Origin of the sequence: Iodobacter ciconiae, from assembly GCF_003952345.1 — a bacterium.
In the GTDB taxonomy this organism is placed as follows: domain Bacteria; phylum Pseudomonadota; class Gammaproteobacteria; order Burkholderiales; family Chitinibacteraceae; genus Iodobacter; species Iodobacter ciconiae.
In genome coordinates this window covers 173015-230685 of sequence record NZ_CP034433.1, presented here as the reverse complement: position 1 = coordinate 230685, position 57671 = coordinate 173015, and the positions used below count along the sequence as shown (strand labels likewise).

43 protein-coding genes and 1 other RNA gene (1 of these 44 cut by a window edge) are annotated in these 57671 nt (G+C 45.3%); 17 read left to right on the top strand and 27 right to left on the bottom strand.

The genetic code is table 11. The annotated features are described in order from the left end of the window. A protein-coding gene (locus EJO50_RS00980; RefSeq protein WP_125971159.1) for an efflux RND transporter permease subunit crosses the window boundary here: on the top strand, positions 1 to 1733 show its 3' portion. 1324 nt of this gene lie to the left of the window's left edge; 1733 of the gene's 3057 nt are visible here — the last part of the coding sequence; its start codon lies off the left edge, out of view; the stop codon is at positions 1731 to 1733. A 152-nt stretch (positions 1734 to 1885) separates the two neighbouring features. On the opposite strand, the gene EJO50_RS00975 is transcribed toward EJO50_RS00980, so the two are convergent. From EJO50_RS00975 to EJO50_RS00945, 7 genes are all read right to left on the bottom strand, one after another. Beyond that, positions 1886 to 2515 carry a hypothetical protein gene (locus EJO50_RS00975; RefSeq protein WP_125971158.1) on the bottom strand — a complete coding sequence of 210 codons (630 nt, stop codon included), beginning with the start codon at positions 2513 to 2515 and terminating at the stop codon, positions 1886 to 1888. A 291-nt stretch (positions 2516 to 2806) separates the two neighbouring features. Then, entirely contained in the window at positions 2807 to 6457 is a 3651-nt protein-coding gene (locus EJO50_RS00970) for a fimbrial adhesin EcpD family protein (protein ID WP_125971157.1), read from the bottom strand. Beyond that, the gene (locus EJO50_RS00965) at positions 6373 to 7302 is read right to left on the bottom strand and encodes a hypothetical protein (protein ID WP_125971156.1); all 930 of its coding nucleotides are present in this window, start codon (positions 7300 to 7302) and stop codon (positions 6373 to 6375) included. The genes EJO50_RS00970 and EJO50_RS00965 overlap by 85 nt, the downstream gene beginning before the upstream one ends. Positions 7303 to 7347: 45 nt before the next feature. Next, entirely contained in the window at positions 7348 to 9993 is a 2646-nt protein-coding gene (locus tag EJO50_RS00960; protein ID WP_125971155.1) for a TcfC E-set like domain-containing protein, read from the bottom strand. 208 nt (positions 9994 to 10201) lie between these two features. After that, complete coding sequence (locus EJO50_RS00955) at positions 10202 to 10885, bottom strand: EcpB family pilus assembly chaperone (protein ID WP_125971154.1); 684 nt, start codon at positions 10883 to 10885, stop codon at positions 10202 to 10204. Between the two features lie 52 nt (positions 10886 to 10937). Continuing rightward, positions 10938 to 11525, bottom strand: a complete 588-nt coding sequence (locus EJO50_RS00950) for a common pilus major fimbrillin subunit EcpA (protein ID WP_125971153.1) — start codon at positions 11523 to 11525, stop codon at positions 10938 to 10940. Positions 11526 to 11642: 117 nt separating this feature from the next. Then, a complete protein-coding gene (locus EJO50_RS00945) occupies positions 11643 to 12521 on the bottom strand; it encodes a tetratricopeptide repeat protein (protein ID WP_125971152.1) in 879 nt (292 codons plus the stop codon). 1716 nt (positions 12522 to 14237) lie between these two features. Here EJO50_RS00945 and EJO50_RS00940 point away from each other — a divergent pair. The 3 genes from EJO50_RS00940 to EJO50_RS00930 all read left to right on the top strand — a co-directional run bounded on the left by EJO50_RS00940 (position 14238) and on the right by EJO50_RS00930 (position 20114). Continuing rightward, entirely contained in the window at positions 14238 to 14864 is a 627-nt protein-coding gene (locus EJO50_RS00940) for a response regulator transcription factor (RefSeq protein ID WP_125971151.1), read from the top strand. Further along, positions 14839 to 18345, top strand: coding sequence for an ATP-binding protein (locus tag EJO50_RS00935; RefSeq protein ID WP_125971150.1), 3507 nt, complete (start codon positions 14839 to 14841; stop codon positions 18343 to 18345). The genes EJO50_RS00940 and EJO50_RS00935 overlap by 26 nt, the downstream gene beginning before the upstream one ends. 317 nt (positions 18346 to 18662) lie before the next feature. Further along, positions 18663 to 20114: an aerolysin family beta-barrel pore-forming toxin gene (locus EJO50_RS00930; protein WP_125971149.1), complete on the top strand. Its 1452-nt coding sequence runs from the start codon at positions 18663 to 18665 to the stop codon at positions 20112 to 20114. 94 nt (positions 20115 to 20208) lie between these two features. Here EJO50_RS00930 and EJO50_RS00925 read toward each other — a convergent pair whose 3' ends face one another. The 4 genes from EJO50_RS00925 to EJO50_RS00910 all read right to left on the bottom strand — a co-directional run bounded on the left by EJO50_RS00925 (position 20209) and on the right by EJO50_RS00910 (position 28085). After that, positions 20209 to 21522: a sodium-dependent transporter gene (locus EJO50_RS00925; RefSeq protein ID WP_125971148.1), complete on the bottom strand. Its 1314-nt coding sequence runs from the start codon at positions 21520 to 21522 to the stop codon at positions 20209 to 20211. A 240-nt stretch (positions 21523 to 21762) separates the two neighbouring features. Then, the gene (locus EJO50_RS00920) at positions 21763 to 23079 is read right to left on the bottom strand and encodes a sodium-dependent transporter (RefSeq protein WP_125971147.1); all 1317 of its coding nucleotides are present in this window, start codon (positions 23077 to 23079) and stop codon (positions 21763 to 21765) included. A gap of 479 nt (positions 23080 to 23558) precedes the next feature. After that, positions 23559 to 24875 carry a sodium-dependent transporter gene (locus tag EJO50_RS00915; protein ID WP_125971146.1) on the bottom strand — a complete coding sequence of 439 codons (1317 nt, stop codon included), beginning with the start codon at positions 24873 to 24875 and terminating at the stop codon, positions 23559 to 23561. Positions 24876 to 25352: 477 nt separating this feature from the next. Continuing rightward, a complete protein-coding gene (locus EJO50_RS00910) occupies positions 25353 to 28085 on the bottom strand; it encodes a collagenase (protein ID WP_125971145.1) in 2733 nt (910 codons plus the stop codon). A 256-nt stretch (positions 28086 to 28341) separates the two neighbouring features. Between EJO50_RS00910 and EJO50_RS00905 the strand changes: the two genes are divergently transcribed. After that, entirely contained in the window at positions 28342 to 28521 is a 180-nt protein-coding gene (locus tag EJO50_RS00905; RefSeq protein ID WP_125971144.1) for a hypothetical protein, read from the top strand. A 22-nt stretch (positions 28522 to 28543) separates the two neighbouring features. On the opposite strand, the gene EJO50_RS00900 is transcribed toward EJO50_RS00905, so the two are convergent. Both EJO50_RS00900 and EJO50_RS00895 read right to left on the bottom strand, forming a co-directional pair. Continuing rightward, positions 28544 to 28915, bottom strand: a complete 372-nt coding sequence (locus tag EJO50_RS00900) for a HutD/Ves family protein (RefSeq protein WP_125971143.1) — start codon at positions 28913 to 28915, stop codon at positions 28544 to 28546. A gap of 158 nt (positions 28916 to 29073) precedes the next feature. Then, positions 29074 to 29283: a DUF2061 domain-containing protein gene (locus EJO50_RS00895; RefSeq protein WP_125971142.1), complete on the bottom strand. Its 210-nt coding sequence runs from the start codon at positions 29281 to 29283 to the stop codon at positions 29074 to 29076. A gap of 204 nt (positions 29284 to 29487) precedes the next feature. Here EJO50_RS00895 and sbcD point away from each other — a divergent pair, with 204 nt between their 5' ends. From sbcD to EJO50_RS00875, 4 genes are all read left to right on the top strand, one after another. Continuing rightward, on the top strand, positions 29488 to 30699 hold the full coding sequence (gene sbcD, locus EJO50_RS00890) for an exonuclease subunit SbcD (RefSeq protein WP_125971141.1): 1212 nt from the start codon (positions 29488 to 29490) through the stop codon (positions 30697 to 30699). Beyond that, the gene (gene sbcC / locus EJO50_RS00885) at positions 30696 to 34091 is read left to right on the top strand and encodes an exonuclease subunit SbcC (protein ID WP_125971140.1); all 3396 of its coding nucleotides are present in this window, start codon (positions 30696 to 30698) and stop codon (positions 34089 to 34091) included. Before sbcD ends, sbcC begins: the two co-directional genes overlap by 4 nt. Positions 34092 to 34707: 616 nt before the next feature. Next, complete coding sequence (locus tag EJO50_RS00880; protein WP_125971139.1) at positions 34708 to 35757, top strand: SPM autocatalytic domain-containing protein; 1050 nt, start codon at positions 34708 to 34710, stop codon at positions 35755 to 35757. Between the two features lie 86 nt (positions 35758 to 35843). Continuing rightward, the gene (locus EJO50_RS00875; protein ID WP_125971138.1) at positions 35844 to 36314 is read left to right on the top strand and encodes a DUF1097 domain-containing protein; all 471 of its coding nucleotides are present in this window, start codon (positions 35844 to 35846) and stop codon (positions 36312 to 36314) included. Between the two features lie 42 nt (positions 36315 to 36356). Here the strand turns inward: EJO50_RS00875 and EJO50_RS00870 are convergent, their stop codons facing one another. Continuing rightward, entirely contained in the window at positions 36357 to 37427 is a 1071-nt protein-coding gene (locus EJO50_RS00870; RefSeq protein WP_125971137.1) for an extracellular solute-binding protein, read from the bottom strand. Positions 37428 to 38098: 671 nt separating this feature from the next. On the opposite strand from EJO50_RS00870, the gene EJO50_RS00865 reads away from it, so the two are divergent. After that, on the top strand, positions 38099 to 38731 hold the full coding sequence (locus EJO50_RS00865; protein ID WP_125971136.1) for a phosphatase PAP2 family protein: 633 nt from the start codon (positions 38099 to 38101) through the stop codon (positions 38729 to 38731). Between the two features lie 845 nt (positions 38732 to 39576). Here EJO50_RS00865 and EJO50_RS00860 read toward each other — a convergent pair. From EJO50_RS00860 to EJO50_RS00820, 9 genes are all read right to left on the bottom strand, one after another. Further along, positions 39577 to 40494: a hypothetical protein gene (locus tag EJO50_RS00860; RefSeq protein ID WP_125971135.1), complete on the bottom strand. Its 918-nt coding sequence runs from the start codon at positions 40492 to 40494 to the stop codon at positions 39577 to 39579. An 8-nt stretch (positions 40495 to 40502) separates the two neighbouring features. Further along, positions 40503 to 40931 (bottom strand): P-loop NTPase family protein, encoded by a 429-nt coding sequence (locus EJO50_RS00855; RefSeq protein WP_125971134.1) that lies wholly within the window; start codon positions 40929 to 40931, stop codon positions 40503 to 40505. Positions 40932 to 40995: 64 nt separating this feature from the next. Further along, positions 40996 to 42078 (bottom strand): ribonucleotide-diphosphate reductase subunit beta, encoded by a 1083-nt coding sequence (locus tag EJO50_RS00850; RefSeq protein ID WP_125971133.1) that lies wholly within the window; start codon positions 42076 to 42078, stop codon positions 40996 to 40998. A gap of 29 nt (positions 42079 to 42107) precedes the next feature. Beyond that, entirely contained in the window at positions 42108 to 42662 is a 555-nt protein-coding gene (locus tag EJO50_RS00845; RefSeq protein WP_125971132.1) for a hypothetical protein, read from the bottom strand. A gap of 8 nt (positions 42663 to 42670) precedes the next feature. Next, entirely contained in the window at positions 42671 to 43225 is a 555-nt protein-coding gene (locus EJO50_RS00840; protein ID WP_125971131.1) for a hypothetical protein, read from the bottom strand. Continuing rightward, positions 43222 to 44250, bottom strand: coding sequence for an adenosine deaminase (locus tag EJO50_RS00835; RefSeq protein ID WP_125971130.1), 1029 nt, complete (start codon positions 44248 to 44250; stop codon positions 43222 to 43224). Before EJO50_RS00835 ends, EJO50_RS00840 begins: the two co-directional genes overlap by 4 nt. A 462-nt stretch (positions 44251 to 44712) precedes the next feature. Next, the gene (locus tag EJO50_RS00830) at positions 44713 to 47571 is read right to left on the bottom strand and encodes a ribonucleoside-diphosphate reductase subunit alpha (protein ID WP_125971129.1); all 2859 of its coding nucleotides are present in this window, start codon (positions 47569 to 47571) and stop codon (positions 44713 to 44715) included. A 512-nt stretch (positions 47572 to 48083) separates the two neighbouring features. Then, positions 48084 to 48563, bottom strand: coding sequence for an FKBP-type peptidyl-prolyl cis-trans isomerase (locus tag EJO50_RS00825; protein ID WP_125971128.1), 480 nt, complete (start codon positions 48561 to 48563; stop codon positions 48084 to 48086). Between the two features lie 4 nt (positions 48564 to 48567). After that, entirely contained in the window at positions 48568 to 49035 is a 468-nt protein-coding gene (locus EJO50_RS00820) for a peroxiredoxin (RefSeq protein WP_125971127.1), read from the bottom strand. Between the two features lie 50 nt (positions 49036 to 49085). Here EJO50_RS00820 and EJO50_RS00815 point away from each other — a divergent pair, with 50 nt between their 5' ends. From EJO50_RS00815 to ssrA, 7 genes are all read left to right on the top strand, one after another. Further along, a complete protein-coding gene (locus tag EJO50_RS00815; RefSeq protein WP_125971126.1) occupies positions 49086 to 50195 on the top strand; it encodes a cupin domain-containing protein in 1110 nt (369 codons plus the stop codon). After that, positions 50173 to 50664 carry a DUF7931 domain-containing protein gene (locus tag EJO50_RS00810; protein WP_125971125.1) on the top strand — a complete coding sequence of 164 codons (492 nt, stop codon included), beginning with the start codon at positions 50173 to 50175 and terminating at the stop codon, positions 50662 to 50664. Before EJO50_RS00815 ends, EJO50_RS00810 begins: the two co-directional genes overlap by 23 nt. A gap of 211 nt (positions 50665 to 50875) precedes the next feature. Continuing rightward, a complete protein-coding gene (locus EJO50_RS00805; protein ID WP_125971124.1) occupies positions 50876 to 51073 on the top strand; it encodes a hypothetical protein in 198 nt (65 codons plus the stop codon). 508 nt (positions 51074 to 51581) lie between these two features. Continuing rightward, a complete protein-coding gene (locus tag EJO50_RS00800) occupies positions 51582 to 51860 on the top strand; it encodes a hypothetical protein (RefSeq protein WP_164521392.1) in 279 nt (92 codons plus the stop codon). After that, entirely contained in the window at positions 51857 to 52567 is a 711-nt protein-coding gene (ubiG, locus tag EJO50_RS00795) for a bifunctional 2-polyprenyl-6-hydroxyphenol methylase/3-demethylubiquinol 3-O-methyltransferase UbiG (RefSeq protein WP_125971122.1), read from the top strand. The genes EJO50_RS00800 and ubiG overlap by 4 nt, the downstream gene beginning before the upstream one ends. Positions 52568 to 52713: 146 nt before the next feature. After that, entirely contained in the window at positions 52714 to 53367 is a 654-nt protein-coding gene (locus EJO50_RS00785) for an HAD family hydrolase (RefSeq protein WP_125971121.1), read from the top strand. Between the two features lie 314 nt (positions 53368 to 53681). Further along, positions 53682 to 54046, top strand: a transfer-messenger RNA (tmRNA) gene (gene ssrA, locus EJO50_RS00780). Between the two features lie 410 nt (positions 54047 to 54456). On the opposite strand, the gene EJO50_RS00775 is transcribed toward ssrA, so the two are convergent. From EJO50_RS00775 to EJO50_RS00760, 4 genes are all read right to left on the bottom strand, one after another. Then, entirely contained in the window at positions 54457 to 55488 is a 1032-nt protein-coding gene (locus tag EJO50_RS00775) for a hypothetical protein (protein ID WP_125971120.1), read from the bottom strand. A 9-nt stretch (positions 55489 to 55497) separates the two neighbouring features. Next, positions 55498 to 56585 (bottom strand): IS3 family transposase gene (locus tag EJO50_RS00770; RefSeq protein WP_125971108.1). Its coding sequence is split into 2 segments (ribosomal slippage): positions 55498 to 56333 and positions 56333 to 56585, totalling 1089 coding nucleotides; the frame shifts between segments, so codons are not numbered across the junction. A 343-nt stretch (positions 56586 to 56928) separates the two neighbouring features. Then, positions 56929 to 57303 (bottom strand): hypothetical protein, encoded by a 375-nt coding sequence (locus tag EJO50_RS00765; protein ID WP_125971119.1) that lies wholly within the window; start codon positions 57301 to 57303, stop codon positions 56929 to 56931. Then, on the bottom strand, positions 57304 to 57657 hold the full coding sequence (locus EJO50_RS00760; protein ID WP_125971118.1) for a hypothetical protein: 354 nt from the start codon (positions 57655 to 57657) through the stop codon (positions 57304 to 57306). Between the last annotated feature and the right edge of the window lie 14 nt (positions 57658 to 57671).

Sequence of the window (57671 nt, the reverse complement as noted above, 5' to 3'; positions counted from 1 at the left end):
TGATTGCCGTATTTATCCCGATATTCTTTATGCCCGGCACCATTGGCCTCTTGTTCCATGAATTTGCCGCCGTCGTTACCTTAGCAATTACAGTGTCCGCCATCGTGGCATTAACGCTGATCCCGATGCTGGCCGCGCGTTATATTAAGCACGAAGCCCCCGACGCCCATGTGCCCGCATGGAGCCGCTTTTTTGAGCGTGCATTTAATGGCTTGCTTGGCGCGTATCAGCGCACGCTGGATTGGAGCCTTGGCCGGCGCAAACTGATGCTGGCTGTCGCACTTGCCACCTTTGTACTCACTGGCTGGCTATATCAATCCATGCCCAAGGGCTTTTTTCCCGAAGAAGATATCGGCCAGATTCAGGCCAGCAGCGAGGGCCCACAGGATATTGCCTACCCTGCCATGCTGAAACTGCATACCGAAGTTGCCGAGCGGATTCAAAAAAACCCCAATGTCAATGTGGTGGTTTCCAGCTTATCCAGCGGCAACCGTGGCCGCTTGTTTATTACCCTCAAGCCCAGTAACCAGCGCGCTTCCATGGACAAAACACTAGCCAGCCTGCGCAAAGACACCAGCGGTATTACCGGCATTTCGGTATTTTTTAACCCGACACAAAATTTAAAAATTGGCGCACGCAGCTCCAAAAGCCGCTACCAGTACACCCTGCAAGCCGTGCAATCGGATGAGCTGGGGGAGTGGTCAGAAAAACTAATGCGCGCCATGCGTCAATCCCCCGTCTTTACCGAAGTCACGTCGGATACTGAAAAACGTGGCCTGCAGGCCAGACTCAATATTGATCGCAACAAGGCGCAAACCCTGGGCGTCGATATGCAAAATCTGCGTGACACTTTGTACGGCGCTTTTGGCGAGCGCGAAATCAGCACTATTTATCTGCCACAAGATAGCTATTCGGTACTGATGCAGCTCGCGGATGCATATCGTGCAGATGAATCAGCGCTCAATAAGCTCTATGCCCGCAGCAATAGCGGCACTCTGGTACCTATCTCGGCCTTTTCCAGCGTTGAGCGCATCATGACCAATAACGCCATCAACCATCAGGGCCAGCTGCCTGCGGTCACGCTGTCTTTTAATATGGCTGAAGGTAAAACGCTCTCCGAAGCAGCAACCCAAATTGAAGCCCTGAAGCAAGAAATCCAGCTACCTCCTAAAATATTTGGTGAATTCGCAGGAGATGCAGCGGTCTTCCAGCAATCTCAAAACACCCAGCTCTGGCTGATTCTGGTGGCCGTGGCGGTGATTTATGTGATTCTGGGCGTATTGTATGAAAGCTGGATACACCCGCTCACCATTTTGGCAGGTATCCCTTCTGCTGCCGTGGGGGCGCTCATTGCGCTGGATATCGTCGGCCTGCCACTTACCTTTATCGCCATGGTCGGGATTTTGCTCCTGATTGGGATCGTCAAGAAAAACGCCATTATGATGATCGACTTCGCGCTGGAAGCCGAACGTAAAGAAGGTAAAACGCCAGTTGATGCGATTCGGGAAGCCTGCTTACTACGCTTTCGCCCCATTATGATGACCACCCTCGCTGCCATTATGGGCGCCATGCCAATTGCTATCGGCATCGGCGCAGGTGCCGAGCTGCGCCAGCCCATGGGCGTGGCTGTCGTCGGTGGGCTGGTGCTCTCGCAGCTCATCACCCTTTATATCACCCCGGCTCTCTATTTAAGCTTTGATAGCTTGCAAAAACACTGGCAAAAAGCCAAATAAGAAAAAGGCCAGCATATCTGTGCTGGCCTTTTTTATTTCAATCGGTATAAAGAGTAGATAAAAAATCCAGCTCTACTCTTGAATAACAAAAACCAAAAAATAATTTGATTAAATGTCTGTAATATTTAATGCTGCATATTTAAAGGTATCATTTACTTGCTGCAATGATTTGATATTTCCTTTAACTCATCCTGCTGGCCAACACTAAAAATACTCCCCTCTGCAACAACAGGCATCTCGATCTCCATACCGGGAGCAACTAATATTGTTTTCCCCTCTTTATCACCACAATTTAAATCTTCCATAAACAATAAAGACCCGTTCCCGCTATTTAATAACTTATTTTTATTTATTACATATTTCATAACCGAAACAGAAGGCCTGAGCAGCAAAAGTGATCTCACTTCTTTATCATACCCATCAATACTTTTATTTATAATATTTTTTTCTGTAACCACCATTTCAAAATATCGCTCCGCCTGGGTAACGCCACTCTTTTTGTTTATTTTTATTTTTCTCTGGGATTTTGCAGGCAGCCTTACGATGGTAATATCAGGAACAAGAGCCTCGCTTTTGATCTTTAAAATTTTTCGCCCATCCCGAGGAAAAGTCGTTTCATCAATACGTATTATATAATCATGAGAAACAGCATCCTCATTCATAATAGTAAATTCAGTCGTCTTTGATTTATCACTTAATTCAATAAACATAGGCACAGAAAAACCAAAGGAAAACATAGGGACAATCACTAAGGACAAAGCCAGCACACGTAAAATAAGCATTATAAACCCCTTATATATCCTTAGTGACAAGCACCCGGCCGAACATTTATAACTACGTACTTTTAAATAAAAAAACATCAAGGCAAAAAGATTAAAACATCAAAACCATTCATGCTTCACACAAATAAGAAAATATTACTCTATTAATTAACAATAAATGGCTAGAAAAAAGCTATTAAATTAAATAGATTGCTACCTGGCGCGAGACCGGACATAAAACATAAATAATGTCTGGCCTCGCACCTTTTACAGGTAAAAAATATGCTCTATCCAATTCAAAAAAACCAATAATCAACGCTGCACAACATTCAGAGACAGAACCAGCTTACCAGTGCTTCTTGCAATACCATACCAATAACCACCTGTGCTGGTTTGTTGCGACACAACATCTCCCATCGTAAATTTCATCTGCATTTTAGTAATATATGTTGTTGTATCCTGAGCGCTCCACCCACCTGATACGCCAGGGTATCCCAAACTAATACCTGTAATGCTATTACAATCAAGAGGCGTTGCTAATCCTTCGTAAACCATACTTATTGGCAATGGAATTAACTTTCCGCCACCATCTTTGGTAAACGTACAATATTGCGTCCCCGCCACATTGGCAGTTCCCATATTTTCAAGCTTTATGCCCGCAACAAAAGCACGCAGTGTGCGCTGTTTCAGATACGCTCCAACTTTAGATGCTTGCATATTTTTAAACTTGGAAGTGGTCTCAACATTTTTTATTTTCACACCATAGTTCATCTCAATAGGCAAAGCCCCGTTTTTAAACTTCCCTTCCTGCTCGATTGCCACATACGAAAACTCAATACTTGGCGCAGGAAGAGGCGCAGGCTCAATCGTTACCGTATCTTTAACCTGAGACAACAAATCCTCTTGAGTGCCAATATTGGCGCGCATTTCAAACTGCTCATCAAAGATCTCCTCATCCGCTTTAGTTTGCACCTCAAAAGTAAATGACCTGCCTCCTGTCCGAACGGCGACAGCCCCACCCGTGCTCAAGTCAGTCACAGGCCCCGCTGCACCCTGCAGATTAATCATCCCTGGAGAAAACAGATCATTAATCCCTGCCGGAGATGAGCCCGCACCAGCAAACTTCACATACACCGCCTGATTGGCACGAGTCACGGGAACCATCTTATTAAGTGTTACGGTAAAGGTTACTTTCCCACCCGCCACTACCGTTTTCGGGCTGGCAACCACACTTTCTACCCTCAGTGATTCAGCCTTGGGCGTAATTGTGACCTGTGTGCTCTTACCCGTTGAACTACTCTCAACGGCTCCTCCATTTGCAAATAACACGAAGGTTTGGGGTTGCCCGTCGGCATCAGCCACAGTAGGAACCTGGAATGTAAATATCCTTGTATTACCATTTACCATTACTGGCCCGCCCACGCTCAGATCATTCACCCCGGATGCACCACTTCCCGAATTCATATTTACTACGGAAACAATGTCATCCTTATCTGCGCTCTGAGCCACAAACTTCAGGTACACCTGCCCAGTTGCCGTGGTCGTCGGGCTTTCCAGCTCAACAGTCACCAGTGTTGGCTCACCAGCCAATACCGGCGATGTCGCAGAAATGCTCTTGACCATTACTTTCGGATTAATATCCACGCTTACCTTCGGCGCAGCTGCATCATCTGCGGTGCCCGCCTTGGCCCGAATTTCAAAACTCTGCATTACATTATCTGCATCATCTGCAGTACTTATATCAAAAGTGAACTGCGTAGCTCCTGTATTGAGCGAAACAGCTCCCCCGGCCCCAAGATCTGCCACAGCTGATGTTGCATTTTGTAAGTTCAACATCCCTTTACTGCTTAAATCAGAGATATCTGCGCTCACACCAGCAAACTTCACATACACCTGCTGGTTAGCCAGTGCCGCTTTATCAAGCGTCACCGTCACTTTTGTAGTACTTCCCTCGGTTACAGGATTAGGAGTAGCACTTAAACTGGCCACCACGGCCGGACTCGATATCGGGTCAATGTTAACCGCTACCTTCGGCGCGGCAGCATCATCTGCGGTGCCCGCCTTGGCCCGCACTTCAAAACTCTGCACCACATTGTCTGCATCGTTGGCAGTACTTATATCAAAAGTGAATTGTGTGACGCCTTCCTTGACCAGAACACTCCCCCCGGCCCCAAGATCTGCCACAGCTGATGTTGCATTTTGTAAGTTCAACATCCCTTTACTGCTTAAGTCAGAAATATCTGCGCTCACACCAGCAAACTTCACATACACTTGCTGGTTAGCCAGCGCCGCTTTATTAAGCGTTACTGTTACTTTTGTAGTGCTTCCTTCGACCACAGGGTTAGGGGTAGCACTTAAACTAGCCACCACAGCAGCAGTTGGCGGAAACGGGTAGCCCTGATCTCGATCAGGGTAAAAACCGGGGTTTAGTGAAGGTTGATTCTCGCTAGGGCCGACAAAGTCAAAAACGCCTGCATCAGTGGGATCAACCCTCGGAATAATAGTGGGATATCTGAAAGCAGTTTGGTCACCAGAATTAGCAACACGATGAATATATATCTGAAACCAGCCAGCACCAAAATACCAAGTTGCAGTCTGTTGATCCCGAGCGGGTGTATAGAAGGGAGTTGCTCCATTACATGGAATGAATCTTTCCTTAGAGTAAAATGCAAACACAAAATCTTTATTGCCAGATGGAATCGTCCCATCCGAATTAACACCAAGCGGCTTCGATGAGCCACATGTAAATGGCGAGCCTGCAGGAGCCCATATAGACCCCTGACCTGGCCTAGAAAACCCAGACCACCACTCTGTTTCAGGGTAGGCATGTAACTTAAATGTTTGTCCTACAGCAAGCGATTGTAAATTTAAAACGGCAGGGGCAATGTATTTCCCGCCTCCATTGTATCCACTTAAGTGTGGCTTATAATCAAGCCGCCCACCTCTGGGTTGATTTACCAATTTAGGTAAATTAATTGAAATTTTAATACCCATTCCAATAACAAAACGATCATCATTACGTGCAGGCGTATAGAACTCACCATTCGCTGAGGTTAACGCTGATGATTTTTTTTCATTACTCTGACTCACAACATCAGGTAGAAATAGCTCAATTGCCTTTGATTGCCCAAATTCAGCCACACCCACTGATTCACCCAGTTTATGCCAGACAGTACTCACCCGAAATCGTGCCTGCAACGTAGAGTGCAAAGAAGTACTGCTAACACGAAAACGCACGTCGCCCCCCGTACTGGCCTTACTCTCGCCACCCACTTTACGCAAAATACACACCTGCCCCGCAACCCCATCCACCTGTTCAGCACGGCATGTACCATCCGGTGCCAGCGTTAGCTGAGCAGCCTTAGAAAGATTTAACTGATACCTTGATTGATCACCACCACTACGCTGCCCATCAAAACTTAATAAATGCTGTTTCCCTACCGGCATGCCTATAAAATCAGAAAAAGCCTGTTCATTAAATGCAGGGTTAATATAGCCAGGTAATGCAGCCATTCGGCCAGGTGAAAGCTGGCCCTGCTCATTAGCTACCCCTGAAAAATACTGAGGAGGTTGCAAATTAATAATATTAAGTAATGGAAATAATGATCTATCTCGGCTGTTTTCGGTATACCAGATAGCAGAGCGGGTCCCTCCCTGAGCCCTGCGCTCGCCATAAATAGCCTGACTGGCAGTACCCGACAGAGTGGTCACATATTGGCGACCCGATGGCTGATCATCAATTAGCAATAAGCCAAGTCGGGACATCACACTATGAACCCCGTCGGACACTGATCGATTACTAATTTTAAGATTAAAACGATCGCCACGGGATAAACGGGATGAAGAATAAAAGCCTGCTTCCACAACGCGATCCAAGTTTAATGCCGGTCTAATCGCCCCCTCAACCTGCACAGGTGGTACAAAAAAGACTTCAATTTGTTTACTGTTAGCAAATTCAGCCAAAGCAACGCTCTCGCCAATACGGTGCCAACTGCCTCCAACCCTGAATCGCGCATTAGGTGCAGGAATACGCGCCCGGATTGTAAACTTAATGTCCCCCCCCCGGCAGCCTGGTGCGAGCCTTGAATCGTTCTCAGTACACATAACTTGCCTGCCACGCCATCGACCGTTTCATTACGGCATGATTGCACCGGCGGAGCCCCCAGAATTAACTGACCACGTTTATAAACAGTATTAATTCGCTCACGCTCACGACCATCAGCCAGTACTTCAATCAGCGAAATCTGCTGAGAGGAACCGGATGACATTTTCGCGAGCCCGTCAAACGCAGCATCGCTCAAAACAGGATTTAACTGACGGCCATTCCGAACTTCAAAGCGATCACCATTTAATGCAACAGCATTACCATATTCATCCGCCATTCCCTGAAACACCTTACGCGGCTTCAAAAGGTAAATTTGTTTAACTTGAATATCTGTTTTATGCGTGTACCAGATCGCCGGTTTTTTTGCCCCCTGCCGTGGAATACGCGCACCAAAAATTGCGGGAGCAGTAGAGCCAAGCTCCATGCTCCCGCTACTATCCAGTGTTGTAACATATTGTGTATTAGCTACCTGATCTTCGATTAGCAACACACCTTGCTCTATGCGCACTACCTGCCTGATTAGCATAAGTCCGGTGCTTGGTTTAGTTACCCCCAAACCAGGGTGACTGGGCGACGGGCTTAAGCCAGGCAAAGCAGGACGTGTTTGAGTTAATACCTCACCCAGGGCAGCAGGCATATAAAGCGCGCCTACAATGAGACTGGCAACATATATTAAATAAAAGCTAATATTCTTCTTATTCATTAAATCCACCTAAATACAAAATTTAATATATGCTGCATATCAATATTAAAGTGGTGGTGCAACACTATAATCAGTAACACCCTGACCACGCCAAACAACATCCCCTAGCCAAACAACAGATTTATCTGCACCCAATTTAATTTTTACATCAAATGAACCTGTTTCCTTTGATTCTATTTTCACCTCTGGATGTTTAAGATCAACATCAATAGAAAAATTACCGGTTTCATTCGTCATTGTTTCACCGATATGGTTTCTCACACTTGCATTACTCAATGGCTTACCATCTTCTGTAGTCAGACGCCCAAATACAGTAATCATTTGTTTAACACTAGGATTAATTTCTACAATATTTCCTGGATATAGATTGTAATTCATCAATTCCCCCTGAATTTGGTAGGAACTTTCTGCATCATCCGTGCTACTTACCTGAATCGAATAACCATCATAGGCTGGAAGAGTAATTAAATTTTTTCCTGAAGAAAGCGGATACCGCTGGCCATTAATATTGGCCTCCAAATCAGTCGCGCCAATTTCAGGCATATTCACAACAACAGCAGCCGAACCAGCACCTGCCTCACCCTTACCGGCAACAATCCCGCCATCACCAATAACAAAACCACCATTATTGGTTAGAGATACACTTCGCGCATCCTGGCTACCGGCAAATGAGACTGACCCCTCTGCATATCGACCGCTATAATTGGCATAAGCACCATAATTGCTTACTGCACTATTGCCAAAACTGCGGCTAACATCCGCCCCCACACGATTAATCACCCCATCCAACGTTGTTGCAGCACTTAAGTCCAGTGTGCTATCTCTGCCTTGAGTGGATGCACCAATTCTAAAGTCTGAATCCATGGGAAATGAAAAATTAACATTTGCAAAATATTGGGTATCACGCTCACGATAACCACCGTCATTATTCATATAATGATTAACGCCCACTTGAAAATAAGCAGTAGCATATTTAAGATCAAAATTATGGCTATAATCAGCGCGAACGTATTTTTGTTTCTGATCCAAATCATTTTCAAAACTAAACGAAACTGAACCCAATGATGGATGTAAATTAGCAAGAGCTAACGATGCACCCATTGTGTTGCGATTAGCGATATACATGGGTAAATTTCTTCCCTCATGTCCTCGCTCGATACCTATCCAAGTATTACCCCAGCCCCCCGGAATATTAAGGTTCAAATTTGCCATATTCCTTAATAATCCATCACTTCCATACAAAGACTGCAAATTAATACGTATGTCCTCATTAATTTGAACCGATGGGCTTGCCTCAAATACTGAAGTATTTTGATTACGATATAAGGATGTACTCCAACTAAGCATTTCCCATTGTGATGCTAATGAAAAACCATAAAGAGGCTCAAAACTGCCATCCCGCTCGACATTATTTATATAATCATAACTATTATTTTTTTTACCTGCTCCACCCCACACCTGCCAGGCAAGCTCATTTCCAGTTGCATTAGGAGTATAAGGTTTGTTAATTTGCTGACGGCGGCTAGAAACAACCTTCCCACCCACCACAACCTCAACCTCAACATCATAAATCCCGCCTGGCAAACGAGAAGCATCCAGCTCATGGCTTCCCAACGGAAAACGCTGTGTGCTTAATAATTTGCCATCACGTGTAATACGCACTTCGCCTGAAGAAGGCAGGTAGACCGTAATAGGTGTTAACGACTGTGACTGATCATATTTAGCCGATTTAGCAACATTACCATATGAAAAACCATACATTCTTTCACTTGATAAAGTAGAAATATTGCCCAGTGATTGTAAAGACCACCCATTCAGCATGCCTAATGCCAATCTTCTTCCTGCAAAATCACGCTCATAAACTAACTCATTAAGATTAAAAACTTTTCCATCACTCTGGCTATTGCTGTTTAAATCGCCAGAAATAAATAAATGCTGAGTCCCTAATGAAGTAACATTATTAAAATTTAAATACGCAGAATTACTACTCATCCCATTATTATTACTTGCATAAGCATTTAAACCATAATTAAAAATATTACCAAGCCCCTTAGCTGAGGAATCACCAAGGTAAGTAATACGAGAAACTGATTTTACAGCAAAATTTTGTTGTGAAACCTGCAAATACGCTTTCATCGTTTCTATATCAATCTGCATGCGCATGCCAGAGCCAAAATCAAACCCGCCTGTTTGATCTAGTGATTGCCCTACTGCGCTCATTAATTGGGCAAGAGATTCCGCAGACAAACGAACCTGACGGTCTGCTTTTAATGAAATATTTTTTATTAAAAAATGCTGATCTTCATAAATAAGAATAAGAGATGCAAAAGATAATAACTCTTCATTTTCATCATCAATATTTTTCAGGTATAAATCCAGTGAAATACCATCACTTAAAAGATCACGCATTTCCTGTGGAATTGAAAGCTGGTTTAATGCAGGAGGAGGAACAGGAATTATTGCAGCTTTATCAAGGCTATCCTCAATCCCCCCATTAGAACTAATCGCTTCAATAATCACTAAATTTATATTCTCTTGATTAGCAACCTCAGACAAACCCGAGTGCAATTCAGTATTAAGGCCAGAGTCAGCTTCTTCATCAATATCATCCAGCAATTCAAGATGTGCCTCCGCATGAGCAAACAGTGCAGGTAAAACCATAAGGCAAAATATATATTGAGATAGACTCACTTTAAGCACCTAATAATATTATATAACTTAATTCTTAATTATCCTCTTGATTAACATCGTGAGTTTCCCCACAACTTCAGTCAAACAAGCTATCAGAATATAGTTGAGAAAAATCATATTAAACAAAAATTCTTCTCGAACATTAATATAACGTTATAAATAAATATCAAAAACAATGACAGCCGTTGACGAAAATATGGTACTCATTCTATTTTTCATCATTACGATCGGCATTAATCACCTTATTCCCACGCCAAATACCAACCATAGGAAACTGAACAAAATCAAACTTCTCAAAAGAATATGACCTTCCGGGCAATAATGGCCCAGCATCGGAGCAAGGAACAATTTTTCCTTTTTTATTACACTTTCCATCAAAGAAAAACTTGAACATACTATTTCCGGTATTTTTAATCATGCTCTTATTAAGTGCATAATCAAATTTTTCTTCTCGCGGCAATATAATTAAAGTTGTTGCCAATGTTACACGCTGAACTGCACTTGCTGCTTTTTCAGTAACAGCCTTATTAGCACGATCTATACGTACATCTGTCCATTTAATTGCATAGTATCTTTCTTTATCATCTTTAGGACCGTTATAAACAAACTTGATTTTAACAGACCCATCTGCAGGAACAATTGCTTTTTCTGGTGTAAATAAAAGATCAGCTGCATTTGAATTACCATCGGCAATTTTATCCATTTTATATGGAGATTCGATAGGATAAACCTCAATTTTAAACAGATGTGCAGCACTTGCATCTGGATTTTTTACATCAATTGAAATAGTATTTTTATCTGAAGGCAAATACGAGTAGAAGCTATCTAAAGAGATAGCAAACACGTTTTTAGAAAATACGAATAAAATAAAAATACATATTAGTTTTTTCATAAATCCTCTAAAAAAAAAACCGGCCTAATACGATAGGCCGGCTGAGTTTAACTTAAGCACCCCAAGTCCATTCGGCTTTAAGATCTACCAGAATATTACCTTGGTAAACACCATCAGCTAAAGAAGACATATTAGTAAGCGTTGCACCAGTTGATACACGAGTAATTGCAGCACCCATCTTAACTACAGAATTGCCAGTTGTACCATTAAAGTTTTCAAGGCCAGCAATATCCTTAGTCATCAAATCAACTTCTGTTGAATCAATTTTATAGCCACCAACAACAGGCTGTACTGTAAAACTACTTGTACCATTAGTAATAGCACCATCTTTTGACTTTGCTAATAGTTTAAATGCTTTCTTGGCATCAGTATCAAAGCCAGCAGGCGCTTTAACTTTAATATCCAATGGAATAACACCTTGTGCATTGGTAATTTCAAAAACTTTAGTAGCTGCATTATATGCATAGTTAAGTGAATCACGAGGTGTGACACTAATACTGTAATCTGAACCATCTTTTTGACCGCGCACCAGCACACTTGCTTCATATGAGCTAGTCACTGTAGTAGGTGCTGCAAATACGACAGGTGATACAGAAAAAGCCGAAGCCATGATAAAAGCAGAAATAATTTTGTTACGCATATGAAAACCCTTTTATAAAGTTAAAATACCAAGAAAAAACACCAAACACCTACAACTGCCCTTTACTATTGATAATCAATAAGCTAATTTTATCGATTACCATATAAAAAAACTTTACTATTTTTCAGAAATAATTAGCCATCTATTATTATCCAATTCAAATGAAAGGACTTTTCTTACCGTATCTTTCATACGATTGGATACATATTTTTGTGTAAAACTAACTCGGGCATGTTTCTCATCAATGATGCTTATCACTGGAGAATCTACCTCTACTGCAATTGTCCCTGCTGAACTCAGCCTTTGTTTTCTCTGCTCTTTCCAAGCCAGCAAACTCAGGCCATTTTCAACTTTCATATTTTTACTGTATGCGGATAAATACGCATCAATATTTTTATCAGACCAAGCTTTTCGCCATTTTTCTAAATCACTTAATATTGATGCATTAACTGATGACACATTAACTAAAGGCTTATCTTCCAATGCCATACTTTTCTTGCTTTTTACATCTGCATTCAAATTTTCATTATTTATACAGGTAAGCTTTGCACTATTTCCGCCCAATTTAACTACATTTCCATACTCTTTTTTTGCCATATCTAAATACAAGCTAGCCAGGTTTTCATGAACAGATAATATTTTCGGGTTTATTTTGTTTGATTTTTCTAACGCATCCCGTGCCAGTTCATAATTTCCCAGCTTTGCATATAGAACACCTAAATTGTTGTATGGCTCAGCCTGATTAGGAAATTTTTCAACCATTAACTTAAAATGATCAATAGCCTGTTCACTTTTATTTAATTTAGAAAGTGCAACGCCCTTAATAAACATAATGCGCAATACATCTTTATGCTGATAATCTTCACGACTAGTTAATTCAATTATTTTTTGATATTCCTGTTTTTCCGCCAAAGAATATAAATCTTCTACTTCACCAGAAAAAGATAATGATGCTGTAAAAAAAAACACGGCCACCAATAAATTATATTTAATCATGCTTTAAACACCCTGGTGATTAATTTACACCTCATTAAAATAAATATAACGCCGTTACTCAGAAGTGCATCATAAACAAAATTTAAATATTAATATGTAGGCAATGGCTTAAATATTTGTATGAAATTTCTTAACTACAGTACAAAGAGCTAATTATGAACACTCTACAAAATAACTTAATTACCTCACTAAGCTTCCATTATATATAAACACTAAACTAGTTCATGGTCGGCTCTTTCAATCATTATGTGTACTATTAAAAACCAAGTCTAAACAATGCGAAATTACTTTTTAGCAGACAAATGGCAGTTTTCTTAATAACTCATCATTTGAACACTTTAATTAATTAACCTACATATTGTTAAACACAGTGTTGCTACTCATGAATGCATCATAAACAAAATTTGAACATTAATATGTAGGCAATGGCTCAAATATTCGTATGAAATTTCCTAACTACAGTACAAAGCACTAATTATAAATACTTCACAAAATAGTCTTACTCTCTCACTAAACTACCCAGGATATATAAACACCAGGCCCGTCGCACTTGCTCTTTCATCGTTATATGTACTATTGAAGGGCAAATTTAAACAACGTGAAACTACTTTTCAGCAGACAAATGGTACTTATCTTAATAAGTTATCACTTCAGCCACCTTTATTAATTAACATCAGATATTGTTAAACATAAATGCAGTGCTGCTGCTTAGGAATGTATCATAAGTAATATTTGAATATTAATATGTAAGCAATGGCTCAAATATTTGTATGAAATTTCTTAACTATAGAGCAAAGCTCTGATTGTAAATACTTAACAAAGCAACTTACTCAAGCAATTTTACGGCTTATTAAGTACATCTAAGACATACAGATGCTAAGCCCGTACATTCGGTTATTTCATAACCATGTTTACTATTGAATAACAAATTCAAACAACATTAAATTACTCTCTAGCAGGTAAATGCTATTTATTCTTCTTAAATAATTTCAAACAATTATTGGAATAGTATTTTCAAACAGGGTTAATTAATACAAAAACAAAAATAAATTAACCTGTTTTAATTCACGACACCTTTAAAAATATTTTTACATATCAAACACAGAATAAAACCAATGTGTACTTTTCTATTTCATCTCTGCATTTAATTAAAAAATTATTACACAATACGTTAATTATGCAAACGTACTATTCAAGATCGATTACTTTACTTAAAACAACACTATAAGCCATAAACATCAAATACATTATTTTTGCTATTATTATTAACAATTAATTTGCATACGTATTTTTATTTATCCAATATTCATTAAATTATTTTAAAAAGCAAACCATAATGAGTTTATGCAAATGCAAAATACTTCTTGCATTTTTCGTGAAATTTCTTATTGTTAATTTATGCTATAGGCATTAAAAATAGCTACAGCACTTGCATGATTTTTTAAACTCTATAAAGTGCATTCTCACTTACTTGTAAATAGTGAATACTAAAATGTAGAAATTTCTTTCCCTGCCTTAATATGCTGTGGCCTGAGAAGAAATTTATATCAACTAAATAAAATATGACTGATTTTTAAGTAAGATTATTCTTAACAAATTATTAGCATTGCATCAATATTTTTAACACATTGGAATAACGCCTATATGTACATGAACATATCTCTTTTCAATAAAAACAGTTGCTAGCTAATATCATAAAAAAAACAGGAGATTTGTATGAAATCTATAGTAATTATTGATGATCATCCCGCAATTTGCATCGCCATTCGTTCAACTTTAGAAAAATCAGGCGAATTTAAAGTTGTTTTAGAGTCAGACAATGGAATTGATGCACTCGAATATCTGAGGAAAAATGACGTTGATTTAGTGATTTTAGACTTAGAATTACCTAGGCTAGATGGCTTTGAGATTATGAAGCGCATCCGAGCTGCGGAATTAAGCACAAAAGTTCTTTTTCTATCTGCTAAAAATGAAAATATTTATGCAATTAGAGCACTTAAATCAGGAGCTCATGGTTTTATTGGGAAAGGAAAAAATATGAATGATATTTTTCAGGCAGTGAAGATGGTACTTTCAGGTTATTCTTTTTTTCCTGAGTCAATAATGCAAGGATTAGCTGATGGCAAAAAAGAAAAAAGTACACCTGTATTTAAATCCTTATCTAACCGTGAATTAATGATCGCCAGATTGCTTGCAGATGGGCAATCCAATTTAGAAATTGGTCTGGCTCTCTCAATCAGCAATAAAACAGTAAGTACTTATAAGATCCGTATTTTTCAAAAATTAAATATTAACTCCATTATTGAACTGGCAAGCCATGTTAAAGAAAATGACTTTAATTAAAATAATTTCACTATTTATTTTATATAGTTTCCTTAACCAGTGCATTGCAAAGTCACAAACACTTGCAAAGCCAGAAACTCAATTACTTACTATTTACAGCACTGAAAATAACAATACATCTGAAACCATTTTAAAAGTAGGCATGGTATTGGATGAATATATTCCTTTTTATATAAAAGATGCAAATAATAATATACAAGGAATTACAGCTGACTATCTATCCATTATAGGTAGCTATATAAATAAGCGTTTTTTAGTAAAAGTTTTTGATACAAAAAAAAATGCCTTATTGGCTCTAAAAAACAAAGAAATTGATTTAGTCGCAGGTAATTTAGATAACAAAATTTCAGGTATAGAAAATACTGTCCATTATTTTCAAAATAATTTTGTAGAGGTAAAAAGAAAAGGTGAACCAGATAAAAAACTACCTATAATTACACTAGGTAGTAATGATACTCTTAAAGAAGAAATTAACAAAAAATACAAAAACAAAGAAATAATTTCATTTAAAAATTCCCTCTTGGCATTGCAATCTGTTTCATTTATTCATGCTGACCTTTATATTGGTAATTCCATTGAAACAAATTTTTTACTCAATCAAATATCTCTTAACAACCTAGAAATTTCTAATTTCTCATCGATCAATGACAATCCATTTGTTTTTTTTATTAATAAAAAAAACTCCCGCCTTCTCTCTGATTTAAATAAAGCAATCAATCTTATACCTATCAGCAGTCAAATTGGAATTCAGCAACGCTGGCAAGGTGGCCCGGTTCATTACAATATAGTAAAAAAAATAACACTTACACCGGAAGAAAAAATATGGATTAAAAATAATAAAAATATAAAATACTCAGCTTATTCAGATTTTTATCCATTTTTATTTAAAACAAACCCAACCTCAAAACCAACAGGAATTGCAGTTGATATTTTAGATAAAATTGAGCGGCTAACTGGATTAAAATTTATTGAAGTTAACCAAAGCGGAATACACAATTCATTAAGTTTTTCTGGAGACACAACAGACATTATTCCTATCATGGCAATGTCTGAAGAACGAAAAAAAGAAATGTTTTTTTCCCCGCCATATATTCAATCCCTCTGGGGAATAATTACTCGCAGTGATAACAAAAATATACGCTCGGTGAATGATTTATCAGGGAAAAAAGTCGCTTTTATTAAGAATTCCATAGCGAAAGAAACCATTCTTGACCCTGTACTTCGTAAGAATATTGAATTTATCGAAGCTGCTAATTTACTTTCTACATTTAATCTTTTAGAACAGGAAAAAGTGGACGCCATAATAAATAATTTACGCTCTTCATATGCTATTATTTCTGCAAAAAAAATAGAAAAATTTCGTGTGATTGGTGCAACCAACCCCACGCCATTAAATATTTCTATTGCCACCAATATAAAAAAACCACTACTTGCTCAGATTATTAACAAAGCCGTATTAAGTATTTCACAAGAAGAATTAAATGATATTCGGTCCAACTGGGCTAATAATAAATCAGCAACGGTGTATACAGGCCTCAATCAATATCATTACTCCAATTACAGAGCAATATTTTTACTACTTATAAGTGCAGCAATAATATTACTAATTTATATATTTATTCGCAGCTATAAATCACATAAATACAGCCAAATGCTTAAGGAGCAGCTAAATACGCTATCCCGCCTTATTGACCAGCTGCCTTTTGCATTATTTATTAATTTACCCTCCCAGAAAATCGAAGTATCCAATCAGCCGTATAATGATTTTATCAATAATGCAATTGAAAAAACGACGCTATATGCACGTTTAACTCTGCTGATGAAAACTGCCTCAAAAAGTAAAAATACGGTTTATGAAGAAATACGCGTCCAGATTGATAAAAACAAACATGATCTTATACTTTGGTCTAAACCTTTTTTGTCAACCACCCTTGATCAGCAGGCGGTACTAGGTGGCTGGTTTGATATCTCTCAGCAAAAAGAAAGCGAGCGGGAGCTGCTTAAAACCAAAAATGAGGCTGAAACAGCTAATCGGGCTAAATCCACATTTTTGGCTATTATCAGCCATGAGATTCGCACCCCCATGAATGCGATTTTGGGTTTGATTGAACTAGAATTAAAAAAAGCAAATAACCGTAATCTGGCAGCTATTTTTCAATCCGCAAATAGTTTATTAAATTTATTAGATGGTATTTTAGATCAGGCAAAAATTGAAGCTGGTAAACTCAGTATCGCCCCCCACCCTTGCAATCTATACCGGCTACTGGATGGTATTGATGCAGTTTATCGCCCGATTATTAAAGAAAATGGCCTGAAACTAATGATTCATATTGATCCTGGTTTACCTGATTTAGTATTGCTGGATGAAAAACGTCTGGCTCAGGTAATAGGCAATCTAATTGGAAACTCTATTAAATTCACAAAAACCGGCTATATCAGCATTAAACTAAACTGGCAGGTCAGCCAGCAGTCTGTTTTACTTATTGAGGTGACAGACACCGGCAGCGGAATTTCCCACGAGGCTCAGGCAAAAATATTTGAGGCCTATGCACAAGATGATCTTTCCAGCAAAACAGGAACCGGACTTGGATTATGGATTTGTGCTAACTTAATAAAGCAAATGGGTGGGGAAATATCGCTACAGAGTAAGCCCGATGCAGGTACGACAGTGCTTTTACAAATACCAAGCCAAATTATTGAAAACACGACTACCGATAAAAAACAAAACACTCTGACAAAAATAGACCCTGCTCTTGAATTGCTGGTAGTTGATGATCACCCCGCCAACCGTTTACTACTTGAACAACAGCTCTATTTTTTAGGCCTAAGCAAAGTATATTGCCTTAGTACAGCTAGTGAGGCGTTGGAATTAGTTAAAACCCACCACTTTGATGCCATTATCAGTGATTGTTTTATGCCTGAAATGGATGGATTTACTTTTTCAAAACATGTACGTGAACAACTAGGCAGTGAAATTTTTATTATTGGTTATACCGCCGATGCAAGAGAAAGCACAGCCATCCGGGCACAAGAAGCAGGCATGAATCACTGTTTAATCAAGCCTGTAAATATAAATCAACTTGCCGAAGTTCTATCCAATGTGCAAGCCCAAGACGCAAACAATCAATTTGATGATACACGGTACAATACTATTGAAAACACAATTACCCAGTTTTCTTTTAATAATAAAGAAGTGTTGGAGCAATTTATAAAAATAATGCAAACAACCAATATTAAGGACCTGGAAGATTTAAAAAATGCTATTGATATACAAAACCACCCTTTGATTAGCGAGCTGGCTCACAGACTAAAAGGGGCAGCGCGTATTATTCAGGATAAAGAGACACTATTTATTTGTGAATTGCTTGAAGATGCGGCACATTCTGACGATATAACTTATTGCCTGGAAATATACGCAGACCTAAAGCAATCTATTCTTGAATACAATGGCATTTTAGATCAAATCATACTTACAAAATAATACACCTTATAAGATCAATGCTTGAAGCTTTGCCTAAATTGATTAAACTTTAATCATCAAAAAAATAACAATAAAAAAACAATCGCTTAAATAACTTACCCACAGCTACTTCACAAAATTATACGGCCCTAGCAGGGATAAGCTGTAATTTATCAGGCAAGCTAAATGAGTATTAATTTAACATCTGTGGGTCATTGCTGCTGAGGCGAATACCTTATTTAAAAATTAATTTCATTTATTTATTGTTAGCCACGCCAATAACATTTAGTTTTTCGCTATAAAAAAGTTATTTTTCATAAAGTTGATAAGGTGAGATAATGCGATTAAATAATCTCTGCAAAACATTAACTCTATTGATAATCATACTCTTTTCAAGCTACGCTATTTCCAATACAAACATTAATATGTATGAGGTTTACAGGCAATCTTATTTCCCTAAAAAAGCCTGTGATGCAGGATATCGGCTATTAACGGTTGATAATGCCAGAGTGCTGCATTCCTGGCTGCTAAATAAAATGGGACCATGGGATATTATTGCTCTTGCAGATGGCTGGGTTATTATGGGCTTAAAGCACAAAGGCCAGATAAAAAAAGACCCTGTTATTCCCCAGGATGCATGGTGTACTTTAAATACGCCTTCGCTTAAACCGACTATTCCTGTCTATGAACCAATTTTCTATCCGGAAAGTAATGAAGCTCTTTTTGAATGGACCTTAGTTAATCAGGAAGATTTTTTTAAGCCACTATCTTTGCTGGCACATTATTTTGGCTTTGCATGGGTTTCCGGAATTAATTCTAGCTATGTTGGCGATGGCATGGTGATAAGCCGCTCTGCAAGCCCTGGTAGCTATCAGATTAGCGGCTTTAATCAGGGTAGATGCACAGGTTATCGTTGCAAAGAAAGAACTTCAATGGTTATTGACAATTTTCATTATGCAATTGATGATAAGACATTTAAAGCAGGGCCTATTAGCAAGTCAAATAAAAGAATAATAAATACCACTTCAGAAATAGTTATTAATGAGTCATCTTATACACAAAAATCCAGTATTACTTTAAGCTATTCCCAATTATCAAACTGGTCAAAAACAGATACATACGAGCTAGGTGAGAAAATCAAAGCCAAACAAGGCTTCGAATGGCCTCTGGTCGGTGAAACAGAGCTTTCTATCGAAATAGCTGCAAATCAGAGCTGGGCCTCTTTAAAAGGCGGAAGTGATTCAAAAACCATTGTCAAAACAGCATTAATTACAGTTCCTCCATTTAGCCAGCAAGAAGTATTTCTTGAAACTTTTCTTGCCGAAATTGAATACCCTTATTCATTTGATGCAAATGTTAGTTTTGATATTACTTATTCTGGCTTTATGAGGTATGAAAATAATGCATTACTCAGCCATAGTCAGGACAGGCCCACAATTAAAAAAAAATATACCATAGGCAGAAGCTCTGAATCGCTATCTAATTTAGAGTACCAATATAGCAACCCGGGATATGGGGATACTGGTGATTATTGGGATTGGCGCTGGATGATAGATACTTATGGAAAAACTAATATTGAAGATGTCCTGGCAAGTATCACTCAGCCATTAAGAACAAAAATTACCGGCGTTTTTTCTGCAAAATCTACCTTTGGCTCCACTTTAAGATATGGACCTACAATGCCTTTGCAATCTAATTATGTTAATAAGAAAACACAAGAAGTGAACACTTCAGAACTTAATAAATATAGAATTAAAAAACCTACTATTATAATTAAAAAAATTAAATAACCACTAAATATAAGAAACAGCTCAAAAAATAAAATTATTCAGACAAAACCTTATTTGCGTGGGCAAGGTTATTTACCCACGCACATCATCTATTTTACAAGTTGTAAACCAGGATCAGGGCAATCAATGCCGGGGCCGCAATACGGCACATCCACTTCATTCCCCAGTTTAAAGCAGGGCTGAGCCCCAGCTCGGCTTCAACAACCGGCCAGATTTTCCAGCCAGCAAACAGTGCCGTGCCGATCCCGCCCAGCGGCAGTAGGATGTTGGATGCGCTGTAATCCATCAGCTCAAATACATTGCGGCCAAACCATTTGTATTCGCCCAGCACACCAAAGGAGAGCGAGGCAGGAATGCCAGCCAGAAATACCAGCAGGGTAATTGCGCCAGTCGTAGCTTTACGAGGCAGATTCCATTCGTCAATCGGATACACCACAATCAGCTCAAGCAGAGAAACCGATGACGTCAATGCTGCCACTAAAAGCAGTGCAAAAAAGGCAACCGCAAAAAACTGGCCAAAGGGTAGATGATTAAATACGACTGGCATAGTCATATAAGTCAGGCCAGGGCCAGCTGCCGCATCCAGGCCAAAGGCGGTAATAGCCGGGAAAATCATCAGGCCAGCCAGAATCGAGGTCATGGTAGTTAAGCCCGTTACCCACATCGCCGCATTGGTAAGCTTTACATCCCGCCCAAGGTAGGAGCCGTAAGCCAGCATGCAGCCTGCGCCAACCGATAGGGAAAAGAAGGCAAGGCCCAGTGCATCAACCAGCATTTTTGAATTAACTTTAGAGAAATCCGGTGCCAGAAAAGTCATGACGCCAGCCCCTGCGCCCGGTAGGGTAAGGGAGCGAATAATCAGCCCCAGCATCAGCAAAAATAAAGCAGGCATCAGTATTTTGCCCGCGCGTTCAATGCCTTTTTGAATACCAAACATCACCACAATCAGGGTGAGCAGGGCAAACAGGGCGTGGGTAATAATCGGCTCAATGGGGCTGGAGACATATTGCCCGAATAATGCACCCAAAGCCTTGGGATCGTTACTCATCACCCGGCCATCCAGAGCGCGCAACAGATAGCCGATGGTCCAGCCACCCACCACGCTATAGAAAGAAAACACTGTTAAGCCGCACAGCACGCCGATATACCCAACTGCCGACCAGCCCTTGCCACCCAGCTTTTTAAACGCGCCCACAGCACCACAAGCGGCAGCACGGCCAATGGCGATTTCGGCCAGCATCAGCGCAATACCCAAGGTGAAAGTGATCAGCACGAAAATCAGCAGAAACGCACCGCCGCCATTCATGGCGGTGACATAGGGAAACTTCCAGATTGAGCCTAAACCGACAGTTGCCCCTGCGGAGGCAAGAATAAAGCCGAGTTTGGAGCTCCATTGTGAACGAGACATGCGCTATTCCTGGTAGCGGCAAATAAGCCGGGGCCATTTGCCAAGTAAGTCTGCCACCGAATGCGCGAGCTAAATAAAAGGCCGCCCTTTCGGCGGCCCCATAGATCAATACCCAAGGTGCCGCACTAGTAAATGCGCCACCAAGTTGCTGAGTGATTGAGTGTGTTCGTATTCATGCTTTTTAGAATGCCTTGTAAGGAGTGAAGTGGTCAAGTAGTAATTTCGCAGCACAGCAGGTGTTTACAGATTTTTCACCAGTACCGTGGTAATCAATACAGGCGCAACATAGCGGCAAGTCATCAGCCAGGCTTGCCTTTTCCAGCCTGATAAGCCAACTTCATCGACCAGTGTATCCCCGGCTCTCCAGCCCGCCAGCAGAGCCAGCCCAATCCCGCCAACAGGCATAGCCAGATTGGACACAAAATAATCCATCGCATCAAAAATACTTTTACCAAAGATGCGCACATCAGACCAGATACCAAACGACCATGATGCAGGAATACCACATAGAAACACCGCCAGGGCGATACCGATCAGCACCGGGCGGCGCGGCAGTTTTAAATCATCGATAAACCAGATAGCGATCAATTCCAGCATCGCCACAGATGAAGACAAGGCTGCTGTAGCCAGAAGGGCAAAAAAGGCAATCGCAAACAGCTGACCAAAGGGCAGGTGCATAAACACCACCGGCATGGTCATAAAGGTGAGCCCCGGCCCCGCTGCCGGGTTTAAACCAAAGGCCGCTACCGCAGGAAAAATCATCAGGCCCGCAAGAAGCGCAATCATCACTGCCAGAAACACCACCCAGACCGAGGCGGAAAGGATTTCCTCGCCCGAATGCATATAAGAGCCATAGGCCACCATCGCCCCCACACCCAAAGACAGCGAGAAAAACGCCAGCCCTAAGGCTTCCACCACCATGGAAGGATTAACGCGGCTCCAGTCGGGCGCTAAAAACTGCACCACACCGGCCCATGCGCCCGGCAGAGTTAAAGAGCGCACCATCAGAATCAGCATGATAATAAACAGCGCAGGCATCAGCACCTTGCCCGCACGCTCGATGCCCTTTTCGATCCCCCCCAGCACAATGCCTAACGTCGCCAGGGTAAACAGCGCATGGGTGACCAGTGGCTTCACCGGGTCAGACACAAAGCTGCCGAACATCGCTTCTAAAGCCTTAGGATCGGCACTGAGTACGCTGCCATCGATAGCCTTACCCAGATAAGCAAAAGTCCAGCCGCCCACCACGCTATAAAATGAAAACAGCACAAAGCCGGCAATCACCCCCAAAAGGCCCAGGAGCGCCCAAGGCGTGCCGCCGATTTTTTTAAACGCGCCCACCGCACCATTACTGGCCAGGCGGCCCAGGGCAATCTCGGCCATCATCAGCGCCAGGCCCAAAGTAAAGCTAAAAATTAAAAATAACAGCAAAAATGCCCCGCCACCATTCATGGCCGTCACATAAGGAAACTTCCAGATTGCCCCCAGCCCCACGGCCGAACCCGCCGCCGCCAGAATAAAACCCAAACGCGAGCCCCAAGCATTACGTGTTGTCATAAAACATCCTGCGTTTTTTAATTAAATATGCCTCGGGGCGATTTACAGCCGATAAGCATTCAACAAATCTAAAACAAGGCTTTTTTAGTGCCTTCGGCACGTTAATTTTGGAGCGGTAGCCCCCGCAGGGGCCTTCCTTTCTTGCTTCGCCAAGAAACGAAGCCAAAGAAGGCGACCCCACGAAACACGAAAGCCCCTCATCTGCGGACAATCGAGCGGCGGCTGCGGAACTCGCTCGCAAGCTCGCTCAAACAGTCCTCGCCGAAACCCCGCCCGCTTGTTCCTCGCTTCGGCGTGTTTCAAGGGGATTTTTTTAAGCCCTATGCCATCAGCGAAGGAAATTACCCAGATTAATGAACTTGAAAATACCAAAAATCTAACTAAGCACCTTAACTCAAGCCTGTTTTTCTCCGTGCAACTCAGTACCCTCTGTAATCTCCGTGATTCAAGATTAGGGTTTTAAATTTGGCCTAAAGCATTCAAAGATTCTTCACCAAAATCACCGCAATCGATAAAGGCGCGACCACGCGGCAGCTCCATTTCAGGCCAAGAAGTGGCAAACCGGACAGACCCGAGTGCTCTTCCAATAAAGGCCATACGCGCCAGCCTGCAAACAGCGCCACGCCAATTCCGCCCAGTGGCATCATCACATTGGAGACGCTGTAATCCATTAGATCAAAAATGGTTTTGCCAAAGAATTTCACGTCCGCCCAGGGGCCAAAAGACAGCGACGCCGGAATGCCACAGAGAAATACAGCCAAAGACAGGGACAAAATTACTTTGCGCCGTGGCAGTTTGTATTCATCCAGAAATAGCGTAGCAATCAGCTCAAGCATCGAAACAGATGAGGTCAGCGCCGCCACCGAAAGCAGGGCAAAGAAGGCAATCGCAAAGATTTGACCAAAGGGCAGGCTGGCAAACACCACCGGCATGGTCATAAAGGTCAGGCCCGGGCCTGCACTTGGGTCAAGCTTAAAAGCAAACAGCGCGGGGAAAATCATCAGCCCGGCCAGGATCGCCACAGTGCAAGACAAGCCCACTACCCAGGCTGCGGAATGCAGTACCGGTGTTTCCTGCTTTACGTAAGAGCCGTAAGCAATCATGCCGCCGGTGCCTAAAGACAGCGAGAAAAACGCCAGCCCAAGGGCATCAACCACCATCGCCGGGGTGAGTTTGGAAAAATCAGGGGCAAAGAAAGCCACTACGCCTTGCCATGCGCCGGGCAGCGTCAGCGAGCGGGCAATCAGAATCAGCATGATGATAAAGAGGCCCGGCATCAGCAATTTGCTGGCGCGCTCAATACCTTTTTCAATGCCGCCAATCACGATGCCCAAAGTTGCCAGCACAAAAAGACCATGAGTCAGAATTGGCCAGAAAGGATTGGATACATAATGCTCGAAAGTATCTTTTAGCACCCTGGTGTCGGTAGTCAGTACCGAGCCATCCATGGCCAGCGCAAGGTAAGCCATTGTCCAGCCACCCACCACGCTGTAAAAGCTGTAGAGCACAAACCCCGCAAAAATTCCCATAATCCCGATCAGGGGCCAGGATTTGCCAGCCAGCTTACGGAACATCCCCACCGGCCCGGTTTGCGCACTACGGCCCAGCGTAAACTCCACCACCATCTGGGCAAGGCCCAGGGTGAAACTAAAAAATAAAAACAGCAGTAAAAACACGCCGCCGCCATTCATGGCCGTCACGTAAGGAAATTTCCAGATGGCCCCAAGGCCAATGGCCGAGCCTGCTGCAGCTAGCACAAACCCTAGCTTAGAGCCCCAATTAGAGCGAGTAGTCATTGATATGGTCCTTTTTTGTAAAATTTTTATAAGAACCAGCAAATCAGGCGGGCCAGAATGCAAGAAGGCCGCCTGGTTTGGCGGCCTTGGATGCTTCATTCTGTGTCTTTCAGATGAACGCGACCCATCGGGCTGCCAGTGGGCAAGCCAGATAATAATAAGAATAAGCGTGGGTCAGATTCAGCATAGTGGGCGCATCTTCGGCTGTGCAGCAGTAAGCTGTCAAGCTGGAAAAGAACTAGGGGTTTTCGGACGTATTCTATGTTTTCAGCTGCTGAACAGGGATCAATTGCCGTCTCTATCATTACAAAAAAACCATTAATTACAAGTTGTTAAAACAAGAACAAGCCCTTCCCCCCCCCAAAAAACAACCTTACTAGTTTTAGAGTACACAAGGCTATTTATGGTAATAAAACCAAAAAAATAAGGCCAATTAAGCAGATTTATGCACTCTGTTTCTACAAAAAAATTACATGATCAGACCCTGGCCCAGCAAGCTGCCTCGCTTTGATTAACAGGTTTTGCATCCAGCACAACCGAAATATCTTTGAACTGTGCCCCTTGATAAAGGCGAACAGTAATACTGTCTGTAAGCTCGGCCAGATCTGCATCACGCCGGTAGGTAAAACTGCCATATTCTGCAAAGTTTATCCGTCCCAGCCTGACCGAATTCAGCAGTACAAAACGATCTACCGGCTGATTTGCCCCCAGCGTAACGCGCAGGCAACGGCCTGCACTGCTAAACCGCGTTTGTAACAAAACCAGAGAATTTAAACTCCCAGATATTGGCGCAGTTGCTGGTAACGGTATTGGCCGGGTTGAAGGGGCTGCAGGCAATACTGTCGGGTGGATTTGCACTGGCCGGGCCGGTGGCGCGGTTGCCACAGGTGTCGGGACAAAGCGGGTGCCGTCTGCCAGCGGGCCTTCGCAGCGCAGCGCGGCACTGTGAAAACTCAGCTGATAATCACTGGCAAAGCAATTAACAGCCAGCATATTATTGCCAAATCCTTGCAAGCTTTGTAGTGCATTATCAAGAAAAGCATCACTTTCCTGATGTGCTGCTGTCATCGTACCCGCACGAATAAACTCCTGCCCTGTGCATTCAAAACGGCGTAATGTACTGCCCTCGCCCTCGGCCCAGATACGGCAAGCCAGCGGCAGCGCCCGGCCGATCAAGGCCTGAATTTGTGCAACATCACTGAACTGCCACGCTGATTGCGCCAGCCAGTCTTTACCTTCAATGGTAGAGGTGTCTCCCAGCTTGCCTGCCTGCTGCAATTCAACTTGCTGGGCTACAAATTTTTTAAAGCGTGTACCCAAGGCGATGTCAGCCCCCAGGCGCTCAACCAGTGCATCGAAGCCTCTCACATCATCATTACGCAATTGCTGTAACACCTCGGCCAGCATACCCGGCTCATTACGGTGTAAAAAATAAAACCACAGCGCAGAATGGCTATAAAAATCCCAGCCATCGCTATAGCTGGAGCGCATAATTTGTGCAGGCGTCTGAAAGCTGGCCGGCCAGTTACTGGCCACCACCTCCACCACATGGCCACGTACTTTAATACCCTCGCGCGAAGTGCTCCATGCCATAAATTCGGCAAAGCCTTCGTCATACCAGGGCATACGGCGGCTATTACGGAAAAACTCGCCGGAGCCCCACATACCCGGCTGAATAAAACGACCAGATAAATAATGCACGTATTCATGACGGACAAGCTCTTCTAAAGACAGCGTGCTTTCCTGGCTGGTGCGCTCGAAGGTATAAAAGGTCGCGCCATTTTCAATATAAATGCCACCGTTATCGGTAGATAAATCGTTAAGTAAACCCTGAAAGCGGCCGTAATCGCTTTTTGTGCCATAAATCACCATCCGCAAACGGGCATTGGGATCATCCTTTACCGGCTGACTCACACCGCTAACCCGCTTAAGCTGCGCCTCAACCTGCTTCATCGCATAATAGAGCGGCTCTACTTCTTGACGGCTAAGCGGGGTTTCAAATACCAGATTGCCATTATCAAATGCCCATAGATTCGGAAATAAGCGGATTTTAAGCTCGGCCTCAGCATGACAGATGTTGTAACGATCACAGGGCACTTTAGCAATTTTTTTCAGCACATAAACCACCTCGGCCCATGCTGCCGAATAGCGCTCGGCATTCAGATGCAGCGCCACAGCAGGCTCGGCCAGTGGCGTGGTTTGCGGGTAAAGCATAAAGCGGCCAGTTTCTCGCAGTGTGTTTAAAAACATCTGCTCATCTGCAAAAGCATGACGGCCCTGGCGCAAAATCGCCGCCAATGACTTTACCAGGCCATCGAGCTGGCCTGCTTCCACCTTCTGCTCAAAGCCATTCTGACCATGCATATTAAACAGAGTGGTTTGCATAGGATGCAAAGCGTATTGGGCATAACTTTGCTTGAACTGCCGGTGATAACGGACAAAAAAATAGCCTAATAAAGGCAATGCATATTCAGGTTTACGCACCGAGTCAGCCAAAATCATTGTCTCGCTTACGCTTTGCCTCGCGTCATTCTGACGCAACCAGGCCTCATCAGATCGGGCATCTTCTGCGGCAGGATTCAGCCAGAGTGCAGGATTACCTGCCAGTGCCCCCACCACCTGCATAACCCGCTGGTCAATAAGGGGGCCATATTCACCCACTTCTTTAGCATGGCTGTACTGAGTGAAATAACCTGCTTTTAAAAACGTAGCCAGGGGCCAAAGGCCATTGGGCTTATCCGGGCTCCACTGACGGGCACGTAAGCGCGCCTCTTCTGCCACAGCCTGCATATTTGCAGCCGAAATCACAGGGTAAGTTGCAGCGTCGCCATCAAAAAGCCGGTTAATACAACGGCCCTCTACCGTGGCCACATAGCTGGCCAGTGCTGCGCCTGATAAAGAAAATAAACGCTGGTCACATACGCCATAAAGAGGAGCGGCCAGATCCCCCCTTGCCATGGCATGCGCCTGAGGGCCTTCGGGTGGCCCCTTTGCCCCGGCCCGGGGTGGCAAGCCAAATGGGTGCCTGGGCGGCTCCCCCAAAACAGGAGCATGCTCTGTCTGCCCCTGCAAAGTGGCTGCAGGTGGCGGAGCAGGCTTGGCCGGACTTTCACTCTCTATTGTCACACATGCAACCATAATGCTGACCAGTGTAATGGCCAGCAAACTAGCCCGGATACCCCGCTTTTTTATTGATTTCCCTAGATACATAAATCAGTTCCAATGAGTAAAGCCTAAAAATTAGAACATTATTATGTACTTATAAATGGATTAAATAAATATATTTTAAATAGAAAAGAAAGCAAAAAATAGAGAAAATGAAAGTAAATACATAAATTATTGTAAGTAAAATCACTTAAATTCAATGAGTAAATATCATCTTTATAAATGGACTAAAAACCCATCGATCAAGCACAGAGATAACAGCAACAAATGACTTTGTGCTTTACAAATTACACAGATTGTAATGCAACCCAAAGAAGACACGCTTCTTCATAAGGCAGCAAAAGCCATTGCCCCATATCATCAGCACTTAAATACAAGCTATCCAAAGGTTTTAAAACAAATTGCTGTTCACCCTTTTGGCACAATACAGATTCCCCTGCTGCGAGAAACAATAAACTACTTTCGCAAGAAAAAGATCTGACTTCAGGCTGGCTAAAAACTTGCTACCTTAACAAATGACAATAGCGGCCACGCCCTGTCGTCACATTAAAATCAGTCACTTCATCTTGTAGCAAGCTCGCATAAACTTTATCCTCACCAGCAAAACGTAATGGCTTATCTTTTGGCGTCAGCAACTGTGGCCCACCTTTATCAAACTGCAGACTCACCCCTTTACCCGCCAGAATCACCAGGCTGCGATCAATGCCGGTAAATTCCGAAAAGCCACCATCAGCCCCAATCGTTGCCATGCTGATACGCCAGTCAAAATCAGCTAAATGAGCGCCTTGCGGGCTTATTGCAATTTCTGCCGTCACACCGCCACCATTTTTCCATGTTTGCAGTGGCAAATCTTGCTGACGCAATAAAGCAGCCATGAGTCATACCTCGGCTAAATAAAGAGATTGCAAATAATCCCCATTAAAGAGCAGCACCTGACAAGCACATTTTGCTAAAACCGCCGGGCTCTATCGGCCATACCTATCATATTCAATATATATTGGCGGCATTTGCATCGTCATAAGGCCCATGCTGGCTATGCAACTACATGGTTTTCTTTAACTCGCTTGCTGCGTCCAAGGCGGTAAGCATCCCATGCTTTCTCATGAAAAAAATACGCAACCGTATTGACCATTGGCTCAATCAAAGCCAAGAAGCCTGCCATTCCTAAACTTCCTGTGATCAAATACGCCACGCTAAAAGCTACGGTAAAGTGCACCATCGCAAAAGTAACGGTCTTAGCCATGATTCAATCCTTTTAAAGTAAATTCATTTGACAACAAAATGATAGTTATTCTCATTTAAAAAGACCAGTTAAATCTCGATAAGGACTCTATAGCAAAAAACTATTAAATTTCTACAACGGTAGTTTTTTATTATTTTAATAAGAGCAAGACGCCCATCCCGCCAGCCTGCATAATTCCCCCATACTGAATCACAACCTCTACACATGAAAATCATCCACACCTCGGACTGGCATCTGGGCCAGCACTTTATGGGCAAGACGCGCCAGGCTGAGCATCAGGCTTTTTTAGACTGGCTACTGACCGCTGCAATCACCCACAATGCCGATGTTATTTTGGTGGCCGGGGATATTTTCGATACCGGCTCGCCGCCCAGCTATGCCCGTGAACTTTACAACCACTTTATTGTGGCTCTTAGCAAAACAGGGGCGAAGCTGATTATTCTGGGCGGAAATCATGACTCAGTCGCCACTTTAGGCGAAAGCAAATCGTTGCTTGCTGAGCTCAATACCAGCGTGATTCCTAGCGTGGTGGCGGATGCTGACGAGCAGATTTTACTACTCAGGCAAAAAGACGGCAGCGCCGGGGCGCTGTTATGTGCGATTCCCTTTATCCGCGCGCGCGATGTGCAGCAAAGCGTGGCGGGGCAAAGCAGCGATGAAAAGCAGCTCAGTTTGCAAGCCGGTATTTTTCAGCACTATCAAACGCTGTATCAGCGGGCTTTAGATGTGCGAAACGAGCTTAGCTTGCCAACCTTGCCCATCATCGCTACCGGCCATCTCACCACAGTTGGCGCAAGCGCCAGTGAATCAGTGCGTGAGATTTATGTGGGCGCACTGGAAGCCTTCCCCACCAGCGCCTTTCCACCTGCTGACTATATTGCGCTGGGGCATATTCATCGCCCGCAAAAAGTGGGCGGTTTTGAGCATATCCGCTACTGCGGCTCACCGATTCCACTGAGCTTTGATGAAGCAAAGCAGGCTAAAGAAGCGCTGCTGGTGAGCTTAGATCATCAGGGCCTGCAAGCGGTTGAGCCGCTCGCCATTCCCCGCTTTCAGCAGCTGATCTCCCTGCGCGGCAATCTGGCTGAGCTGGAATTAGCCATCAGTGCCCTCGAAAAAAACGAATCCATCTGGCTGGAAGTGCTGGTCAGCAGCGACGATTACCTTAGCGACTTACAAAGCCGCATAGAAGAGCTGACTAAAGACACGCAAATAGAAGTGCTGCGCATCCGCAGAGAGCGCGGTAATACGGCCAGCACCTGGCAAGCAAACAGCAAGGAAACGCTGGCCGAGCTCAGCCCTGCTGATGTATTTGCCCAGCGCATCGCCAGCGAAGAAATCGACGCGCCCCTCTTGATCGAGCTAAAAAAACGCTATGCCCAAACCGTCACCATGCTGCAGGAAGATAAGGCATGAAGCTGCTTAGCCTGCGTTTAAAAAACCTGAATTCTTTAAAAGGCGAGTGGAAGATCGACTTTACCGCCGCGCCCTTTAAAGACAACGGCCTGTTTGCCATTACCGGCCCCACTGGCGCAGGTAAAACCACCCTGCTCGATGCCATCTGCCTGGCGCTTTACCACCAAACCCCGCGCATGAGCAGCATTTCGGCTAGCAGCAATGAGCTGATGACCCGCCACACCAGCGATTGCCTTGCAGAAGTAGAATTTGAAGTGAAAGGCAGCCGCTACCGCGCTTTCTGGAGCCAGCGCCGTGCGCGTAATCTGGCCAGCGGCGCATTGCAAGCGCCAAGAGTGGAGCTGGCAGACGCCAACGGGCAAATTCTCAGCGATAAAATCAATGAAAAACTCAAATTTACCGAAGCCCTGACCGGCCTTGATTTTGGCCGCTTTACCAAATCGATGTTGCTGGCGCAGGGCGGCTTTGCGGCCTTTTTAAATGCCCCCGCCAACGAGCGCGCCGAGCTTTTAGAAGAGCTCACCGGCACCGATATTTACGGCCAGATTTCGCAATCTGTATTTGAGCAAACCCGCGGCAGCAAGCAAGCGCTCGATCAGCTGCGCGCCAAGGCTTCGGGAGTCGAGCTACTGAGCGAAGAGCAGCTCAGCGGCTTACACAAAGAAGCCTGTGACTTAGCCCATAGCAGGCAAGCGCTGCAAAGCCAGCTCAGCCAGGTGCAAATTAATCGCCAGTGGCGTGAAGCACTGAGTAAAGCCAATAGCCAGCATGCTGACGCTCAATCCCGCCAGCAAGAAGCCCTTGCTGCACTGGCCAGCGCAGAGCCGCAACTGGATCAGCTTGCCCGAAGCGAGCCAGCGGCCAAACTACAATTGCCGTACAGCGCATTAAGCCAGGCCACAGAGGCACTCGCCCATACCGGGCAAGAGCTGGTGCAACTGAGCGCAGAGCAAAACAACGCCCTTGAAGAACACCGGGCCAGGCTCTGGCAGGCGCAGCAACTGGCGATGCAACAAAACCAGCAAAGCCGCGCCCAGCTTAGCCAGACCAAGGCCGCGCAGAGTATATTAATCAGCACCCAGCGCCCCGAGCACGCAAAACTGGGCGAGCAACTGGCAGGCTGGCGGGTGCAATTTTTAAGCTTAAATACGCTATCAGGCGAGATGAGCAGGCTGGAAGCAGAGATCAATCAGCAAAATATCCATGCACTGATTGAGCAACAAGCGGCAAGCATTTTAAGCGCCAGTAATCAGCAAGCAGAAAGCCAGGCGGCTGGGCTGGCAGAAAACACCGCGCAAGCAGCATGGCAGGCTTTGCTTGCAGGCAAAGACGAAGCGGCTTTTTGGGAGCAGAAACAAAGCTTACTTGCGCGTGGCGCAGATATCGCGCGGCTGGCCGAGCTGGAAATCAGCAGCCAAAAAACACAGCAGCAATCTGCACTGCTGGCCACCACGCTGGCCGAAAAACAGACCATGGTCAGCCAGAAAGAGCAGGTGCTGGCAACGCTCAGGCTGACATTCAGCGATTTAAAACAACAGCTGAACGATAAGAAAAAACTGCTGGAACAAGAACAACGCATTCAAGGGCTGGAAGCCTACCGCCAGCAATTGCGAGCCGGTGAAGCCTGCCCGCTCTGTGGCTCTCTTGAGCATCCGGCCATTCATGATTACGAGGTGCTGAATGTTTCTGCCACCGCAGCAGCAATGGAGGCCAAACAGGCAGAGCTGGAAAAGCTTACTGAAGAGGGGCAGGCGCTCAAGCTTGATCTCACCAGGCTGGAAGCAGAAATCGGCGCGCTGGAATCTCAGCAGCAAAATAACGCAGCTCTTAGCTCTGAGCAGCTGCAGCAATGGCATCTGCTCTGCAGCAAGCTGGCGACTCCCGCACCTGATTTAGCCGCACTCAGCCAGCAACACGCCGCAGCAGTGCAGGATGCAGACGCCACTTTAAACCAGCTGGCCCAAAATAAAGCGCAGCAGGAAGAAGCGCAAAAAATAAGGCTGGCCGCTGAAAAAGCACTGGCTGAATGCCAGCAAGCTTTGCAACTGCTGACGCAAAAGCTGGAAAACGCACAGGCCCATCTGCAGGATTTAAACCTGAGAAAAAGCAGGCTGGCCGAGCAAATAAGCACAGAAACCGATGCATTGCGAAGCTCTCTACCCGATCAAAAGCTTCCTGCTGACAGCAACGCCTGGCTGCAGGCGCAAGAATCCCAGTGGCAAGGCTGGCAGGCCGCTCAGCAACAATTGCAACAGCTGGCACAAGATTTAATTGTTCAGCAGCAAGCCGCCAACACTGCCGAAGAGGCAGAAAACACCTGGCTGCTACGCTGGCAGAAAACAGGTGCAGCACCGCAAGCGCCCCTGCCCGGCACCCAACAACCGGCAGCTGATTTAGCCACGTGCGTCTTGCAGATCAACAGCCTGCAAGAGCAGATTAATCAGCAAAAAGGTCGGGAAATCAACCTGCAAAAGCGCAGGCAAGAGCATGAGGAGCAGCTGCAGCACGCCAGCCGTGCATGGCAGGCCGCGCTGGCCGCCAGCCCGTTTCAAGACGAAGCCGCCTTTATCGCAGCGCATTTGGAAGACGATCAGCGCAATGCATTAAGCGCGCTCAAACAGCAGCTCGATACCGCGCTGATCAGCGCCAACACCCTAGTCAGCAGCGCGGAACAGAGCTTAGAGCCACTGCTTGCCACGCCCAAAACAGAGCTAGCCTTGCCCGAGCTGGATGAGCAGCTGGCCAGCCTCAGCGCAGAAATCAGCCGGCAGGCCCAGCGCCAGGGCGAAATTCGCGGGGCATTGCAAGGAGACGATGCAAGGCGCAGCGGCCAGGCCGCGCTGTTTACCGAGATTGCGGCCATGAGCGTGGATTACGACTACTGGCAGCATCTCAACAGCCTGATTGGCTCGGCCGATGGTGCAAAATATCGTAAATTTGCACAGGGCTTAACGCTGGATCATCTGATTCATCTGGCAAATCGTCAGCTAGAGCGCCTGCACGGCCGCTACCAGCTGCTGCGCAAAGGCGAGCTGGAGCTGGGGATTATCGACACATGGCAAGGCGATGTGGCACGGGACACCAAAACATTATCGGGCGGTGAAAGCTTTTTAGTCAGCCTGGCGCTGGCCCTTGCGCTGTCTGATCTGGTCAGCCACAAGACATCGATTGATTCGCTGTTTTTAGACGAAGGTTTTGGCACGCTGGACGGTGAAACACTGGAAATCGCCCTCGACGCGCTCGATCACCTCAATGCCAGCGGCAAAATGATAGGCATCATCAGCCACGTAGAAGCCCTGAAAGAACGCATCCCCGTACAGCTGAAAATCCATAAATCAGCAGGGCTGGGGCTCAGCCAGATGGATAAGCAGTATGCGTTTTCAGGAGGGTAAATGCAGAGTGGGCAAAAGGTTGTGCCCACAGAGCCATAGAAGACAAAAGATCTGCAGACACAAAGATCAGTGAGTACACAAAGAAAACCATTAAATAGTTACACGGAGGTTGAAACTCATTCTATGGCTCAACTTTTAGCTTCATTTTAGCGCTGCAGTCTCCCCCTTTATCAAAGCTATGTCTGCGTTAACAGTTAAAAGCTGAAATTATGATTTGTTATCCGCAAACAGTGACAAATGCAATACACGCGCTCTTTGCTCGGGGCTTTAGGGTCCCCTTGAAGCACGCCGAAGCGGGGTTTCGGCGAGGATGTTTGAGCGAGCGCAGCGAGTGAGTCCCGTAGCCGCCGCCTCGATTGTCCGCAGTGAGGGGCCTTCGTGCTTTTGGGATTGCGGCTTGGCTTCGTTTCTTGGCCGTTCAAGAAAGGAAGGCCCCCGCGGTGGCTACCGCTCCAAAATCAACGTGCCAAAGGCACTAAAATGATCTTTTTGCTATAGCGCGAATGCCCACTCTTAGGCAAAACGGTTAAGTGACTTAACAGCCCACCTCTCATCCCCTCTGGCATAAATCATGCTGATCGCATCTTTCCTTCTGCATTCACTAAAGGGAAATATCATGCGTATCGAGCAGAGCGATTTAAAGCTCACCAGCCACCAGGCCAGCAGCAGTGAAAGCTGGAAATCCTTGCAAATAGCGGAGGGGTCCGCTTCGGCAGATCCGTCGCAAGCCCCGTTTTCAGCGTTTTTTAATCAGGAATTGTCAGCCCTTGCCAGTGTTCTGCCACAAACAGATGCCCGGCAGGAAGAGGCCATACAGGCAATGGATAAAAGCCAGACACAGCGTTTTCAATCTTTATGGGAAATGCTGTTTGGCAATCACAACAGCAGTCAGCCCACAGCAGCTTGCCCGGATCAATCCACAGTGGCAGCGCCCGGCGCCGACAGCCCGGTCACACCCAGGCCGCAACCCATTACCCTGCAAGTGCTGGCTGTTGAGCACAACAAAACCACCGAGAGCTGCAGCTTTAATGCCAGCGGCAAGGTTTGCCTGCAAGACGGCAGCACGCGGCAATTTGACGTTGCTTATCAGCATGAGCAAAGCCATGAAAGTACAAAAATTGCCGGTGCACAGTGGCTGACGCTGAAGGACCCGCTGGTGATTGATATGGGGCCGGCCACCACCAGATTCCGTCAGCAAAGTGTGGATTTTGATTTAGATAATGATGGCAAAAAAGAAAGCATGCGCCTGCCTGATGCCAGCCTGTTATTTTTAGACAGAAACCACAATAACGTAGCCGATAATGGCAGCGAGCTATTCGGCCCGCAAAGCGATAACGGCTTTGGTGATTTAGCCAGGCTGGATGAGGACCACAATGGCTGGATAGACGAAGGCGATACGGCTTATAAAGATCTGAAACTCTGGCAAAGCGATGATCAGCCTGCCGGACGGGTGCAAACGCTGACAGAAGCCGGGGTGGGAGCCATAGCAACAGCCAGCGTGCAAACCGAATACGAGCTTAGGGAAGAAGATAAGGTGCTGGGCCAGATTCGCGCCAGCGGCATCTGGCTTGGCGAGCATGGCGGAGCAGGCAGTGTGCGCCAAATTGATCTGGCCACCCAGCCCATCGCTGAAAACATCATGAATCAGCAGCATAATCCTGCATAAGTGCTTAATTTACCCGATAAAACTAGATCCTGATCAAAGAAAAGGCTGCTTAATCCGCTACACTGCGGCCTTTTTTGTTGATAAAGATGAATCCTCTTTTAATGATCGCCATCACCACCGGCATTCTTTCCGGACTCTGGGCTTGGGTGGCTGTTTCTTTTGCTTTATTGAGCTGGGCAGGATTTCTGGGCTGTACGGCTTATTTTGCCTGCCCGCAAGAGGGTGTGCGTGGCCTGCAGCTCAGCCTGCTGAGCTGCTGCAGTGGTGTATTTTGGGCAACGGTGATCATTCAGGGCAGCGCACTTGCACCCCACTTCGAAATTGCAGGCTATCTGCTTACAGGCGTAGTGGCGTTTTTCATGTGCATTCAGGCCAGGCAGCGCTGGCTGGGTTTTATACCGGGTACGTTTATTGGGGCTTGCACAACGTTTGCAGGCAATGGCAACTGGCAGCTTGTAGGCACCTCTCTGCTAATCGGCCTGATATTTGGCTATGCGATGAAGCACAGCGGCTTATGGCTGGCGGCACGCTTTTCACATCGCCCACCTGAAAAATAAGCCTAAAAATTAGTGTTTACACACAGGTGCCACGTTGGCCATCTATTGCACGGCAACATTAGATCCTGATCTTTTAAGCTGATTATTACCGCCTCTGGCATTACCCAAACGAATCCGATCCCAATACTGGGATCGCAAAGAAAAATCTTCCGATGACTGAATCCAGATAATTTTATCGCGTGCAGTTAAATGCGATGGAGTCAGTGTATTGGTCAACCCCTGGCGCTGGGTTAATTCGTTACTAACTGATTTATCCAGCATAAAATTAATCCAGTTTTCTGCCAGCGATTTATTTTTGGCTTTCATACTGATTGCCCAGCAATCCAGCCAGGCCAGTGCCCCTTCTTTGGGCACAATATAGCCAACATCTGCCCCGACAGCGCGTAACAATTTAAGCTGCTGCAAGCCATAATTTGCAAACATTAAAGCCGCTTTGTTTTTTATAAAAGCCTGAGTTCCTTCCTCCGGGCTGTTATAAAAAAATGGCTTCTGATCGCGTAATTCAAGTAATCTGTTTACCGAGCGGGCCATTTCTTGCCGGTTTAAATTAAATGGATCTTTAATCCCGATAGCCAGTGCGGTAAAGCTGAAATTATGATTACTCCCCTCATGTAAAACAATTTTACCCTGGTATTTTTTATTCCATAATTCACTCATGGAAACAGGTGCTTGCTTAATCTGGTTTTTATCATAAATCAGGCCCATTTCAGAATATACAAATGGAATAGCATATAAATAACCATCCCTGTTAATACCGGATATTTTATTTGCACCTCTGAATCTGCTCAGCTGGTTTTTAGTATTGGGAATGCGGGAGGATTTAATTGGTGCGGCAATCGCCTGATCAATATAACGCTGCATTTCTGCCGTGTTGGCAGCAAAAACATCAAAATTCTCCCCTCTGTTTTTACTTACCTTTTCCCACAGAGCTTCATCTGTATCGATAAAAGTTACTTCAACACGTGCATCAAAGCGCTTTTCAAACTCGCTGATCCAGTCGTTGTCCGCATATCCCGGCCAGGCCAAAACCCGCAAAACTTCAGCGGCCCATGCTACAGATGAGGCACTAACACACACCAATCCAAACACCGAACGCAAAAAGAAGCATTTCATTTTGACTCTCAATTCAGGGGGATTTACAAAAAAACCCCTACCTAAGTAGCAAATTCAAACGAGATATATAAAAATCACCTGCGTCAAATTGTAAAGTACCAAACAAAGCAATTCAAGAGCCTTACAATAGCAGCAATAAATTGATTTGGCATTTTTTACACGTAAAATATCCATTACCTGCAATATAAATAAAATAAAAAAATTATTCAATAAATATTGAAAAACATTACCCTATCAGGGTTTATTCTTGCAGATGATATTTTACAAAATACCTTTATTGGGGAAAAATCACAAAGCGAAATAAAAAGGATGAGTTGATATTTTTGCTTAAAAAAAACACTAATTAAATGACTACCCGCAGATTTTTGTCAACTCGCATTTCAAATACAGCCCTCCTGGCTGCACGAAAATAATAAAACAAAATACACTCCCCTAAGCAGGGCCCTCTGAATTAAAATGCTCCCCTAAATATTTGTACAGGCAGCAATACTCAATTTCTAACTACACACAACAGAGCGCCTTGAAAAGGGGCAAAAAAACTGATAAATAAGCAGACATTTTAACCTAAACCCTCCTGGCAGCTCCACTACTCCAGCCCCCGACAAAAACAGATAAAGTCATCAAGTACGCGCTATCATGCTGCCCTGCACTTTTTTACAGAAAAAACCCCTATGCAATTGAACTGGTTTTCTATTACCCGCCTGGGTGAAGCAGGCCTGCTCCTGCCTCTTGCCCTGGCCCTGCTCCTGGGGCTGGCCCTCATGCGTGCCCACTCGCTATGCGCCCAATTTGCCTTACGCCTGCTGCTCGCCACGATCATCACACTTGCCAGCAAAATCGCATTTTTTGCTGCGGGCCTAGGCATCTCTGCCATCGATTTTATAGGCTTTAGCGGCCACACCCTGCTTTCAACCGCCATCCTACCCGTTTTATCCGGCTGGGTGCTGGTCAATAAAGAAGGTTATTTCAGTAAACCCGGCATCGCCCTGGGCCTTTTCATTGCCGCAATTATCGGCTGGTCACGCCTTGAAGTGAACGCACACAGCAGCAGCGAAGTGATCACAGGCTGGCTGCTGGGCTATATGGTGATCCACCCCTTCTGGAAGGCACGCATCCCCAAACCCTCACCACTCAAAAAACTCATCCCGCTATCACTCACCGCCATAATATTCACCCTATGGGCCAACCCCCAAACCGCCCTCCACATCCCCTCATATACATGGGAACAGGATATTGCCAAATGGCTAATGGGGCAGGAGAGGGTTTATACCCGGCATGATCTACACAACAAACCCACTCAATAAATGCCTCCCTCCAAATAGCAAAACTCACATCTTGAAACACGGAGTTTCACGTATTTAGTGCCTTCGGCACGTTGATTTAGGTGCGGGTGCCCCCGCTGGGGCGCTCTTTTCTTAACGGCTAAGAAAAGAACCAAAAGAAGGCCGCCCCACGAAGCACGAAGACCCCTCGTCTGCGGACTATCGAGCGGCGGCTGCGGAACTCGCTTCGCTCAGACAGTCCTCGCCGAAACCCCGCCCGCTTGTTCCTCGCCTCGGCGTGCTTCAAGGGGAAACTTAAGCCCCGTGCGACGATTTTTGAAATAATTAATAAATCAAATTGCTAACAATACAAAACAATAAATAAATAAATAAATAAATAATAGTATCGCAAAAAAAAGACAGAATTTAACAATTTATATTTAATTTAATTCTAATTTTAGCTTTAGCTTCAGATAATAATCAAAACCAGCCAATCAATATCACAACGCATCGCACGGGGCTTGAGTCTCCCCTTGAAGCACGCCGAAGCGAGGAATAAGCGGCTCGGGGTTTCGGCAAAGGGGTAGCGAGGCAGCGAGCGCGCAGCCTTTGTTGCCGAGCCGATTATCCGCAGTGAGGGGATTTCGTGCTGGTCGGGGCGGCCTTCTTTTGGTTCTTTTCTTGGCCGTTCAAGAAAAGAACGCCCCCACGGTGGCTACCGCTCCAAAATCAACGTGCCGAAGGCACTAAAAAACCAAAAATCAAACACACCATCAATTCACTATATTTCAAAGAAAACAGGCCAACTTAAGCGATTTATTCAGCAAAGCGGCCTATTGACCATTACACGTTGTGCCGATAAAACATGCCCAACCTACCGAGCTAAGCTATCTACTATCTGCTTCAGTATTAGTTCGTAGATCATCTTCACTCTGACTATCTGCATCACCACTATGGCTATCAACACCTAGTGATTTACTCCTTGCAATCATTGCCCTCATTGCAGTATTTAACAAAGAAATCATTTCCCTTTCACTCAAGCGAGAACTTGACTCTCTATTATCCTTCTCTTCAAAAAAAACTCTAGAAAAACTGTGTAGAAATGGATCAGAAAATGCATACCGGCCAGAATCCAAATCTAATTTAATAATTTCACCATATTTCTCTAAAACCAAATCATTCAAAACAGCCAATAATTTATCGGTTTTAATTTTTACAGACAATTCTAACAATTTATCATGAATAATTTCAATAGTCATACCTTCTCGACCGTTGCTTGAAATTACCCTTAAAACATCTTCTGCACCTTTTGCTTTTAATGCTTTATCAAGCGAGCATTTGATAGTATCCGACTCTTCTTTTAAATACTCTTCAACAGCAGGAGAAATATCGTCAATCTCATAAGGAGCATCATCTAATGTTTCATATATTTGCTCTATATCGCAAAGAATATAGCATAACCGATGACATATTGCCGCCAATCCATTTGAATAATGAACAATATCCGATTTCACACGTTCACTAAATTTAACATTAAGGTTTATTTCCCCTTTTGCAATAATTTCTTCAATTTCTGCATCACTCATTAGCTCAACATGAATTTCAGACACTCGCCTCCGCATTTCACGGTCATACCTAACTATTTCTCTTGCTGTATTAACAGCCCCAATAGCTACAATTTTTAAATTTTCATACTTATCTGACACATCCATGAAAACTTTCATCATTTGGGCCAAACTCTCTTTATGCTCCTCTGCCACTTTATGAAAATCTTCTAAAACCCAACAATAGCCTGCAGCCCCCATAAATCTAGCTAAACTCTGGGGGTAAGTTGAGGAGGTAGGATCCTTTTAAACTCTTGACCATCATTTAACTCAACACTCCCTCCAATAATTGCCTTAATACCTAAATAAGATGCATGAATAGCTGCATCAATTTTTTTCTTGCTAAGATCGGTAATTTTTTCGCAATAAAAATCACCTAATTGATCGAAAGCATCAAGAACCACCTGATCAAAAGTCATATCTTTCATACAATTAGTACGAATATGCTTTTCATATACTTCAAATAATTTTTTTTCAATAAGAGTGGTTTTTCCTGATCCAGAGTACCCATAGATCACAACCTGCATACCTGGCATTTGTAATGCACGAACAATCCGGTCGTTCACTTTCAAACGATCAACGAATGTCAATCGAGCAGGTCTAGTCGGGGTAAAAACATCCATTAATTTATTTTTCATTAATTACCTTCTAATAATCAATAAAAAAGGTTGCCTGTATGGCAACCTTTTAAATAAAAAAAAACTAATCCCAGCTCAAAGCCCCACCAGTCTGATACTCAGTAACCCTAGTCTCAAAGAAATTCTTCTCTTTCTTCAAATCAATCATCTCGCTCATCCATGGGAATGGATTAGTCACGCCCGGGAACATCGGCTCCAGGCCGATTTGTTGCAAACGGCGGTTGGCGATAAAACGTAAATATTCTTTGAATTGCGAAGCATTGAGGCCCAGCACGCCGCGGGGCATGGTGTCTTCTGCGTAGGCGTATTCCAGCTCTACACCGCGCTTGAATAGGCCATAAATTTCGGCCTTGAATTCTTCGGTCCACAGCTGTGGGTTTTCCATTTTGATGGTGTTGATCAGATCAATACCAAAATTGCAGTGCATGGATTCATCGCGCAGGATGTATTGGTATTGCTCGGCGGCACCGGTCATTTTGTTCTGACGGCCCAGCGCCAGAATTTGCACAAAGCCCACATAGAAGAACAGCCCTTCCATAATGCAGGCGAACACGATGATGGAGCGCAGCAATTGCTGATCTGTTTCCAGCGTGCCGGTTTTAAAGCTTGGGTCGGTCAGGATATTGATAAAAGGAATCAGAAATTCATCTTTATCACGGATCGAGGCCACTTCGTTGTAGGCGTTGAAGACTTCACCCTCGTCCAAACCCAAAGATTCAACGATGTATTGATAAGCATGGGTATGGATGGCTTCGTCGAAAGCCTGGCGCAGTAAAAACTGACGGCATTCTGGCGAAGTGATCTGGCGGTATGTACCCAAAACGATGTTGTTGGCAGCCAGGCTGTCAGCGGTAACAAAGAAACCCAGATTGCGTTTAACCAGACGGCGCTCGTCATCAGTCAGGCCGTTCGGGCTTTTCCAGAGTTCAATATCGCGCTGCATGTTTACTTCTTGCGGCATCCAGTGGTTTGCACACTGCGCCAGGTATTTTTCCCATGCCCATTTATGCTGGAACGGCACCAGCTGATTCACGTCGGTGGTGCCATTAATCACGCGCTTGTCTGAGGCTTTTACGCGTTTCGCGGTAGCGGCATCCAGATTGATTTCGGTAGCCGGGCTGCTGATTTCATCGTCAAAGTTAAGCATTTCAAGTCCTGTCTTACTGATGTTGAGGCTTACCGAACCGGGTTGCTGAGTAAGCGAGTTTTAATATTGCTGGTGTCGCTGATGCCGTACTGCTGGCCCAGCGCGTAAAAATCACGTTCGTGCTGATCGCTGATAATCAGACTGGATTGAAAATTCAGCGCCAGATGCACTTCACCCAGGTAGATGACTTCACCAGCCTTGACTTCAAAACTTTGCCCGATCGGCAATTGTTCATGCCTTTGCTGCGGCCAGCCTGCAGCGGTGTATCTCCAATAGCCTACTGCACTTACTGCAGTGTACTGACCAGGCGGCAGGCTTAGTATGTGCAGCTTGCCGGTAGCATTTTTATTGGGCGCAGTGATCGTGTCGTGCAAAATACTGGCGTTTAAATCGGCACGCCCTTGCGAGCCTTCCAAACGCAGCCATGCATTTGCACCATCCTGATCAAAGGAGTTAAGCGTTAGGGCCACGACAACATAGCCCTGCCCCACCGGAGGGGCTAACCGGCCTTGCATCACGGCCACAGGTACGCTGGCACAGGCGCTTAAAAATAAAACGCAGCTGAGAATTAAACTTTTAAACATGGGCCACCTCACAATAAGCGGGTATTAATGCTGCTGATATCCTGCACGCCCCACTGTTTCAGTTGATAAAAATCACGCGGCGTCTGATCGCTATAACTCAGGGCCGGGGCAAAATTAAGCTGGGCGTTGATCTCGCCCAGGTACAGCACTTCACCAGCGGCAATTTGAAACGGCCGCGCTATTTTAAAGTGCGGCTGAGCACCCCTGCCGTTCGATCCTTTTACCGCCCATTCTCCCCACGCTTCACTCACCGTGTAGTTACCCGCCGCCAGCGGTAAAACCCATAAGCGCCCGCGTGTTTCGGTATCTGGCCCGCTGATCACATCGCGGCTGATATCGGCGCGCAGGCTGTGCTTGCTGTCTGCCCCGGCCAATACCACTTGTAATTGCGCCTGATCTGATGACAAAGATTGCAAGCTTAAAGACAGCACCACATAACCATGCCCTGAGGGAGGAATAAGTCGGCCGTTTTCAATTTGCATAGCGGGCTGTGAGCTGCATGCCGCCACCAAGGCACTGGCAATCCCGGCTACAGCTTGCAAACATCGGCTAAGCATGCTCATTTGGCGATACAGGCAATACGTAAAACTTCGGCACGCCAGCGCGCTTTGTCTGCATCCGGTAGCCAGGAGGCCTCAAAACTGTGATTAATCAATTGGATGACCTCGCTGGCAGATAAATCCAGCGCGGCACGGCAAGCAAGTAAATTAGCATTAAGATAGCCACCAAAATACGCCGGATCATCCGAATTCACCATGGCGCACAGGCCTGCTGCCAACAAATTACGCAGATTATGTTTGGCTAAATCGTCCACCACGCAGAGCTTTAAATTGGAGAGCGGGCAAACCGTTAGTGGAATACGCTCGGTGGCAAGGCGCACCACTAAGGCGGCATCATCGGTGCAGCGCACACCATGATCAATACGCGCAGCGCCCAAAAGATCCAGGGCCTCGGTGATATAGGAGGCAGGGCCTTCTTCACCGGCATGGGCCACGGCAGGCAGGCCCAGATCGCGGCAGCGTTTGAATAGTTTCTGAAATTTGGCAGGCGGATGGCCCAGCTCGCTGGAATCTAAGCCCACGCCATCGATTTGCGCGAGGTAAGGCAGCGCTGCTTCCAGAGTAGCCTGACCATCGGCTTCGGATAAATGACGCAAAAAACACAGAATCAGCCTGGAGCTAATGCCCAGTTTATCAGTGGCATCTTGCAGGGCGCGGGTAATGCCAAAAATCACCGTGCCAATATCAATACCGCGCGCGGTATGCGTTTGCGGATCAAAAAAGATCTCGATATGCACAATATGGTCACTATAAGCGCGCTCGCAATAGGCCCAGGTCAGATCGTAGAAATCTTCTTCGGTCACCAGCACGCTGGCACCGGCATAGTACAAATCTAAAAACGATTGCAGATTATCAAAGGAATACGCAGCACGAACTTCTTCAACATTGGCGTAAGGCAGAGTAATGCCATTTTTTTGCGCCAGCTCGAACATCATTTCAGGCTCTAAAGTGCCTTCGATATGCAGATGCAGCTCGGTTTTAGGTAAGGCGAGGATCAGTTGATCGACAGGGTGTAGGGCTTCGGTCATTTGACTCTCAAGGTTTATGTGCCTGCGGCACGGTAATTTTGCTGCGGGAATCCCCCGCAAAGTATTTGATTTTTGCTTTGCCAGAAATCCTAATACGCAAAGAAGGCGATCTCTAAAACACAAAATCCCATTGTTGCGGACAGCGGCGCCGCGTCAACTTGCTTCGCTCAAACAGCAATTGACCACTCCCCCGCCCCGCTTGTTCCCCACTCGGCGTGTTTTCACAGAAATTCATAGCCCAGTACAGCGATAGCAAAATTTATTTAAACTACGGGTAAACTTGAAAAACACATCCCATCAAGCTTAGGATTGCTGAGCAAAACCCTGCCAATCTATAAATTCAATCACGCAATAAAACCAGAAATACCGAGATCACGATACCCACTATTTATCTGTGGGGCTCTGTGCTCTCCGTGTTCTCTGTGGTTCTGGAATTAGCGCTTATTCAGATGAAACAAAATCTTACTGGCAGCTCTCGCACTCAGGATTATCAATCGAGCAGAATTTCATATCGGTTGCAGGTAATGCTGCGTCGATTGCGGCCATCACTGGCTCTGCTGCGGTGCTGCCTGCAACGGCTGCTGTGCTGCTGTAGCCGCCATTCACTGGCACGGCATTCAACTCGCCACCGCTGCCGGTGGATTTTTCTGCTGCGGTAGCGGCCATGGTGCGCAGGTAGTAGGTGGTTTTCAGGCCACGCAGCCACGCCAGTTTGTACAACTCATCCAGCTTTTTGCCCGATGCACCAGCCAGATACAGGTTGAGCGACTGGCCCTGATCGATCCACTTCTGGCGGCGCGATGCGCATTCAACCAGCCAGCTTGGATCCACTTCAAATGCTGTGGCGTAGAGATCACGCAGGTCTTGCGGGATGCGCTCTACTTTAGATACCGAGCCGTCAAAGAATTTCAGATCAGAGATCATCACTTCATCCCACAGACCACGCTCTTTCAGATCGCGCACCAGGTATTCATTCACCACGGTGAACTCACCCGACAGGTTCGATTTCACAAACAAGTTTTGGTACGTTGGCTCGATACACGCCGATACACCGATGATGTTGGCAATGGTGGCGGTTGGCGCAATCGCCAGGCAGTTTGAATTACGCATACCATGCACACGAACGCGCTCGCGCAGCTGGGTCCAATCCAGGCTGGAGCCGGTATTCATTTCCAGATAGCCACCGCGCTCTTGTGCCAGTAATTTAATCGAATCCTGTGGCAATACACCGCGATCCCACAAGCTGCCCTTATAGCTTGGGTAAGTGCCGCGCTCTTGCGCAAGCTCGGTGGACGCCCAGTAAGCGTGGTAAGCCACGGTTTCCATCGAAACATCGGCAAACTCAACTGCCTCATCCGAGCCATAAGGCAGGCGCAGCATATGCAAGCAATCCTGAAAGCCCATAATGCCCATACCTACCGGACGATGCTTCAGATTGGATTCACGCGCTTTACGCACCGGGTAGAAGTTAATGTCGATCACGTTATCCAGCATGCGCATTGCTGTTTTGATGGTGCGTGCCAGTTTATTGGTATCGAGCTCGCCATTTTTAATATGGTTAACCAGATTCACCGAACCCAGATTACATACCGCAATTTCGTTCTCGTTAGTGTTCAGGGTGATTTCTGTACATAGATTCGAGCTGTGCACCACGCCTACGTGTTGCTGCGGGCTGCGAATATTGCAAGGATCTTTGAAGGTCATCCACGGGTGGCCGGTTTCAAACAGCATGGAAAGCATCTTGCGCCACAGGCCCAGCGCAGCAATCTTCTTGGCAGTTTTCATTTCGCCACGCGCGGCTTTCGCTTCGTAGGCTACATAGGCTTTTTCAAAATCTTGGCCAAACTTATCGTGCAGATCAGGCGCTTCGGACGGGCTGAATAATGTCCACTCGCCGCCTTGCATCACGCGCTTCATAAATAGATCAGGAATCCAGTTGGCCGTATTCATATCATGCGTGCGGCGGCGGTCATCCCCGGTGTTCTTACGCATTTCCAGGAATTCTTCGATATCTGCGTGCCAGGTTTCAAGGTAAGCACATACCGCACCCTTACGCTTGCCGCCCTGATTAACTGCTACGGCAGTGTCGTTGACTACTTTTAAGAAAGGCACAATCCCTTGAGACTTGCCGTTGGTGCCCTTGATATGGCTGCCGAGGGATCGCACCGGCGTCCAGTCGTTACCCAAACCGCCGGCATATTTAGACAAGAGCGCGTTTTCTTTCAGCGCTTCGTAAATGCCTTCCAAATCGTCAGAAACGGTAGAGAGGTAGCAGCTGGAAAGCTGGCTGCGACGGCTGCCGGCATTAAACAGCGTTGGGGTCGAACTCATAAAATCGAAACTAGACAATACGTTGTAGAACTCGATCGCGCGCTCTTCGCGGTTGATTTCATTCATCGCCAAGCCCATGGCTACGCGCATAAAGAAGCTTTGTGGCAGCTCGATGCGGGTGTCTTCGATATGCAGAAAATAACGATCGTACAGGGTTTGCAGGCCAAGGTAGCCGAACTGGTAATCGCGGTTATGATCCAGCGCCGCGCCCAGCTTGGCTAAATCGTACTGGGCGAGGTTTTCACCCAAGAGCTCGGCATCGATACCGCGTTTGATAAATTGCGGGAAGTAATCGGCATATTTAGGCGCCATTTCTTCATGGCTCACTTCTTTACCCAAGACTTCAGAGCGCAGATTGTTCAGCAGTAAGCGTGCTGTTACAAAGCTATACGCAGGGTCTTTTTCAATCAGCTGACGCGACGACATAATCAGTGCGCGGCGAACTTCTTCTGCCGGTACGCCGTCGTAAACATTTTTTAAGGTTTCAGCCAGCATGGCGGCCTGATCGGTCGTGGCCTCCAGGCCTTTGCAGCAAGAAGCGATCAGCGCTTTTAATTGCGCTAAATCGAGCGGGCGGCTGCTGCCATTCGGGTACAGCACATTGATTTCGTGATGATGCTCAGGCTCAAAGCGGGAATGACGCTCTTTGCTGCGCTCTTCACGGTATAAAACATAGGCACGGGCCACATCGTGCTCGCCGGCACGCATCAGCGCCAGCTCGACCTGATCCTGGATATCTTCAATATGAATCGCGCCGCCTTCGGGCTTACGACGCATCAGCGCGGATACAACGGATTCAGTCAACTGAATGGCTTTCTGGCGCACAGCAGCACTAGCAGCGGCATCACTGCCGAGCACGGCGATAAACGTTTTGGTCACTGCAACGGTTATTTTATTTGGCGCAAAAGGCACCACCGACCCATCGCGGCGAATGGTTTTATAATCGGCATAACTGCTATGGTGCAAAGCAGTGTTAACGCTATCGGTCATAGGGCTCTCATTGAGTTGCGCGTGCGACTAAGTGGGCACGTCTCGCTGTGGATAATTCTGTGGATTTCTTGTGGAGAAACACTATATGTAGTGTTCAACAAGAAGAGTTAACACAAATACTAGTGTCTTTCGGGGAATGTGGCAAGCAGAGGATGAACAAGAAAAGCAGCAAGGAAAACACAAAAAATAGTAGCTTTGGCCAAGCTGAGTATTTACGCGGTTTGAGCATTACAGCCGCAAAATGAAAAAACCAAAAAAAACACAAATCACCCAATATGCAGCGATAAAAACAACACGTATCTGGCAGCTGCGCCCCACATGCCACCACAAATAAAAATTGCCTAATAAACGATCACGCTGCTGTTTGAACAGCTGGAGCCAGAGCAAAAAATCACGCCGCCGATACAGTACAAGGTAATGCCCATCATCTTGTTTAAAACAATCAGCCCTGGCAGCTGGCGCAAAAAAAGCGGACCTAAGCCCGCTTTTTCCTTAATCAAACCAAAATCATCTTAGTGATGATGGCCATGCTCGCCGTGCACGTGACCGTGCTCAAGCTCTTCTTCTGTCGCTTCACGTACATCCGAAACGGTACCAACAAAACGAATCGTCATGCCGGCAAATGGGTGATTGGCATCGACTACAACGCGGTTGCCTTCGATTTCAGTAACACGGAACAACAATACTTCGCCGGTTTCAGGATCATCGGCTTCAAACATCATGCCGGCTTCAACATCCATCGGAAACGAAGTTTTTTCTTCTTCACGTACTAAATCTGCATCATGTTCACCGAAAGCGTCTTCTGCTTCCATGATGACATCAATGCTATCACCCACGTTTTTGCCTTCAAGTGCTTCTTCTACCAGAGGCAGGACATTGTCGTAACCTCCGTGCAGGTAAGCAATCGGCTCTTCAGTTTTGTCAATTTGCTTGCCTGAGGCATCGAACATTTCATAATGTAAGGTTACAACGGTATTTTTTGCAATTTGCATGGGTTCACCCTAGCTGTTTCACGAGTTTAAGAATTTCCGCCGCATGGCCCTTCGGGACAACGTGATAAAACGCATGGCGGATCACGCCGTCCTTATCGATTACAAACGTGGAACGGTCTATGCCGTATCTTACCACGCCATGTGCCTCCCACTCATGCAGAGCGTGATAGAGACGACTTACTTTGCAATCAATATCGGCAAGTAAATTGAATTCTATGCCCTGCTCGTCTCGAAATTGCTCGTGCGACAAGCAATCATCCATGCTGACACCAAGAATAACTGTGTCATATTGCCGAAATACTGCGAAGCGGTCGCTAAATTCAACGGCCTCAAGAATTCCACCGGGCGTATGATCCTTATTAAAGAAGTACAACACGAGGTGAGACTTACCACGAAACTGTGCTAATTGCACATTTTCCATCTGAGCATCGGACAAAATAAAATCAGGTGCTCTATCTCCAACGTTCAGCATGCGTTCTCCATGCGATAATTGCTGTAATCCATTCTGTTATAGAGCAAAAAATGCAACTTTTAGGCGGACTCAGTCCAGAAGAATTTTTAAAAGATTACTGGCAAAAAAAACCATTATTAATCCGTAATGCCTGGAGCAACTTTCCCGAGCTGATCGACTACGCCCGTCTCACGGAGCTGGCACAACAGCGCGATGTGGAATCAAGGCTGATTGAATATAAAGATGGCCGCTGGAAAGCCGAATCCGGCCCTTTCAGAGCATCACGATTTTCCCGTCTTCCGGAAACAGACTGGACCGTATTAGTCGGCAATGTAAATCATCTGGTTCCGCATACTGAGGATTTACTTTATCAGTTTAATTTCCTACCTTACACCAGGCTGGATGATCTGATGATTTCTTACGCACCACCCGGTGGAACAGTTGGGCCGCACTATGATTCTTACGATGTATTCTTATTACAGGTAAGTGGAAAAAAACGCTGGCAAATCTCAAGCGATGACGCCAGCGGCTTTATTGAAGACGCCCCCATCCGGGTATTAAAAGATTTTAACCCCGAGCAAGAATGGGTGCTCGAGCACGGGGACATGCTGTATCTGCCACCAATGTACGCTCATTACGGCGTAGCGATAGAGCCGGGAATGACGTACTCCATCGGCTTCAGAGCGCCAAAAACCCAGGAAATAGCCGGTAAATTCTTAGAGTTTCTGCAAGACGAAATGTGTCTTGAGGGAATGTATAGTGACCCTCATCGCCAAGCGACCAGAACGCCTGCAGAGATAGATAAGGAGTTTGTTGGGCAAATTGGTGAAATGCTGAAAAACATTACCTGGAATGACGAAACTATCCGGCGTTTTGTAGGCAGTTATTTCACCGAGCCTAAGCCCCATGTATTTTATGATCAGCCCGATGATCCACTCGGTTTTGATGAGTTTGCCGCAGCAGTGGCAGAAAACGGCATCCGGATAGATGCTAAAGCATTGGTGCTTTATGAATCAGACCGCGTTTACGCCAACGGTGAAGCGCTTGAATTTGAACCTGAAGCACTACCCTGGCTACAAGAGCTGGCCAATCAGCGCAAGCTGCCCGCAGCTGATTACCCGGAAAGCCTGATCACAATTCTTTATGAATGCTACGAATATGGCTACCTGCAGCTTTCCTGAAGCCCGGATTTTTGATACCTACGCGGCTTATCCAGCCGCCGTGGCGCAATTATTGGCGTCTGCGCAACACGAATTATTGCTTTGTGAGCACAACTTTTCACACTATGACCTGGGCAGTAAGCTTGTTTTTGATGCCTTATGGGCGTTTTTCACCACCCAACCGGCAGGACGTTTACGCCTGATTGCATTTGACACTCAATACCTTAGTCAGCGATGTCCGCAATTTTTACAATTGACAGAAAAATTTCCGTCAAAAATTGAATTGCGGCTTGCTCATGAATCCTGCTCCAACTGGAAAGAAGGCTTTATCCTGGTGGATAAAGCCTGTTTATTGCATCGTCATCATTTTGATTGGCCACGCGGAGAAATCACAACAGAACCTTATATTGTTGCGACACTGCAACAGCAATTTAATGCTCTTTGGGAGCAATCGAACCCAAGTAATGAATGGCAACGCCTGTGTATCTAGGTATTTAACATCTTGTTACACGGCGTTGCAGAATTTTTGCCTAAATAACGGTATTCATAATGTGTTGGACTGTTCTTTCAAATAAAACGTGATATTATTTGCGCTGTCGGTCGGTCACTGAATGATTGCAGTTTTTCAGCATCGATCCACGGTTGATTGCACCTATTTAATTTCGTTCGTCCCATTCGTCTCTGTCAAAGGTAAGTTCATAATGAAAAAGTCCCTGCTAGTTGCTGCTCTGATCGCCGTTGCCCTGTCTGCTTGCGGCAAGAAAGATGAAGCTCCTATTGAAGCAGCATCAGCTGTTGTTGAAGCAGCATCTGCTGTTGTTGAAGCGGCATCTGCTGTTGTTGAAGCAGCTCCTGTTGCTTCCGAAGTAGTTGCTTCCGAAGCTTCTGCTGCTAAGTAATTTGCAAGCAGTATCGTTTTAAAAAAAGCCGACCGCAGGGTCGGCTTTTTTGTTTTTCCTATCTTAACGAGTAATCAGTTTTCAAAAAAAGACAAAAATAAAACTATTCGCCCAACATTAAAATGTTTTAATTAAATTAATTCTCCTTTTACAATCAAAGCACAAGACTGCCCAGCCCTTACCCCGATGCTATTTAAATAAATACATATCTATTTTTTTCGATCATCTAGGCAATTTCATATAAGTAATTGCCTCCCCTTCCGGCTAATCTCGGTTAAAGCCAGGCCCAAATGTTAACTATCCATGCAAACATCATTAATCGCACAACTATCATCGATGATCAGACTAATACAGTACTGATCCGGCAATAAAAAACACCGAAACCATGCATCCCCCTGCTCAATACACCGCTCTGAAATGGCATGTGGGCTGCAGGTGACTGACCCCTGCTAAGCTAGCTGCCACCGCTGTGCTGGCTCGCCGGATCTGTAGCAGCGACAATTTTATTTTGGATAGCACGATCTTCACCATAAACGGTGCCAAAGGGATGCGTCTCAATGATAAAATGGGCCCCATTAATACAGGCAACCACCTAAATCCAATTGCCATCGATTCATCAGTCGCCCCTATCCAGCCTTTGTTACAACTCTCTATCACGCATTATGTTATGCAGCAGATTGCCCGCGAACCCGCCATATTTGGCGGTTGTATTGATCAAAAAGGGCAGCAACCCTATACCAGCAAAATGCCCGGCAGTGCATTATCTAAGACCAAGGAAACCAAATGACTGAAGCACCTATTAATGTCGACCCTTCCGAGATCGCCAAATTCTCCGCACTCGCCCATAAATGGTGGGATACCGAAAGCGAATTCAAACCCCTGCACGAGATCAATCCGCTGCGCATCGACTTTATGCAAAAGCACATTGGGCTGGCTGGCAAAAAAATCCTCGATGTAGGCTGCGGCGGCGGCATTCTGGCCGAAGGCCTGGCCCGCCAGGGCGCACAGGTTACCGGCATTGATCTGGCAGAAAAATCGCTAAAAGTAGCCAAACTGCATTTATTTGAATCCAAACTGGAAGTCGATTACCGCTGTGTGCCGGTGGAGCAGCTGGCTACAGAAGTGCCAGAAAGCTACGACATCGTCACCTGCATGGAAATGCTTGAACACGTGCCAAGCCCGGCGAGCGTAGTCGCCGCCTGCGCACGCCTCGTTAAACCAGGTGGCTGGGTATTCTTTTCTACCCTCAACCGCAATGCTAAAAGCTATCTGCTGGCTGTAGTGGGCGCTGAATATGTACTGGGCATGCTGCCGCGCGGCACGCACGACTACGCCAAATTTATCAAGCCATCTGAGCTCGCCCGCATGACCCGCAATGCAGAAGTCGAAACCATATCGCTCAGCGGCCTGAGCTATAACCCGCTCACCAAAATCTATAAGCTGGATGACGATGCAGCCGTGAACTACCTGATTGCCACAAGGAAAGCCCCTTAAATCAAGACAGACTATCCACTTAAAACTCACAAGGAAAACACCATGATTACCGCAGTCCTGTTCGATCTTGACGGCACGCTGGCTGACACCGCACCTGATATTTGTGCAGCGGAGCAACAGTCCAATATCATCAAAAGGAAAACAGTATGATTAGCGCAGTCTTATTCGATCTTGACGGCACGCTTGCTGACACCGCACCTGATTTAGGTGCAGCGCTCAACCGCCTGCTTGCCGAAGAAGGCCGCAAGCCGCAGCCTTACTCCGCCATCCGCCCGCTGGCATCCCACGGCGCGCGCGGCCTGATCGAGCTGGGCTTTGGTGTTATCCCAGAAGACGAGCAGTTTGCTGCGCTACGTGAGCGTTTTCTGGCGCTGTATGAAGCCAGCCTCTGTGAAGAAACCGCCCTGTTTGAAGGCATTCATGCCCTGATCGAAAAAATTGCCACCCGCGGCCTGCAATGGGGCATTGTCACCAATAAACCTGCCCGCTATACCGACCCGCTGATCGCACAACTCCCCTTTCCAAGCCGCCCCGGCGTCGTGGTTTCAGGGGATACCGTAGGCGTGGCCAAGCCTGACGCCAAACCCATGTATTTTGCCGCCGCCCGGCTGGGCGTTGACCCGGCCAACTGCATCTATGTAGGCGATGCAGAACGCGATATTGAAGCTGGCCGCAAAGTAGGCATGCGCACCGTGCTGGCCGATTACGGCTATATCAGCGGTCACGACAAACCTCAGGAATGGGGTGCCGACCACCGCATCGCCCACCCGCTGGATCTACTTCAGCACCTGCCAGGCTAAAATCTGCAACCCGCTCTGGCAAACTAGCCTGGCCCGACCCTGGAACAGGCAAAATTAAAGGTAAGTCATTTTTTGAAGGCGTTTGACCTTGCCTCCCCCTTTGAAAAAGGAGGACTGAGGGGGATTTAGCGCAGCTTCTACAGAAATAATCACCCAAGCAGCGCAAAACACTCTCTCCCACACAGCCCGCATAAGCCTTTGTTATCGCTAACAAATCAAGCCATCACCGCCAGCAAGCTTCACCGGAAGCCAGCACATACAAAGGCTATCGTTGTGCAAGCGTGGCCTTACGCGTATAATCAGAGATCTTCATTGGGGCCGCCATGGTTTCGACGGGGGTTGCGAAGTGGATGAGGGCATACCGGGGTCTCAGATTCCCGTAAAACACTGAATTTATATAGTCGCAAACGACAATAACTACGCTCTAGCCGCTTAATCGCGCTAGACTCTGCACTACAGGGCCCATCGGGTAGGTCGCCTAAAAACGATACGCAGAGTCATTAAGATGGGATCGCTTTTGCTCGGGTTACTTGGGCAGAAGTTAAATCCAAGGTAACTCGTTCTCTCCAAGCCTGTCGGTCGGCGTGGTCGGGAATTAAAACCAAATGACATGACTAAGTATGTAGAACTCACTATAGAGTGCTTCCGGACGCGGGTTCGACTCCCGCCGGCTCCACCAGTACACGAACCCCTACTGTTCTCAGTAGGGGTTTTTTCCTTTCTAAGCCCGCCGTTACAAGCCTTATGCAGCAAGGCTTCCGTCCCGCACTCCCCTTTTCCTTCCGTTTTTAAAAAATACTCTGCTCTCAAAATAGCCAATGCTCTCCATTTCTCTCCTGCTCTTTAAAACCCGAGTACGGAAGCGGGCAGCATTATTTTTCACATGGAACAGTTATTGCTATCTAGCTACGGCGGGGCTTTCAGGGCATTTCTCTATTTATGGCGAGTCCGTGCTTTAGAGAGTGTTTAATGAAGTGATTGCCTAGGCAGTCCTACGATTATCCAACCGGCCCAATAAAAAAATCATTATTAAGGTGTAAAAATAGCCAGCTGATCTGGCTATTTTTAACAAGCTATATCATCAGTTAATCATTCAAACTTGGTGACGATATCGCTCGCAAATGAGCACTTATTCAACATAGAGCGGAGAGCACCTGTTTCAGGTGGAGTAAACACCCATTTACTAAAAATACCATAGGGCTCCGTTTGGTCGACCGCTGGAATAGGGAAATCCATTCTGTTAATGCACTGCCGATAAAATTCAGCTTTTGCTGGCTTGGCAATTGCACGAATTAACGTTTCGCTTGGTGGGACATTAGGCTTAAAGTAATCAACATGAAGTGTAATTTCTCGCCCATCATCACCCATATCCCCAAACAATGGCCCCCCTGTCAAAATAGTATTGAAAAGGGTATCCACATGAACAAAATAGGGCTCAACATCGCTGACTCCTTCAAACAAATAGGAGTTTGAAACCACTACTCCCACGACCTTGTTAATTTTTCGATTAACTTGAGAAAAGGGACTTTCTGCAATCAAGCCAGAGAGAATAGCTGGGTTATCAAACAGATAATTACGCTTTCGAACTACCTGATCGATTTTTTCATTCAACTCATAAGCAACACTCCAAAACTCATGAGGTGTCGCTGGATGCATCAAATTGCGGCATTCCAGCACGAAAGCCGTATCCCCTAAAATCAAAATGACATCAATATCACCAATTTTTCGATCAGGCATTTCAATACGTGACCTGAATACAAACGCGTCCTCGCAAAATGAACTCTGTTGAATAGCCGCCGACAATACTGTAGCGACCTCCACCTCAAATCCCAGACCTCGCTTATTATTAATCACTTCCAGGTGTTTAGCCTCTTTTGCCCATTCTGCGATAAGGTGCATCGGATGGGAGCCAATCAAAGGTAACCAGACCAGTAATAATCCATCCCCTTGTTTAAGAAGCGGTCGCTGCCAAAGTGTCTGTTTGTTATTGTTGCCATCGAATGTAAAGTAAGCAATTAACTCTTTTGCTTGAGTCTCTGTGATTTTAAGGACTTCAACCAAAGCTATACTCAGACCTTGCAAAGAAACAGAGGTAATCCCCCCATTTTTAAGCTCACTCAAAAGTAGAGGCTAGGCATGTAATGCCAGTTTCTGTTTCGGGGTGATGCCACCCAATCCCATATGTGGGCGTTCGTTATTGTAACTCCAAAGCCATTGCGTTGCGATTTCTTGTACTTCCGCAATACTTTCAAAATCATCACAAGCCAGCCATTCATATCGAACAGTGCGATTATAGCGTTCAATATACGCATTCTGCTGCGGGTTGCCGGGCTGGATATAGGCCAATTCAATCGATTGTTGTTCTGCCCAATTCTTTAATATGTGACTAATGTATTCAGGGCCATTATCAGACCTGATTCGTTTGGGTTTACCGCGCCATTCAATAATTTGATTCAGGCTGCGTACTACTCGCTCTGCAGGCAAAGAGAAATCGACCTCAATACCTAATCCTTCACGATTAAAATCATCAATCACGTTAAATAAGCGAATACTACGTCCATCGGCTAATTGATCGTGCATAAAATCCATCGACCAAGTTTCATTTTTTGCCTCAGGCACTGCTAATGGCTCTGGCGTTTCACGATCTAAACGTTTTTTTGGTTTAATTCGCAGATTTAATTCTAAATCGCAATAAATGCGGTAAACACGTTTATGGTTCCAGTGCTTTTTCTTGACATTGCGCAGATGCAAAAAGCAGAGACCGAAGCCCCAGTTTTTGTGTTCCTCTGTGAGCTGAACCAGAGAATCGGCGATTTTGGTGTTTTCGACATCCAACTTACGAATATAGCGATAGCAAGTCGTGCTAATTGAAAAGCTGGCGCAAGCCGCACGAATAGACAATGCCTTGGTTTCAACGGCCCAGTGAGCCATCTCGCGACGCTGAGATGGCTTCACCACTTTTTTGACATGGCTTCCTTGATGACGTCGGCTTGCATCTGTGCCTCTATGTACATTTTTTTGAGACGCCGATTTTCATCTTCAAGCTCTTTCATTCGCGTCATCATGGAAACGTCCATGCCGCCAAATTTAGCACGCCACTTGTAGAAAGAGGCAGAACTCATACCGTGCTCTCGGCATAGATCAGGAACGGTCGAACCGGCTTCAGCTTGCTTTAAAATCGCCATAATCTGGCTGTCGGAATAACGTGCTGCTTTCATGTAGAGCTCCTCAAAGACTGCGAGAAAATTCTACTTAAAAATGAGCTGGTTTTGTGGGGGGATTACCGTTGTACCGCAAGGCCTTAATTGTAATAATACATACATCACAACTTTAAAAAGCACAGATACAGATAAACGCCTTTACTCACTACTATTACTTGCACAAAGCACAAAGCAACCCGTTTATCTTAGAATCACTGACGATCCTGCATATACTGCATTTTATGGCCGATGTAGCTTGGTATGGGGATCTATAGCGCAATAGACCCATTGATTCTTTGAAATTATTTCTACTTCAGAGTGAGCCATAAAGAGAAAAGCCCACTCTAAAAACTATCAATATCTATTGATCAGATATATCCAAGTAGGACACTTCACACGACATACCCCTGATTGGTAATACATCATCAACGTAAATATCAATTTTCTTACTCATTGAAAACGCAAGGTACGCTGCGGCTATAAGATGTTTATTCTTAGCATCAATATATACAATCATTGGTGAAGTGCATTTCAAGTGGCTTGGCAGGTTTAAATTAGGAGAGACCCAAAGTTCAATAGAGTTATCATACATTTCCCCTTGAAAATCCCCAACCACTCTTATTTTTTTAATTGAAAGACCCGTTTGGAATCCTCCCGCAGCATCTGCATTCATTGATATCGTCAAAAAAAATACTACCAAACCACAAAAAACCATCTTATAAATTACAGCCATCATTTACTTAACCTCAATGCTGTTTACACCGCAAGGTGTAAATACTCTGCCGGGGCAATGATAAGAAACTGAGGCATCTTCAAAATATAACCACACTTTACTTCCGTTTGCTTTTGCAGCAAGTGCAGCAGCAATCAGTTGTTTATTGTTATTTGGAATAGCTACATATCCAGCCGGACACATATGCGCCCCGGCTGATACTGTCACACATGTTGTACCCTGATTAGGACTATCCAACCCGCCATTCACCGATACAGAATTAATGGTCACATTATCAGCCATTTGCTGCTGTGCAAACACAGGAGCAAATACCAGATATGAACAAAGCATGGATGAAAAAATTAATTTAAATTTCATTTTTTATTTCTCTG

Excerpts from the sequence above, each read along its gene's own strand:
- EJO50_RS00975 (WP_125971158.1), bottom strand. The coding sequence starts at position 2,515 with ATGCTTATTTTACGTGTGCTGGCTTTGTCCTTAGTGATTGTCCCTATG.
- EJO50_RS00965 (WP_125971156.1), bottom strand. The coding sequence starts at position 7,302 with ATGAATAAGAAGAATATTAGCTTTTATTTAATATATGTTGCCAGTCTC.
- EJO50_RS00955 (WP_125971154.1), bottom strand. The coding sequence starts at position 10,885 with ATGAAAAAACTAATATGTATTTTTATTTTATTCGTATTTTCTAAAAAC.
- EJO50_RS00950 (WP_125971153.1), bottom strand. The coding sequence starts at position 11,525 with ATGCGTAACAAAATTATTTCTGCTTTTATCATGGCTTCGGCTTTTTCT.
- EJO50_RS00945 (WP_125971152.1), bottom strand. The coding sequence starts at position 12,521 with ATGATTAAATATAATTTATTGGTGGCCGTGTTTTTTTTTACAGCATCA.
- EJO50_RS00940 (WP_125971151.1), top strand. The coding sequence starts at position 14,238 with ATGAAATCTATAGTAATTATTGATGATCATCCCGCAATTTGCATCGCC.
- EJO50_RS00935 (WP_125971150.1), top strand. The coding sequence starts at position 14,839 with ATGTTAAAGAAAATGACTTTAATTAAAATAATTTCACTATTTATTTTA.
- EJO50_RS00930 (WP_125971149.1), top strand. The coding sequence starts at position 18,663 with ATGCGATTAAATAATCTCTGCAAAACATTAACTCTATTGATAATCATA.
- EJO50_RS00925 (WP_125971148.1), bottom strand. The coding sequence starts at position 21,522 with ATGTCTCGTTCACAATGGAGCTCCAAACTCGGCTTTATTCTTGCCTCC.
- EJO50_RS00920 (WP_125971147.1), bottom strand. The coding sequence starts at position 23,079 with ATGACAACACGTAATGCTTGGGGCTCGCGTTTGGGTTTTATTCTGGCG.
- EJO50_RS00915 (WP_125971146.1), bottom strand. The coding sequence starts at position 24,875 with ATGACTACTCGCTCTAATTGGGGCTCTAAGCTAGGGTTTGTGCTAGCT.
- EJO50_RS00910 (WP_125971145.1), bottom strand. The coding sequence starts at position 28,085 with ATGTATCTAGGGAAATCAATAAAAAAGCGGGGTATCCGGGCTAGTTTG.
- EJO50_RS00905 (WP_125971144.1), top strand. The coding sequence starts at position 28,342 with ATGCAACCCAAAGAAGACACGCTTCTTCATAAGGCAGCAAAAGCCATT.
- EJO50_RS00900 (WP_125971143.1), bottom strand. The coding sequence starts at position 28,915 with ATGGCTGCTTTATTGCGTCAGCAAGATTTGCCACTGCAAACATGGAAA.
- EJO50_RS00895 (WP_125971142.1), bottom strand. The coding sequence starts at position 29,283 with ATGGCTAAGACCGTTACTTTTGCGATGGTGCACTTTACCGTAGCTTTT.
- sbcD (WP_125971141.1), top strand. The coding sequence starts at position 29,488 with ATGAAAATCATCCACACCTCGGACTGGCATCTGGGCCAGCACTTTATG.
- sbcC (WP_125971140.1), top strand. The coding sequence starts at position 30,696 with ATGAAGCTGCTTAGCCTGCGTTTAAAAAACCTGAATTCTTTAAAAGGC.
- EJO50_RS00880 (WP_125971139.1), top strand. The coding sequence starts at position 34,708 with ATGCGTATCGAGCAGAGCGATTTAAAGCTCACCAGCCACCAGGCCAGC.
- EJO50_RS00875 (WP_125971138.1), top strand. The coding sequence starts at position 35,844 with ATGAATCCTCTTTTAATGATCGCCATCACCACCGGCATTCTTTCCGGA.
- EJO50_RS00870 (WP_125971137.1), bottom strand. The coding sequence starts at position 37,427 with ATGAAATGCTTCTTTTTGCGTTCGGTGTTTGGATTGGTGTGTGTTAGT.
- EJO50_RS00865 (WP_125971136.1), top strand. The coding sequence starts at position 38,099 with ATGCAATTGAACTGGTTTTCTATTACCCGCCTGGGTGAAGCAGGCCTG.
- EJO50_RS00860 (WP_125971135.1), bottom strand. The coding sequence starts at position 40,494 with ATGGGGGCTGCAGGCTATTGTTGGGTTTTAGAAGATTTTCATAAAGTG.
- EJO50_RS00855 (WP_125971134.1), bottom strand. The coding sequence starts at position 40,931 with ATGAAAAATAAATTAATGGATGTTTTTACCCCGACTAGACCTGCTCGA.
- EJO50_RS00850 (WP_125971133.1), bottom strand. The coding sequence starts at position 42,078 with ATGCTTAACTTTGACGATGAAATCAGCAGCCCGGCTACCGAAATCAAT.
- EJO50_RS00845 (WP_125971132.1), bottom strand. The coding sequence starts at position 42,662 with ATGTTTAAAAGTTTAATTCTCAGCTGCGTTTTATTTTTAAGCGCCTGT.
- EJO50_RS00840 (WP_125971131.1), bottom strand. The coding sequence starts at position 43,225 with ATGAGCATGCTTAGCCGATGTTTGCAAGCTGTAGCCGGGATTGCCAGT.
- EJO50_RS00835 (WP_125971130.1), bottom strand. The coding sequence starts at position 44,250 with ATGACCGAAGCCCTACACCCTGTCGATCAACTGATCCTCGCCTTACCT.
- EJO50_RS00830 (WP_125971129.1), bottom strand. The coding sequence starts at position 47,571 with ATGACCGATAGCGTTAACACTGCTTTGCACCATAGCAGTTATGCCGAT.
- EJO50_RS00825 (WP_125971128.1), bottom strand. The coding sequence starts at position 48,563 with ATGCAAATTGCAAAAAATACCGTTGTAACCTTACATTATGAAATGTTC.
- EJO50_RS00820 (WP_125971127.1), bottom strand. The coding sequence starts at position 49,035 with ATGCTGAACGTTGGAGATAGAGCACCTGATTTTATTTTGTCCGATGCT.
- EJO50_RS00815 (WP_125971126.1), top strand. The coding sequence starts at position 49,086 with ATGCAACTTTTAGGCGGACTCAGTCCAGAAGAATTTTTAAAAGATTAC.
- EJO50_RS00810 (WP_125971125.1), top strand. The coding sequence starts at position 50,173 with ATGGCTACCTGCAGCTTTCCTGAAGCCCGGATTTTTGATACCTACGCG.
- EJO50_RS00805 (WP_125971124.1), top strand. The coding sequence starts at position 50,876 with ATGAAAAAGTCCCTGCTAGTTGCTGCTCTGATCGCCGTTGCCCTGTCT.
- ubiG (WP_125971122.1), top strand. The coding sequence starts at position 51,857 with ATGACTGAAGCACCTATTAATGTCGACCCTTCCGAGATCGCCAAATTC.
- EJO50_RS00785 (WP_125971121.1), top strand. The coding sequence starts at position 52,714 with ATGATTAGCGCAGTCTTATTCGATCTTGACGGCACGCTTGCTGACACC.
- EJO50_RS00765 (WP_125971119.1), bottom strand. The coding sequence starts at position 57,303 with ATGATGGCTGTAATTTATAAGATGGTTTTTTGTGGTTTGGTAGTATTT.
- EJO50_RS00760 (WP_125971118.1), bottom strand. The coding sequence starts at position 57,657 with ATGAAATTTAAATTAATTTTTTCATCCATGCTTTGTTCATATCTGGTA.